A 57,671-nucleotide genomic window follows, 5' to 3' on the forward strand; every position below is an offset into this window, starting at 1 on the left:
CACGCCGAGTTCCGCGACGCCCGGCACCCGGGTCCACAACCGGGCTCGTCTTCCCGGGTGGAGGCCATGGCGCACCCTGATCGACAGATCTTCTACATAACCTTGACGATGATCAGCGTCGATGTAGAGAATGGGTGAATGGTGTCCTTCGACACACACCCGGACCGTTACCGGCACTGGTCGATGCGCGTCGACGGCGAGGTCGCCTGGCTGGTCCTCGACGTCGACGAGCACGGCGGGCTCCAGCCGGGCTACGAACTGAAGCTGAACTCCTACGACCTCGGCGTCGACATCGAGCTGTACGACGCGACCCAGCGCCTGCGGTTCGAGCACCCCGGCGTGCGGACCGTGGTGGTGACCAGCGGCAAGGACAAGGTCTTCTGCGCCGGCGCCAACATCCGCATGCTGGCCGCCGCCACCCACGAGTGGAAGGTGAACTTCTGCAAGTTCACCAACGAGACCCGCAACGGCATGGAGGACGCCACGGCCAACTCCGGTCAGACGTACCTGGCCGCCGTCAACGGGTCCTGTGCGGGCGGCGGGTACGAGCTGGCGCTGGCCTGCGACCACATCGTGCTGGTCGACGACAACTCCTCGACCGTCGCGCTGCCCGAGGTGCCACTGCTCGGCGTGCTGCCCGGCACCGGCGGCCTGACCCGCGTGGTCGACAAGCGCGGCACCCGCAAGGACCTCGCCGACGTGTTCGCCACCCGCGCCGACGGGGTGAAGGGCCGCACCGCCGTCGACTGGAAACTGGTCGACGAGCTGGCGCCGCCGAGACGGTTCACCGAGGTCGTGAACGAACGCGCCCGAGAACTCGCCAGGCGCTCGACCAGACCGGACGCCGAGGGTGTCGCACTCACGCCGCTGGTCCGCGACCGCTACGTGACCGCCGAGCACGGCGACGGGACCGTGACCATCACCGTCCACGCCCCCGACACCGTGGAAGAACGCCGGGACGCCGAGTTCTGGCCGCTCGCCATGACCCGCGAACTGGACGACCTCATCCTCCGGCTGCGCACGAACGAACCCGAACTCGGCGTGTGGCTGCTCCGCACCAGGGGCGACGCCGAGGTCGTGGCGGGCTACGAAGCGCTGCTGACCGGCGACGACTGGTTCGCAGGCGAGATCGTCCACTACTGGAAGCGCACACTGAAGCGCCTCGACGTGACCAGCCGCAGCCTGATCGCGCTGGTCGAACCCGGTTCGTGCTTCGCGGGCATGCTCGCCGAGCTGGCGTTCGCCGCCGACCGGCAGTACCTGCTCGACGACCAGGAGGCGGGTGAGGCGGGCACGGTCGTGCTGACCGAGGCCAACTTCGGCACCTACCCGATGGGCAACGGCCTCACCCGCCTGGAGTCCCGCTTCTGGGGCGACCCTTCCCACGTCGACACCCTGCGCAAGCACGTCGGCAGCGTGTTGTCCCCGGACGAGTGCAAGGACCTGGGCCTCGTCACCGACGCGCTCGACGACATCGACTGGGACGACGAGATCCGCATCGTCGTCGAGGGCCGGACGGCGCTGTCCCCGGACGCGCTCACCGGCATGGAGGCCAACCACCGGTTCGTCGGCCCGGAGACCATCGAGACCAAGATCTTCGGCCGCCTGTCCGCCTGGCAGAACTGGGTGTTCAACCGGCCGAACGCGTCCGGGGAGGACGGGGCGCTGCGCCGCTACGGCACCGGCACGAAGGCGGTCTTCGACAGGAGGCGCGTGTGACCACCTCGATCAACTACGAGGACAAGATCCCCAACAACGTCGACCTGTCGTCGGACCGCAGGTTGCAGCGGGCGTTGGAGGGCTGGCAGCCGAAGTTCATGAACTGGTGGGGCGAGATGGGCCCCACGCTGGCGACGCAGGGGGTCTACCTGCGCACCGCCGTCAGCGTCGGCCGCGACGGCTGGGCGCACTTCGACCACGTGCACGTGCCGGACTACCGCTGGGGCATCTTCCTCGCCGAGCGCGACCCCGGCCGCACCATCGCGTTCGGCGAGCACATGGGCGAACCCGCGTGGCAGCAGGTGCCCGGTGAGTACCGGGCGGACCTGCAGCGGTTGATCGTCATCCAGGGCGACACCGAACCCGCGTCGGTGGAACAGCAGAAGCTCCTCGGCCTCACCGCGCCGTCGCTGTACGACCTGCGGAACCTGTTCCAGGTCAACGTGGAGGAGGGCCGCCACCTGTGGGCGATGGTCTACCTGCTGCACGCCTACTTCGGCAAGGAGGGCCGTGAGGAAGCGGAGGGCCTGTTGCTGCGCAACTCCGGCAGCCCCGACTCGCCGCGCATCCTCGGCGCCTTCAACGAGGAGACCGCCGACTGGCTGGCCTTCTACATGTTCACGTACTTCACCGACCGCGACGGCAAGTACCAGCTCGGCACGCTCAAGGAGTCCGCGTTCGACCCGCTGTCACGCACCTGCGAGTTCATGCTCAAGGAAGAAGCCCACCACATGTTCGTCGGCACGACCGGTGTGGACCGCGTGGTGGAACGCAGTGCCGAGCTGATCCGCGAGCACGACACCCTCGACATCGGCCCGTGCGGCGGCATCCCGCTCGACATCATCCAGAAGTACATCAACTTCCACTACACGGTGTCGCTCGACCTGTTCGGCAGCGAGACCTCCACCAACGCCGCCAACTACTTCACGGCCGGGCTGAAGGGGCGCTGGCAGGAGACCCGTCGCAAGGACGACCACAAGCTCACCGAGGACGGTGTCTTCCTGGACAAGCCGACCGCGGACGGCACGTGGACGTCCGATGAGCTGCCCGCGCTGCTGGCGCTGAACCTGGACCTGCGCGGCGAGTACATCGCCGACTGCGAGACCGGCATCAAGCGCTGGAACCGGATCCTGGAGAACGCGGAGATCGGCTACCGGTTCGCGCTGCCGCACCCGGGGTTCAACCGGTCCGTCGGGGTCAGCGCCGGCCACCACGTCACCCCGGACGGCACCATCGTCGACGAGGCGACCTGGCAGGCCGCCAGGCACAGGTGGCTCCCCACCAGCGAGGACCTCGCGTTCGTCCGGTCGTTGATGCGTCCGGTCTACGAACGAGGCAAAATCGCGAGCTGGGTGGCACCGCCACGCAACGGCATCAACGGCAAGCCGTTCGACTACACCTACGTCTACCTCGCCTGAGGCGGTCCACGATGACAGCTCCTGCCGGCTTCAACGCCACCGACTGGTTACTCCACCGCCACGTGCGGGACGGCGACGGCGACCGGACCGCCGTCGTGTGCGGCGACCGCACCCTGACCTACGCGGAACTGTCCGACGAGACCCGGCGGGTGGCCGCCGGTTTCCGCGCGCTGGGGCTGCGCCCGGAGGAGCGGGTCATGCTGTGCATGGCCGACGGCGTGGAACTGCTCACCGGCATCCTCGGCGCCATGCACATGGGTGCCGTGCCCGTGCCCGTCTCGACCATGGTCACCGGCCCCGAGCTGGCCAGCGTGCTCGCCGACTCCCGTGCCCGGATCCTGTGCGTGTCAGGAGAGTTCGTCGACGCGGCGCGGGTCGCACTGGCCGTCGCCACCGAGGTCACGCAGGTGGTCGTGGACGGCGACGCGGACCTGCCCGGCGTGGCGTGGTCGACGCTGCGTGCCGCGGGGGAGCGCGCCGAGCTGTACCCGACCTGGGAGGACTCGCCCGCGTTCTGGCTCTACACGTCCGGCACCACCGGCAAACCGAAGGGCGCCATGCACCGGCATGGCAGCGTCCGGGACGTCGCCATGCTGTACGGACAGGGCGTGCTCGGTGTGGCTCCTGGCGACCGGACACTGTCGGTGCCGAAGCTGTTCTTCGCCTACGGGCTGGGGAACTCGGCGTTCTTCCCGCTGTCGGCGGGTGCCACGACGGTCCTCGAACGGGCCCGCCCCACCCCGGCGGGCATCGCGGAACGGGTGCGGGCGACCGCGCCGACGTTGTTCTTCGGCGTGCCCACGTTCTACTCGGCGCTGCTGAACTCCGACATCCCCGAGGACACGTTCTCCTCGGTGCGCCAAGGGATCTCGGCCGGGGAGCCGTTGCCTCCCGTGCTGTACCACCGGTTCCGCGAGCGGTTCGGCGTGGAGATCCTCGACGGGCTCGGCTCCACCGAGGCACTGCACATCTTCCTGTCGAACCGGCCGGGCGCCGTGCACCCCGGTTCGTCCGGCACACCGGTCGACGGCTACCGCGTGGAGATCCGCGACGACCAGGGCACGCCCGTCACCGCGACCGGGGAGCCGGGCGACCTGTTCCTGTCCGGTCCGTCGGTGGCGACGGGGTACTGGTGCCGCACGGCGACCACGCGTGCGGTGTTCCAGGGCGAGTGGCTGCGGACCGGGGACACGTACGTGCGCAACGAGGACGGCACCTACACCTGCCTCGGCCGGTCGAACGACATGCTGAAGGCGGGCGGCATCTGGGTGTCCCCGGCGGAGGTCGAGGAGCGGCTGCTCGAACACCCGGACGTGGCCGAGGCCGCGGTCGTCGCGCGCCGCGACGAGGAGGGGCTGGACAAACCGGTCGCCTGCGTGGTCCCGGTGTCCGGGCACACGGTCGACGCCGACGCGCTGGTCACGTGGTGCCGCGAGGGCCTCGCCGCCTACAAGCGGCCGCGTGCCGTGGTCAGCATGGCCGAGCTGCCGAAGACCGCGACCGGCAAGATCCGCAGGAACGTGCTGCGTGAGCTGGTGGCGGCGGAACCGGCGACCCCGACCTCGGTTCTCAGCTGATGCTCGACGGGATGCCGCTGGTCGACGCGCACGTGCACGCGCCGCGTCTCGCCACGCTGAAACCGGCGTGGCGGGAGTGGGCCGCGCGGTTCGCCGGGCGCTACGACTGGCGGTCGGCGTACGACGACGACGGCGTGCCCGTGCCCGCGCGGCTCGACGCGTTGTTCGAGCGTGAGGGCGTGGACCGGGCGCTGCTGTTCTGCGAGTACAGCCCGCGCGCGACCGGTGTGCAGCCCATCGAGGACAACCTGCCGCTGGTCGAGCACAACCCGGAGCGGTTCCGCCTGGTGGCGAACGTGAACCCGCACCTGCACCACCCGCTCGCGTCCGAGGTGGAACGGCAACTGGACCTCGGCGCGGTCGCGTTGAAGGTCCATCCGGTGCACGGCGGCTTCGACCCCGGCGACAAGGAGCTGTACGCGGCCTACCACGTGTGCGCCGACCGCGGCGTGCCGGTGATCGTCCACACGGGATCGTCGAGCTTTCCCGGTTCCCGCGCCCGTTTCGGCGACCCGGCGCTGATGCTGGACCCGGTCGACGACTTCCCCGACGTGAACTTCGTGTTCGCGCACGGCGGTCGCGGGTGGTGGTACGACACGGCGGCGTTCCTCGCGCAGTCCAAGCCGAACGTGTGGCTCGACATCGCGGGCCTGCCGCCCGCGAAGCTGCCGGAGTACTACGCCCGCGTCGACCTGGTCCGCCTCGCGTCCCGGATGGTGTTCGGCACCGACTGGCCGGGCATCCCCGGGGTCGCGCACAACGCCCGCGCGCTCGCCGCGCTCGGGTGGTCGGGGGAGGTGCTTCGCGGCGTGCTGTCGGGGAACGCCGCGAAGCTCTTCCCCGGACTGGACATCTGAGCGCGATTTGTCTCGTTCGCCCACGCGGGTGTCCCGGGCTCTGTTACACATCGACCGTGGATGTCGACAAGCCGGTCTCCGCCCGGACCGCCGTCGCCGTCGGACTGGGGCTTGCCGGGGTCGCGGCGCTGGTCGTGTCGTGGTTCATCGACGACCTCGCCGAACCCGCGCTCCCCGCGTGGCTGACCTGGCTCGGCACGGTCGCCGTGGCCGTGGCGCTCCTGACGGTCGTGCGGAGCCAGCTCGCCGCGCACGCCGTCGTCGCGGCGCTGCTGGGCGTTGCCGTGACCGGGCTGGCCGTGTGGGGGTTCGCCGACCAGTACGGCCGCGGCTACCCCGGCACCTCGACGGTCGTGGCCGCGGTCGGCGGGCTCGCGGTGACGACGACGGCGTTGATGGCGTTGCGTTTCCGCCCGGAACACGGGTGGCGACCGAAGTCCGTCGTGGTCGCCGCGGTCGCGTTCCTGCTGGTACCGGCGGTCGCGGCGCCGGTCGCGCTCGCGGTGCCGGACCTGGCTCTCGAGACGACCACCGCGCCTGCCGTCGCGGCGCCCGCGGTGCCCGGGTCGGTGTCGGAGGTCGCGTGGTCCGCCGAGTTCGACGAGCGGGTGCACGAGGTGGTGGCCGCGGGCGCGGGTGTGGTGCTGCTGCTCGACGACGGTGTGGTGGCGCTCGACGGGGAGACGGGCGAGGTCCGGTGGCGGCGGTCCAGGCCGGGCACGGAGGCGCTGAGGATCGACGCGAGCCCGGACGGGGCGACGGTGGTGACGCAGTTCCAGCCCCACGACCGGCCCACGCTGCGACGGGAGTTCCTCGACGCGTTCACCGGTGAGCTGAGGTTCGCCACGAACCACCTCGACGCGCGTTCCCGGTACGGGCCACGCGGCCTGGACACCCGGCTGACCGACACCTCCTATGTCGGGGTCGCCGAGGACGGGGTCACCGGCTACTCGCTCACCGACGGCGCACGCCTGTTCCGCTATGCCCCGCCCGCGGGCTGCCGGGCGGATGTGCGGCCGGGCGCCCACTTCGTCGTCGGCCCCGGGACGTTGCTGACGCTGGACTGCGGCGACGAGTTCCGGTTCGTGCTGGTGGACGGCACGACCGGTGAGGTGCGGTGGGATCGCGCGATCACGACACCGGCCGGCGCCCGGCTCGCGCCCGATCGCACGTCCGTCGCCGTGCAGGCGACCATCCCCGGTGAACGGGGCAACCACGTCGTGCTCGACGTGGCGACGGGCGACGCCCGCCCGTTCACGGCGGAGGAGGTGGAGGAGCTGCCGGGCGCCGGGGTCGCCGTCGTGCGGTCGGGCGAGGAGTCCCTGCTCGTCGACGTGACCACCGGCGAGACGCTGACCAGCGACGAGACCTTCCTCGAATGCGTGACCGACCACCGGAGCGCGCACCTGGCATCGGGCCCGGTGTGCGTGGATCCGGTGCGCCGGGACGACGACCACGACCCGATTACCCAGACCGCCCGGGCACGACTGGCGTTCGGCACGTACGCGGCGCCTGCGCTGCGGCGCGTGGACGGCACGTTCGACCTGGGCCCCCACCAGTCCGTGCACGACGTCGTCACGGTCGCCGCGCCGGGCGCGGTCGTGGCCGCCGCCCTCCAGGAGCCCGACGTGGGCGGCACGACCTGGGTCGTCGGTCTGCGGTGACGCCTGTCAGCGCGCCAGAACCAGGTACGCGAGGCCCAGTACGCCCCGGTACACGGTCAGGTATTCGCGTTCCCGTGCGTCCTCCCGTTCCTTGACCTCCGCCGCACGCGGGTCGTCCGGGTTGGCCAGTAGCCATTCGCGGACGCCCGCACGGTGCCGGGACTCGAAGTCGTCCCACTCGTGCTGGTCGGCGGTGCTCATGTGGAGCACCTGCCACCCGGTTTCGCCGCAGGCCGCGACCAGGTCGGCGAGCGGCAGGACGTCGTCGCCGAAGATGTCCCGGGCGGCCTGGGTGGGGGTGGTCTCCCAGCAGCCGTCGCCGACCAGCACGCGGCCGCTCGGCACGACCTCCGCGAGCGCGCTGAGCATGGCGCGGCTGCCGCCCAGCGCGTGCGACGAGCCGACGCACAGCGCGCGGTCGGCGGTCCCGCGCCAGGCGGCCGCCTCCCGCTCGACGAACTTCACGTCCAGTTCCCGGACCAGGGCCGCTCGCCGCCCGCGGTCGAGCCCCGCCGGGTCGGTGTCGACGCCGACGGCTTTCGTCACTCCTCGCGCGGCCGCCCGCAGCAGCAGCTCACCCCAGCCGCACCCGAGGTCGACGATGGTGTTCGCCGAGGTGAGGTCGAGGTGGTCCAGCAGGTCGTCCGCGTGGGCCTGGCCGAGCGGGGTGTTCCACACCAGCGCGGAGTACCGCGCGGCGGCGAGCGTGTCCATCACTGCAGATAGACCCTTTCCTGGGTGATCGGGTAACCGGCCTTGGCGAAGGTGGCCGCCATGGGCGTGTTGGTGGTGTCGGTCTCGGCGACGATCTCGTCGACGCCCTCCTCGACCAACAGGTGCGTGGCCTCGACGAGCAGGTCGTGGGCGTAGCCGTGCCCGCGCTGTTCCGGCACGACACCGATGATGCCGATGACCGGGTTCGCGTGGTTGCGGCCGGGCACGCTCAGCCCGACGAGGTCGCCGTCCGGCGTGTACGCGAGCCGCCACCACGAGCGCGGCGACGGCATCCAGTTGAGGAACGCCAGCTCGTCCCGGGCGGCCGCGTCGACGCCGTCCTTGTCGCGGGTGCGCCGCTCGTGCGCGTCGAGCGACCCGACGACGATCCGCCGGAGCACGTCGAGGATCCGCTCGTCGTCCGGTTCCGGCCGGAAGACGAGACGGTTCGGCCGCGCGGGCAGCCCGTCGGCGGGCGTCCACCGGTACCGCAGCCGTTCCACGAACGGCGTCATGCCCGCGCGTTCCGCCACGTCGATCCGCCGTTCGGCGGCGTCGCGGACGTCGGGCAGGTCCCGCCAGCCGGGTGGCAGGAGCAGGCAGTACTCGATGCCGAACCCGGCCTTCCGCAGCAGTGCGACGGCGGCGTCGTCCTCGCCGTCGGCGAAGTCGAGCCAGTCGAGCGCCTTGGGTTCGTCGTCGTCGGGCCCACCCCACCAGGCGGCACGCGCGACGACGGTGCCGTCGCGGAGGGCCACCCAGGTCCACTCGGGACGGTACTGGCCGAGTGCGGCCAGCTCGAGGTAGTCCCGGCCGAAGCTCTGGACGCCGACGAGCGCCTTGCCGGTCATGGAGAGGAAGAGGTGTTCTTCACCCGCGGCGAGCGGGCGGAGTTCCAGCATGTGCGGTTCCTTACGGGAGGACCGTGCTCCCCCGCGCGGACGCCCGGAATACGAGGTGGGAGCACGTGATCGTCGTGGCGGTCATGCCCTCACCTCCTCTCGGCCGTTGGGCGTGGGTACAGGTAACCACACCGGTCAACTCCTTTCCGGCGTCGGGTTTCGCGGGGTCAGGCGCGGGTGCGCATGGGATCCGGCACAGCATCGCTGTGCAGGCCAGGCAGGGCGCGACTCGACAAAGGCCAGTAAGACACGGCGCATCGACGCACGGCCCGCAGGCTCCGTCCGGCAGGGCATTGCCCGGCAGGGCGCTGTCCGGCAGGGCGCTGCCTGGCAAGGCACGGCCCCGCAAGGCAACACTCTCAAAGCGCCGTCCGGTGAGGCGCGGCCGACAACGTGCGGCCGCATGGGCAGCGAGTCGCGGACTGAGGTGCGTTGGGGTCCGAAGCGCTGTCGGGCCACGGCGTGGTGCGGCACTGCCCCGGTGGCCGGGCTCGGAGATCGTCCCCGCCCGGCCACCGCGAGCTAGGCGGCGTCAGGTTCCGGCCCCTCGGAATCCGGGACGTCGGGTGTGGGTTCTTCTGTGGTCCTCTCTCTCGCTGCCAGGTGGGCGAGTTTGGCCGCGTGCCGGGCACGGAGGCCGTGCTGGCGGCGTTCCTCGAACGCGGCGCGTTCGGCTGCTCGAGCCGCGCGCCGTGCGCGCAGTTCGGCCACGCGGACGGCGGCGCTCATCGCGCCGCCTCGCGGTCACGGGATGAACGTGGGCTGGTCCACGGCCCATAACCAGCAGCCGTCGGGCTGGCGGTGGGCGATCTCCACCGTCACCCCACCCGTGGGCAACTCCGTCGCGGTCAGTGCCACATCACCGCTCACCAGCGGCGCGCGTTGCCTGCCAGGCGACAGCACCGGGGACGACGCCAGGAAATCCTCGTAGACCGCACGGATCTCTGCGTGGCCGGATGCGATCGTGCCCTCGGGAAACGCCAGCACCGCGTTCGGTTCGTACAGGGCCACCAAGCCCTCGACGTCACCGGCGTTCGCGCGGTCCACGAAGAACGTGGCCAGGTCGTTGGGCTCGGTGGCCTTCGGCCGGTTCGTGATGGCTGCCATGCACCGCAGACTGCCATCGGGCACCGACAATTCCGGGCGTCCTCACTCGCCCGCCAGTGCCGCCCAGCGTTCCCGCGCCGCGGCGCGCCAGCGGACGTGCAGTTCGTTGAACAACGCCGTGGCCGTGGTGCCCGTCCACTTCGGGGGCAGCAGCGCCGACGGCAACTGCGGGTCGAGGAACGGGAAGCGCCGCCACTCGTGCACCAGCATGGTCTGCGCGCGCAGCACCTCGTCGGGTGTCGTGGGGGACAGGTCGCCGAACTCGTCGATGAACCGCTGGTACCGCGTGCCGACGTCCGCGAGGTCCCACGCCGACGTCACCATCGACCGCTCCGACCCGAGCGCGCCGTAGTTCGCCAGGAACGACATGGCCTGCGACGACAGGTCCAGCTCGTCCAGGATCACCTTCGCGTGCGCCTCCGCCGACGCGTGCGGCGTGATCCACACCCCGGCGGTCGGCGAACCGAAACCCGCCCAGCTCAGCCGTGTCCGCAGCTTGTGCCGCAGGTCGCGCATCGACTCCGGCACCGACACCAGCACGACCAGCCACTGCCCGTCCCACTCGCGTGAGCCGCTGCCGAAGCCGTAGATCCTGGCCGCGCCCTCGGCCAGCAGACGCCGGCCCGGGTCGGTCAGCGACCAGCGCACCCGCCTGCCGACGCGGTCGGACCGCAGCCATCCCTCCGCGGCCGTGCGGGCCAGCGCCTGCCGTGCCGCCTTCTCCTCCACGTCGAACAACGCGAGCACGTCCACGAGCGTCGACGTCCACACCGGTGCGTTCGACGGCAGCACGTACTCGCCGAGCAGCGTCGTCAACAACGACCGCGCGCTGCCGCCGCTGACCTCCCGGCGTCGGCTGACCACCGGCTCAGTCATGGATGCTCCCCCCACGTCAGAACAGTGTCGGTGGAAGATATCCCTCGAGGGTCAGCAATCGCCGCTTCGACTCGACCCCGGTGCCGCCGCTGAACCCGCCGAGGCCGTCGCCCGCGACCACCCGGTGGCACGGCACGACGATCGGGATCGGGTTGCTGCCCATGATCGCCCCGATGCCGCGCGGCGGTATGCCGGAACCGCTGCGTGCCGCCAGCTCCCCGTAGGTGACGACCTTGCCGTAGGGGACGGTCGAGTACAGCGTGCCCAGCACCCGGCGCTGCGCCTCGGACATCAGCCGCCAGTCCACCTCGATGTCGAACTCCCGCAGCTCACCGGCGAAGTACCGGGAGAGCTGCGTGCGGATGCCGTCCGTGCGTGCCGGGGTCGGCGACTCCCGCAGCCCCAGCCGTGCGGCGATCGCGGCCCGGATGTGCGGTGAGTCCGAGAAGGCGGTGGCCACCAGACCGTCGGCGGTGACCGCCGCCAGCACGTCGCCCAGCTCCGTCGGCACACTGCCGAACGCGACCGTGTCAGCGCTGTCCACCATCCGGCCATTATGCGCACGCCGAGTAGGCCAAACGCTAGGCCGACTGTTCCGAGTCCCCGAGCCGGGGGAACGGCGAGGTGGAGAAGACCACCTCGACCGCCACCCCGAAGTACTCGGCGATCCGCAGGGCGAGGAACAGCGACGGGCTGTACTCGCCGCGCTCCAGGTACCCGATCGTCTGGTAGTGGACACCGAGCGCGTCCGCCAGCTGCCGGCGCGACACCCCGCGTTCGACGCGGAGCATCGCGATCCGGTTGTAGATCGTCTCGTTGGTCTTGCCTGTCATGTCACCCGCTGCATGGCCTTTTCGCGACGCTCGGCGACGCTCGAGCCGGACTCGCGGCGTGCCATCCTGCGCAACACCATAGGGGCCACGAGCAGGCCGGCCACCGCCCAGGCGCCGAGCACGCCCAGTGTCTCCAGGTGCCGCCACGACTCGCCGATCTCCACCGCGGCCAGGTTGTCCGGCAGCATCGCCGACCGCATGCCCAGGCCCAGCCAGTAGATGGGGAACACCTGCGCGAGGCCCTGCACCCACTCCGGCATCGAGCTGATCGGGTAGAAGATCCCGGAGATCGCGACCAGCCCCATCACGGGCAGCATGAGCAGCCCGGAGTTGCGCGGGTTGGAGAACATCGACCCGGCGACCGCGCCGAGCGGCAGCGTCGCGACGAGCCCGATGACGACCACCCAGACGAGCGTGAACCAGTCCATCGAGATGCCGTCCAGCATGAACAGGCTCGGGATCAGCACGAACAGCTGGGCGACCACGGTCATCCCGGACACCGTCACGATCTTGCCGATCAGGTACCCGAGCATGCCGTTCGGCACGGCCTTGGCGCGCAGCAGCGTGCCGTCCTCGCGTTCCACGGCCAGCTGCATCATCAGCGTGACGAGCCCGCCGAACGCGATGCCCATGCCGATGATGCTCGGCAGGGTCCGCGAGCCGAGTGAGAACGTCGTGCCCGGCACGGTCGAGTCGCGCATGAAGAACATGACGATCAGGAAGATGACCGTGGGGAACAGGTAGTTCCACAGGTCCTGGCCGTTGGTCAGGGTCTGGCGGACCTCGGCGCGGCCCCGTGCGAGGCCCGCGCGCGCGGCCGCCAGTGTGGGATTGGTCATCGGGTCACCACCTCGAACTCGCGCACCGCGTCCTCCTGCTTGCCCGCCTCGAACTGCCGCACCATCGCCATGTAGGTGTCCTCCAGGCTCGCGCGGCGCACCTCCAGGTCGGCGAGCCGGTCGTCGTGCTCGCGGAAGAGCTGCCGCACGAACTCGGTCGCGTCGGTCGTCGAGTGCACGAACCGCTGCCCGTCGACCGTCCACTTCACCTCGGCCTCGGTCGACATGCGGCGGGCCAGCTCGTCGGCGGACCCGTCGGCGATGATCGCGCCGCCCGCGAGGATCAGGATCCGGTCGGCGAGCTTCTCGGCCTCGTCCAGGTCGTGCGTGGTCAGCAGGATCGTCGTCTCGGCGTCGGCGAGCCGGTGCACGAGGTCGTGGAACTCCCGGCGCGCCTCCGGGTCGAACCCCGCGGTCGGCTCGTCGAGGAACAGCAGCTCCGGCCGTCCGACGATGCCGATCGCGACGTCAAGCCTGCGGCGCTGACCGCCGGAGAGGCGGGAGATCTTCTTGTCGGCGTGTTCGGTGAGGCCGACCGCGGCCACCAGCTCGTCGACGTCCCACGGCCGCGTGATGCGGTCCGTGCTGTAGGGCGCGTAGTAGAGCCCCAGGTGCGCCAGCAGCTCGCGGACCTTCCACTTGCCGTGGTCCCGCCAGGACTGGAGCACGACCCCCAGCCGCGCCCGCCAGTTCTCGTCCCCACGGGCCGGGTCGACACCCAGCACGCTGACGTCCCCCGCCGAGCGCATCCGGAACCCCTCGAGAATTTCGATGGTCGTCGTCTTGCCCGCCCCGTTCGGGCCAAGCAACGCGACCACCTCGCCCGGCTGGGCGGTGAAGTTCACCCCGGTCAGCACGTCCTTCGTGCCGTACCGCATCCGCAAGTCACGGACGTCGAGCACGTTCCCCTCGGTCGCAGGCTGAGTCCCCCTCGCCTGCGCCTCCGCGTGATCAACCACGGCCACGGTCCACCTCCTATCGCTCCTCTGCTGCGAACGATAGCAGGTGTACTACATACTGAGGTAGGAGTTATCCGATCTGTTCAGTCCGGTCGCTCGGTGTCAGCGGCGGCGTTCGGCGCGGAGGGCGATGAACGTGGCCAGGTCCTCGCCGAGGGGTTCGGGGACCGGCAGCAGCCAGTTCTCGTCCGCGCCGCGCAGGCGGAGCGCGTGGCCGGGCGGCACGGTGATGCTGGTGCCGCTGCTGGCCTGCCAGGTGAGCGGCGCGTCGACGTGCTCGAGACGCGCTGCCGCCAGCTCCGCCCACAGGATCTCCTTGCGGACCTTGTTCTTCCCGCCGCCGAGACGGTCCAGCATGAGCCGGTCGCGCCGCACGCGCAGCCGGGCCTGCGAGCCAGGCACCGCGTAGGGGACCTCCAGCTCGGACGGTACGAGGTCGAGTGCGACCGGGCTGCTCAGCCGCCACAGGGCGAGCCTGCCCAGCAGGTAGTTCAGCCACACGAGGCCCGCGCCGAGGGCGAGGTTCGGCAGCATCGAGTCGCTCGACCCGAGCAGCACCCCGGGCACCAGCGCCCACACGGCGACCCACAGGCATGCCTTCGGCCAGAGCGCGAACATCGTCCGGCGGGCCGTGAACACCAGCAGGACGAGAACGGGGACGATCGCCGCGTACGCCATGCCGCCGAGGTCGTCGGTGAACTCCTGCCAGAACGTCGGGACCGGGTCGTCGCCCAACGGGAACCGCTCCGCGAACGACACGCTCGCGAACGCGCTCAACGCGACCTGCCCCACGACCGGCAGCGCGGTGGTGAGGAACAACAGCGGCGCGGCCACGAGCCAGCGGGCGGCCAGGCCCGGGCCCGCGGGCAGTGGCGCGAGGTCCTCGGACGTCTCCAGCTCGCCCGGTGGCGTGGTGCCCCGGCGCGGCGTGTCGCGGCGTTTCTGGTCCCGTCGCCAGATCAGCAGGCCGGACACCCCGATGCCGCCGAAGAACAGCGTGCCGAGGAGGTAACCGAACATCCCGCCGACGCCGCGGCTGTCGACGTTCATGGCGTCGCCGACCGCGGGAACCACGGCCCCGACAGCCATGGCGACGCCGACCAACCCCAGCACACAGCACAGGACCGACGGGATCAGCCATCCCGCTGAACTGGTCCTTTCCTCGCCCCTGACCATCGCCAACCCCCTTCGGCGGGGAGGTTAGCGCTCCTCGCCGCGACGCGTGGTGGCGAGGAGGGAAAGCAGCGTGGACGTGAACCCGCCGAAGACCGTCCGTCACGCCCAGCGCGTCGGCCAACGGGGTATCACCGCGGCGATTCCCGCCAACAGGCCGACCAGCGCGACGAAGGCGCACAGGAGGATGCCGCCGCCGAGTTTCCTCGGGGTTTCCCGGGTCATTCCGACGCCGGGCCGGAGAAGTCCGCCCTGCGCCTGTTCTGGATGGCGTCGACGCCTTCGCGGACGTCCGGGCCCGCGAAGCCCATGAACTCCAGGCCGAGTGACGTGTCGAAGATCGGGCCCGCCTGCCGCAGCCAGTTGTTCAGCGCGTACTTCGTCCACCGGATCGCCGACTGGGAGCCGAGGGCCAGCTTCGCCGCGACCGCACGGGCGCGGTCGTGCAGCTCTTCTTGCGGCACGCACAGGGAGACCAGGCCGATCCGTTCGGCTTCCTCGCCGGACACCGGGTCGCACGTCAGCAGGTGGTACTTGGCCTTCGCCATGCCGCACAGCAGCGGCCACACGATCGCGGCGTGGTCACCGGCCGCGACCCCGAGCCGGGTGTGGCCGTCCATGATCCGCGCGTCCGTGGCCGCGATCGACACGTCCGCCAGCAGGCCCACCACGAGACCGGCGCCGACCGCGGGCCCCTCGATGGCGGACACGATCGGCTTCGCGCAGTTGATCACGTTGTAGACGAGGTCGCGGGCCTCGCGCAGCACCCGGATGCGCACCTCGAAGTCGTTCGCCATGTCGCTGACCAGGTCGAGGTCGCCGCCGGAGGAGAACACGCCGCCCTCGCCGCGGATGACCGCGACCCGCACGTCGGGGTCGCGGTCGATCACCTGCCAGACCTCGGCCAGCTCGCGGTGGCCGTCGTGGCCGACCGCGTTGAGCCTGCCCGGCGCGGACATGGACACCTCGAGCACTCCGTCGCCGAGGTCGGCGAAGCGCAGTGTCGGGAACTGTGTGGAGTACATGTCCCGTGGATCTTTGTGCAAAGTCTGGGCCTTGTCAGCAGTTACCTCAGGGGAACGTGATGCTACTCAGCCACCAACCGCCTGCGGTCCGCCGGTGTCGCTGGGTCGGGACCAACACTTTTGAATGCCGGGGAGGCGGGCCAGTGCACCCCACATACCTACTCGATCGCACCGCCGAGGAGCCAGTACCCCGAGAAGTACACGTCCTTCTTGTCGAGTCCGCGCTCCCGGACCAGGTGCCGCCGCAGCTCCACCACCGCGCTCGACTCGCCGGCCAGCCACGCGTACGGGCGACCGGCCGGGAACTCGGTCCGCGCGATCGCCTCCTTCAGCACCCCGCCGCCCGCGGGTGCGCCGCCGCGGCACAGCCACGTGACGTGCACGCCCGCCGGGCAGTCCAGCGGCCGCATCTCCTGCGCCGAGGCGACCTCGAGGAACACGACCGCCTGGCGGTCGGCGGGCATGACGGACAGGATCTGGGTGATGGCGGGCAGGGCGGTCTCGTCGCCGGCCAGCAACGTCCAGTCGCTGTCCTCGGTCGGCTTGTACTCGTAGCCGAGGATCTCCGGGTGCCGCGCGTCGGGCGCGAGGATCGCGATCCGGTCACCCGGCCGCGCACTGCCCGCCCACCTCGACGCGGGGCCGAGGTCGCCGTGCAGCACGAAGTCCACGTCCAGCTCGCGGGCGTCGGTGCGCAGGCCGCTGATGGTGAACGTGCGGATCGGCGGCCGGACGTTGTCGGGCATCGCGCGGAACTCGCCGAACCAGTCGGGGCCCTCGGGCACGATCGGGTCGGTCTGGCCGGGGAGCGGGAAGAACAGCTTGATGCGCTGGTCGTGGCCCGCGGACGTGCACAGCTTCAGGTCGGGGCCGCCGAAGGTGACCCGCAGCATGGACGGGCTGATCCGCTGCGTGCGGACCACCTCGACGCGGAACAGGGAGTACGGCTGGACGGCTGCCGCAGTGGTCGTCACTGTGGTCGTCACTGTGGTCGTCACCGGGCGCTCACCAGCTGCGCCGGGACCTGCGTGACGATCGAGTCGAGGATCTGCCCGGCCCGCACGGCCGTGGTCGACAGCAGCGACGACGAGATGCCGTGCGTGTGCTCGGTGCTGCCCTGCAGGTAGAGCCCGGCACGCAGCTCGCCGTCGGTGTGGACGCGGTAGTCGCGGGCGACGTCGGGACGGCCCGCGTCGTCGCGGTGGCAGAGCGCGGAGAGGTCGCCGAGCAGTGCCAGCGGATCGGTGGGCCGGTAGCCGGTGGCGTACACGACGACGTCGCAGTCCAGCACCGTCTTCTCCCGCGTGGTCAGCGACTCGACGGTGGTCCGCACACCGTCGATGGTCGCCACGGTCTCGGTCACGCGGGACACGTTGAACAGCCGCAGCCGCCGCGTGCCGAGCACCTTCTCCTGGTACACCCGCCGGTACAGCTCCTCGATCAGGTCCATGTCGACGACCGAGTAGTTCGTGTTCGCGTGGTAGTCCATGATCAGCCGCTTGACGTCCGGCGGTGCCGTGTAGAAGTGGTCGACGGCGTCGGGGTCGAACACGCGGTTGGCGAACGGGCTGTCGTCCGACGGGCTGTAGCCGTAGCGGGAGAACACCCCGCACACCTGCGCGTGCGGGAACGTGTCGTGCAGGTACTTGGTGACCTCGGCGGCGCTCTGCCCGGCGCCGACGACCGCGAACCGGCCCGGCGGCGGGGACGTCGTGGATCGCCGCAGCAGCTCGACCCGGTCGAGCAGGTCGCGGTTGTGCCACACGCGTTCCGACAGCGTCACGCCGTCCGGCAGGTACGGGGTGAGGCCCATGCCGAACACGAGGTTCCGGGCGCGGACGGTCGTCGTGGTGCCGTCGGCGCGGCGGGCGGTGACGTCGAGCAGGTCGACCGCGCCGCCGTTCGTCACCGGGGTGACCGCGACGACCTCGTGGCCGTAGCGCACCTCGTCGACGAAGCGGGCCGCCGCCCACTCGAGGTAGTCGTGGAACTCGACGCGCAGCGGGAACAGCGACTTCTGGTTGATGAAGTCGACGAGCCGGTCCGCGCTGTGCAGGTAGGACAGGAAGCTGAAGTCGCTCGTCGGGTTCCGCAGCGTGACGAGGTCCTTGAGGAACGAGACCTGCATCGTGGCGTCGTCGATGAGCATGCCCCGGTGCCAGCCGAAGCGCGGCTGCCGCTCGAGGAACACGGCGCGCACGGGGTGGACGTCCGGTTGGGCGTTGTACTCCGTGATCGCGATCGCGAGCGCGAGGTTGGCGGGTCCGAAGCCGATGCCGACCACGTCGTAGATGTCGTCGTAGACGTCGGGCTGCTCGGCGAGTTCCTCTGGCATTACCGTCCTCTCCTCGACTTGGAGGTAAGGCTAACCTAACGGGCTAGAGTAAGGATAGCCTCGCTTCACTTGACGGAAATCACCGAGAACAGGGAGTAGTCATGCGCGTGGCGCTGTTCGGGTACCAGACCTGGGGGCATCGCACACTGGAGGCGTTGCTCGGGTCCGAACACGAGGTGGTGCTCGCGGTCACGCACCCGGCGAGCGACCACGCGTACGAGTCGATCTGGAGCGACTCGGTAGCGGATCTGGCCGCCGCCAACGGGGTCCCGGTGGTGGTGCGCAACCGGCCGGACGAGGAGGTCGAGCGCGCGCTGAAGGAAGCGCAGCCGGACATCATCGTCGCGAACAACTGGCGCACCTGGATTCCGCCGCACATCTTCGACTTCCCCCCGAAGGGCACGCTCAACGTCCACGACTCGCTGCTCCCCGCGTACGCGGGATTCGCGCCCGTGATCTGGGCCCTCATCAACGGCGAGTCCGAGGTCGGCGTGACCGCGCACATGATGAACGACGACCTCGACGCCGGCGACATCGTGCTGCAGCGCGCGGTTCCGGTGGGCCCGGCCGACACGGCGACCGACCTGTTCCACCGTACGGTGGACCTGATCGGCCCGATCGTGGTGGACGCGCTCGCCCGCCTTGCCCGAGGGGACACGGACTTCGCGAAGCAGGACCCGTCGAAGGCGTCGTTCTTCCACAAGCGGTCCATCGAGGACAGTCGCATCGACTGGACGTGGTCGGCAGACGAGCTGGAACGCTTCGTGCGCGCGCAGTCCGACCCGTACCCCAACGCGTTCACCTACCACGGCGCCACGCGGCTGCGTGTCCTGTCGGCGGCGGTGTCCACCGGCCGGTACGGCGGTACGCCGGGCCGGATCTTCATCAAGGAAGGCGACGGCGTGGCGATCGTCGCGGGCGCCGACGCGCGGTACGGCCGCAACCACGGCCTCCTGCTGCGCCGCCTGCGCCTCGACGACGGCACCGAACTCGCCGCCACGGAGTACTTCCGTGCGATGGGCGGCTACCTGCGGGGCCACCCCGCGGAGTGACGCCGGTTCAGCCCTGCTGGTCCGGGTGCTGGGGTTGTGCCTGCTGCTGCCACTGCGGCGCGTACTGCGGCTGCTGCCACTGCTGCCGCTGGTCGGCCGCGGTGGCGGCGGCGGGCGCGGGCTGCCTGGGGGCGAACGCCGCGGCGCCGACCATCCACGCCACGCCCGCGATCGCGAAGATCTGCGCGAACGTCGACGTGGGGCCGAACTCGTCGATGTTCGGGGTCGCGTCCACGGCCTGTGTCATCCGGAGGCCGGCGACCGTCGGGGTGGAGGTGGACGCCGAACCGCCGTCCGCGAGGTCGAGAATGCCGAGGCCGACCCAGATGGCCGAGATGGCGAGGCACAACGCGCCGAGGACGAAACACGTGATCCGCATGGCGACACCTTCGCACAGCGAACGTGCCCGCGACCCGGAATCCGCACAACTCGGGCCGGCCTCCACTCAGGACGTCAGTGGTCAGCTCGCAGGGACTTCGGGCGCAGGTCGGTCCAGTGCTCCTCCACGTACGCGACACAGGCCGGGCGGGTGTCCTCGCCGAACACGATCCGCCAGCCCGCCGGGACCTCCGCGAACGCGGGCCACAGCGAGTGCTGGTCCTCCTCGTTGACCAGCACGAGGTAGGTGCCGTCCTCGTCCTCGAACGGGTTCGTCATCGGGTGCGCTCCTTCAGGGTGGTGAGCAGGTCGGACGCCATGGCCTCGACGGCGTCGCGGGTGTGCGTCGCCGTGCGGTAGTGCAGGTAGCAGTGGACGGGGTGGCCTGCCGGTGGTTCGTAGAACGCGAGCGTCAGGTCCGATGTGGACATACCGGTCGGCACCGCCTCGATGTCGGTGGTCGCGAGGCTCGCCTGTTCGTGGTGGATCAGCATCACGCGCGGGGCGCGGTCCGCCAGCTCCGAGTACGGCAGCTCCTGGTTGTCCAGCGCGTCCAGGTTGTTCTCGCGGATCTCGGCGAGGGTCTCCTCGAACGACTCGTGTGCCCGGGTGCGCAGCACGATCGTGTTGAAGAAGCAGCCGACGAGATCCGTCAGCTGTTCGTCGTCACGGCCCGCCACCAGGGTGCCGATCGGGACCTCGCCGCCCAGCACCGTCGCCAGCGCGGCCTGCAGGACCATGAACATGCTCGTGCCGGTGCGGGTCGCGAGCGCGTCGATCGCCGCGTGCAGGTCCGGTGGCAGCGTCAGCGGGACGAAGTCCGCCGCCGGGTCGGTCGACGTCGTCGTCCAGTCCACATCGGACAACCGGGCCCGCCAGAACGCCAGCTGCCCGTCCCGCACGGCGTCGAGCCGTTCGGCCGACCACGCCGCGTAGTCCGAATAGGACACCGGCAGCGGTGTCCAGTCGGGTGCCGACCCGGCGACCCTGGCCGCGTAGGCCGTGTGCAGGTCGCGGAACAGCGGGACCACGGACCACTCGTCGACGGCCTCGTAGTCCATGCGCAGCGTCAGGTGCTCGGTCCACTCCGCCCGGAAACCCGGGCCCCGCAACGTTTCGTGACGCGCGACCACGTCCGCGACCGCCGCTGCCAGTGCCGCCCGGTCCGGCCAGCGGATCGTGAACACGTGGTCGTCGCCTGGGCGGTCGCGCCACTGCGCCTGCACCGGCGCGACCACGCCGGTCAGGCCGCGTGCGACCAGTGCCGGACGTGCGGCGGACGCGGCCGCCAGGGCCGACGCCAGCGCCACCACCGTGGGGGCCTCGAAGACGTCGCGGATCGTGACGTCCACACCGAACACCGCGCGCACCCGGCCGACCAGGCGCATCGCCGCCATCGAGTGGCCGCCCAGCGCGAAGAAGTTGTCGTGCACGCCGACCGTCGGCAGGTCCAGCACGTCCGCGAACACCGTCGCGAGCCGTTGTTCCGCCGCGGTCGTCGGGCGGTCGTCGCCGACCATCGCGGCCCAGTCCACCGACGGCAACGCCGCACGGTCCAGCTTTCCGTTGGGGGTCAACGGAAGCGGGCCGTCCAGCGCCACGACCGCCGACGGGACCATGTGTTCGGGCAGGAACAGCGCCGCGTGCGCCCGCAGGTCGGGGAGTTCGCCGCGCGGGACCACGTAGCCGACCAGCCTGCCGCCGTCGACCACCACCGCGGCCTGCCGGACCGCGTCGTGCCCGGCCAGCACGGCCTCGATCTCGCCCAGCTCGACGCGGAAGCCGCGGATCTTCACCTGGTCGTCGACCCGGCCGAAGAAGTCCAGGTTGCCGTCCCGCCGCCACCGCGCGCGGTCGCCCGTGCGGTACATGCGGGTGCCGGGCGGGCCGAACGGGCACGCCACGAACCGCGTCGACGTCAGCGCAGCCTTGTTCAGGTACCCCCTGGCGAGGCCACGGCCGGTCACGTACAACTCGCCCACCACACCCGGTGGCACCGGCCGCAACGTCTCGTCCAGCACGTACCCGCGCGTGTTCGGGTCCGGCACACCGATCGGCACCGCGCCCGGCCAGTCCGGGACCGCGGGCCACAGCGTCGAGTTCACCGTCGCCTCGGTCAGCCCGTAGGCGGCCAGCACGTTCAGCCTGCCCGCGAACCGCGCGATCAGGTCCGGCGGCACGGTCTCCGTGCCCACCAGGATCGTCGCGCCCTCGGGGAGCTCGCAGCCCTCCGGCAGCGCCGACACGAGCGACGGCGGCAGGATCAGGTGCGTGATCCGTTGCGCGGCCAGGAAGTCCGTCAGCTCGCGGCCCGCCGTGCGGACCTCGTCCGGCGCGATCACCAGCGTGCCGCCGACGCACACCGCCATCGTCAGCTCGAACACCGCCACGTCGAAGCCCACCGACGCGTACTGCAGCACCCGGCTGTCGGTCTTCAGGCCCATCCGGTCGATCGCGGTCGCGGCGAGCGACGCGATGCCGTCGTGCGGCACCAGCACACCCTTGGGGCGGCCCGTCGAGCCGGACGTGTAGATGACGTACGCCGTGGCGTCCAACCCGGGCGGTGCGGTGTCGAGCGGGCTGCCGTCGGCCGGCACGACGCCCGGCGCGTCCAGCAGGATCACCTCGGACTCGGGGACCTTGCCGCTCACCGGTTCGGTGGCCAGCACGAGCCGCGCGGACGCGTCGTCCAGCATGTAGGCGAGACGGTCCGTGGGGTGGGACAGGTCCAGCGGTAGGTACGCGGCGCCCAGCTTCACGACCGCGAGCACGGCGGCGACCATCTCGGCCGACCTCGGCACGGCCAGCGCCACCACGTCTTCGGGGCCGATCCCGTGCGCCCGCAGCAGCCGTGCGATCTGGTTGGACCGCGTGTCCAGTTGCGCGTAGGTCCACGTCACGGACTCGTCGACGACCGCGTCCGCGTCCGGCTTCTCCGCGACGTTGCGGGCGAACAGCTCCGGCATGGTCAGCTCGGGCACGGCGCGGTCGGTCGCGTTGAAGCCCTCGACGACCTGCCGCCGTTCGGTGCCGGTGAGCAGGTCGGCGCGGTCGAGCCGGGCGGCCGGGTCGGCGGTGACCGCGGCGAGGAGCATCGTGAGCCGTTCGCCCAGCCGGGCCACGGTTTCCGCGTCGAAGAGGTCGGTCGCGTACTCCAGGCGGCAGTCGAGCCTGCCGCTGCTCGCGTGCTCCGCGAAGCTGAAGACGAGGTCGAACTTCGCCGTCGTCATGCGGAACGGCACCGGTTCGACGACCAGGTCCGGCAGGCCCAGCCAGTCGGTGCCGGTGTGGTAGCCGACCATGACCTGGAACAACGGGTTCCGTGCGACGGAACGGGCCGGGTTGAGCCGCTCCACGACCGACTCGAACGGCACGTCCGCGTGCGAGAACGCCGCCAGGTCGGTCTCCCGCACCTGCTCGACCAGTTCCTCGAACGTCGTGGCACCGGTCAGCCGCGTCCGCAGCACCAGCGTGTTCACGAAGAACCCGACGAGGTCGTCGAGCGCGTCGTCCACGCGGCCCGCGATCGGCGCGCCCAACGGGATGTCGGTGCCCGCGCCCATGCGGTGCAGCAGTGCGGCGACGGCCGCGTGCAGCAGCATGAACATGCTCGCGCCGGTGCGTGCCGACAGTGCCCGCAACGCGTCCGCGGTCTCGGCCGGGACGGTGAGAACCTCCTCCGCGCCGCGGAACGTCGGCCGGGCCGGGCGGGGGCGGTCGGTCGGCAGCTCCAGCTCCTGCGGTGCCCCGTCGAGGGTGCGCTGCCAGTAGTCGAGCTGTTCCTCCGCGATGCCGTCGAGCAGTTCTCGTTGCCAGAGCGTGTAGTCCGCGTACTGCACCGGCAGTGGTGTCCACTCCGGAGCGTTGCCGCCCATTCGTGCCTCGTACGCCGTGGTCAGGTCGCGCAGGAACGGGCGGTCGGACCACTCGTCGGTCGTGATGTGGTGCAGCAGCACCACGATGACGTGCTCCACATCGGACACCCGGGCGATCGTCACCCGCAGCGGCAGCTCGGTCGCGAGGTCGAACGGGCGGTCGACGGCGTCCTGCACGGTGTCGTCGGTGTACTCGACGACCTCGACCGGTGGGGTGACGTCGTGCAGCACGCGCTGGTACGGGCGCCCGTCCCGCTCGCCGAACACGGTCCGCAGCGCCTCGTGCCTGGTCACCACGTCGGAGAGCGCTCTCCGCCATGCGTCCAGGTCGAGCGGGCCCCGCAGCCGGAACACGAGCGGGAAGTTGTACGCCGCCGACGTGCCCTCCAGCTGCTGGATCACCCACAGCCGCTGCTGGGCGTGGGAGAGCGGTAGCTCGTCGGGCCGGTCGACCGGGCGCAGCGGTGGCCGGGTCGCGCCGGACGCACCGGCGACCCGCGCGGCCAGCTCGGCCACGGTCGGCGCCTCGAACAGGTCACGGATCGACAAGTCGACGTCCAGTGCGGAGCGGGCGCGGCTCACGAGCCGGGTCGCGAGCAGGGAGTGCCCGCCCAGGTCGAAGAAGTTGTCGCCCACACCGACCGCCGGGACGCCGAGGATGTCGGCGAACAACTCGGAGAGCGCTCTCTCGGCCGGTGTGCTCGGTGCGCGGTGCTCGGCGGAGACCAGGTCGGGCTCGGGGAGCGCTTTCACGTCGAGCTTGCCGTTGACCGTCAGCGGCAGGTGGTCGACCGCCGTGATCGCGGCCGGGACCATGTAGTCGGGCAGGCGCTGCTTCAGGTACTCGCGCAGGTCCGGGTCGCCGACCACGTAGGCGAGGAGCCGTTTCGTGGCACCGTGGTCGACCGCGATCACGGCGGCCTGCGTGACGTCCGGGTGGTCGTTCAGCGCCGCCTCGATCTCGCCCAGTTCGACCCGGTAGCCGCGGATCTTCACCTGGTCGTCGGTGCGGCCCAGGAAGTCCAGGTTGCCGTCGGGGCGTCTCCGCACCAGGTCGCCGGTTCGGTACATGCGGTCGCCCGGCGCGCCGAACGGGTCGGCCACGAACCGTTCCGCCGTCAGCCCGGACCGCGCGTGGTAGCCGCGTGCCAGGCCGATGCCCGCGATGTACAGCTCACCGGGCGTGCCCGGTGGCACCGGCCGCAGCCGTGCGTCCAGCACGTAGCCGCGGGTGTTCCAGATCGGCTTGCCCACCACCGGTGTCGGCGAGTCCGCTGTGGACGCGCCGAGCGTGTTGATCGTGTACTCGGTGGGGCCGTACAGGTTGTAGCCGTAGGTGCCGTCGGTGTCCCGCAGTCGCGTCCACACCGCGTCCGAGACCGCCTCGCCGCCGAGGAGGACCAGCGGCGGCACATGCCCATCGAGGAGGCCTTCCTCGAACAGCAGTTGCGCGTACGTCGGCGTCACGTTGACGACGTCGATGCGGTGCCGTTCGCAGTACCCGACCAGGGCCTCCGCGTCGCGGCGCAGTTCCTCGTCGCACACGTGCACCTCGTGGCCCTCGACGAGCCACAGCAGTTCCTCCCACGACATGTCGAACGCGAACGACACGGTGTGCGCGATCCGCAGCCGCCGCCCCGCACTCGACACCGTCGGGTCGAAGATCTCCGCGCGGTGGTTGAGCTGCATGTTCGTCAGGCCGCGGTACGGGGTGACCACGCCCTTCGGCTTGCCGGTCGAACCGGACGTGTAGATCACGTACGCGGGGTGCTCCAGCCTGCCGGGCAGTCCGTGCGCGAACAGCGGCCGTTCGGCGTCGCCGATCTCGTGGTCGGGTGTGGTGTCCAGCTCGGCGCGGATCTCCGGGTCGTCGAGCAGCACCGCATCAGCCGAGAGCGTGGAATCCACTGTGGACATCGACAGCAGGCACACCGGCGCGGTGTCGTCGACCATGAGCTTCAGCCGGTCGACCGGGTGGTCCAGGTCCAGCGGCAGGTACGCGGCACCGGTTCGCAGCACCGCGAAGAGGGCGACGACCATCTCGATGGAGCGCGGGAGCGCCAGCGCCACCACGGTTTCCGGCATCGCGCCGCGCGCCAGCAGGTGGCGGGCGAGCTGGTTGACCCGGCCGTCCAGCTCCGCGTACGTGAGCGTCTGCTCGCCGAACACGAGCGCCGACTCGTCGGGGACGAGCGCCGCCCGCTGCGCGAGCAGGTCGGCGATCGTGTCGTCCGGCACCGGGTGCTCGTTCGCCGCCCACTCGGCGGTGAGCGTGTCCTGTTCGCTCGGCAGCAGGAGGTCCAGGCGCCCGACCGTCGCGTGTGGATCGTCCGTGAGCCGGTCCAGCAGCGTGGTGAACCGGTCGAGGAACACGCGCGCGGTGTCGTCGTCGAACACGTCCGGCCGGTACTCGAGCTTGACGCGCAACCGCTCTCCCGGTGTGAGGACCAGGGTGAGCGGGTAGTGCGTGGCGTCGACGCTCCCGGCCGGGGTCACCCCGAACCGGCTTTCGAGGGCCGCGAACGCGTCGGCGTCCACGAAGTTCTGCAGCACGTACAGCGTGTCGAACAGCCGCGCGTGCCCGGACTCCTGTTGCAGCTCACCGAGGCCGAGGTACTCGTGCGGCATCAACGCCGTCCGCTCGTCCTGGATGCGGCGCAACAGTTGCGCGACCGTCTCCCTCGGATCCAGCGCGACACGTACCGGCACCGTGTTGAGGAACAGCCCGAGAGCGCTCTCCACGTTCGGGACCTCGGTGGGCCGCCCCGCGACCGTCGTGCCGAACACGACGTCGTCGCGGCCGGTCGCGCCCGCCAGCACGAGCGCCCACGCCGCGTTGAGCAGCGCGTTCAGCGTCACCCCCGCCTCGCGGGCGGTGGCCTGCAGCCGTGCCTGGTCCACCTCCGTGAGGTGGCGGCGCGGGATGGCCGGTCGCATCGCCGTGTCGGCACGGCCGACGAGCGTCGGCTCGGCAAGGCCGGAGAGCGCTCTCCGCCAGGCTTCCTTGGCGGCGCCCTTGTCCTGTGCGGCCAGCCAGTCCAGGTAGTCGCGGTAGGAGCCTGGCGTGGGCAGTCCGCGGTCGTCGCCACCGCGCTCGTACAGCGACAGCAGTTGCTCGGTGAACCGCCCCTCGGACCAGCCGTCCCACAGGATCAGGTGGTGCGTGGTGACCAGCCGGTCGGTGCCGTCCGGGAAGTGGAACACCTGCATGCGCACGAGCGGCGGCCGCGTGAGGTCGAACCGCACCGCGCGGTCGGCGGCCATCAGCTCGGCGGCCTCGTCGCGGGTGGCGACCTCGTGCACGGTGATCGGCAGCTCGGGCGCGGCGGCGATGACCTGCGCGTCGCCGGTGAACCCGGCCCGCAGGCTGGGGTTGCGCGCCAGCAGGGTCCGGCACGCGGCCCGCAGCCGGTCGAGGTCGATCCGCCGGTCGACGTCCAGCGCGCCCTGCGCGGTGTAGACGTCGATGTCCGCCGTGTCGTAGGTGGCGTGGAAGTACAGGCCCTCCTGCAACGGCGACAGCGGCCACACGTCGTCGGTCTGCTCGGAGAGCGCTTCCTCCCAGTACCGGGCGAGTGCGTGGACGTCGTCCTCGGTCAGGTCGTGCGTCCACGACCACGTTGCACGCAGGCGCGGGCCGTCCGGGGTCTCCGCGCAGATCGTGTCGAGCTGCAGGACGTGTGACATGCCCATGTCCGGGTCCGGGAGCAGCGTCGGCGCGTCCGGGGCGGGGAGCCAGTCCTCGGTGCGGGCGTCGGGGAAGCGGCCGAAGTAGTTGAACAGCACCTGCGCGGGCGGCAGCTGGGCCAGGAGCGGCGCGGACTGCGGGTTGAGGTAGCGCAGGATGCCGAACCCGAGGCCGTTGTCCGGCGCCTCGGAGAGCGCTTTCCGAACCACGCGCACCTGCTCGGCCAGGGTGTCCGCGGCCGCGAGGCGGACGGGCTGGACGCTTGTGAGCCAGCCGACCGTGCGGGACAGGTCGAGGTCGCCCTCGCGGCCGTGCCGTTCGACGTCCACGAGGAGAGCGCTCTCCCCGCGCCAGCGGGTGACCGCCATCCGCAGCGCGGCCAGCAGCAGGTCGTGGCCGACGCCGTCCGGGGCGGGCAGGTCGAGCCGGTGGGTTCGGAGAGCGCTCACCGTGCCGGGCCGGGCGCCGGGCTTCAGCTCCGCACCCGGGGCGAGGGTGGCCGTCCAGTGCGGCAGCTCGGCGAGCCGGTGCGGCTCGTGCGCCTGCTCGGCGACGTGCCGGGCGAAGCGACGCAGCGACGTGGGCACGGCGTCGAGCGGCCTGCCCTCCCACGCGGCGGCGAGGTCGGAGAACAGGATCCGCCACGAGACACCGTCGACCACCAGGTGGTGCGCGACGATCAGGAGCCGGTGAGCGCTCTCCTGCCACACGAACCGCAGCATTCGGCCGGACTCGGGGTCCAGGTCGGTGTCGTCGAAGCTGTCGTCGAGGTCCCGGGTGATCTCCACCGGCGCCGACGGCACCGTCTCCAGCGACCACAGGCCCGGCGCGTGCTTCGTGAGCTTCTGGCGGAGGCCGTCGTGGCGGTCGACCACGGTCTGGAGCGTGCGCGTGAGCTGCTCCTCGGTCGCGCCCTCCGGGGTCCGTACGTACATGGAGAGCGTGAACCGGTCGATCGGGCCGCCGCGTTCCCGCAGGTGGTGCACGACCGGGAGGAGCGGCACGGTCCCGACTCCGTCGGTGTCCTGCGTGGTCCGCGAAGGGGCCGCCGCGGCCGCGAGCGCCGCCGGGGTGCGGAGTTCGAACACGTCCTTGGGGCTCAGGTCGAGCCCCGCCTTGCGGGCGTGCGACGACACCGTGATCGACAGGATGCTGTCGCCGCCGAGGGTGAAGAAGTCCTCGTCCGGGCCGACCCGGTCGAGCTTGAGGACCGTGGCGAAGATGTCGGAGAGCGTTTGCTCAGCGGTGGATCCCGCCTCGCGGGTGATCCGCGCGGGCTTCGGCAGCTTGTCGCGGTCGAGCTTTCCGTTGGCGGTGCGGGGGAGCACGTCGAGCGCGACGACCTCGTCGGGCACCATCGCCGCCGGCAGGTCGCGCTTGAGTGCCGCGTGGACGGCCGCCGGGTCGTCGGTGACGACGTACGCGAGCAGCCGGGTGCCGGGCCCGTCGGTGTCCACGACGACGGCCGCGTCGCCGTGCCTGCGCAGGTGCGCCTCGATCTCGCCCAGTTCGACGCGGTTGCCGCGGATCTTGACCTGGTGGTCGGCGCGGCCGAGGTAGACGAGCCGGTCGCCGTCGCGGCGGACCAGGTCACCGGTGCGGTACATGCGTTCGCCCGGCGCGTACGGGTTCGCGACGAACCGCTCCGCGGTCGTGCCGGGCCGGTGCAGGTAGCCGAGCGCGAGCTGCGGGCCGGCCACGTACAGCTCGCCGGTGGTGGCGGGCCGCAGGTACCGGTCGAGGACGTACGCCGTGGTGTTCGCGACCGGCTGCCCGATCGGGACCGGGCCGGTGGCCTCGGTCGCGGGCCACGCCGTGACCTGGACAGCGCTCTCCGTCGGCCCGTAGACGTTGTACAGCTCCGTCCCGGTGGTCTCGCGCCAGCGCGTGGCCAGCTCGCCGGTCATGGCCTCGCCGCCGCCGAACACGCGCCGCAGCGACCGCAGACCGTCCACATCGGACGCGAGGAGTGCGTTCAGCATGGGGGACACCGACATCAGCGTGGTGATCCGGTGCTCGCGGATCGTGGCGACGAGTGCCTCGGCGTCGCGGTGGTCGTCGGCGACCACGACGGTCGCGCCGCTGGTGAGCGGCCACAGCACCTCGATGAGCGACGGGTCGAAGCTGGGGGAGATCTGGTGCAGCACCCGGTCGCGGTCGTCGAGCGGGAAAACGCTCTCCAGCCAGGTGAGCTGGTTGACCAGGGCGGTGTGCGTGACCAGCACGCCCTTCGGGGTGCCGGTCGAGCCGGACGTGTAGATCAGGTACGCCGGTCCGGGCCGTGCGTGTGTGGCGCCGGGTTCCCGGGCCGCGTGGATCTCGGGTGCGGTGAGTACCGTCCGCGCGCCGGAGTCCGCCAGCAGGAACCGGCGGCGCTCCGCGGGGTACTCGGGGTCGACGGGCAGGTAGACCGCGCCCGCCTTCAGCACCCCGAGCAGGCCGACGATCTGCTCCACCGACCGGGGGATCTCGACGGCGACGACGGTCCCGGGTGCCAGCCCGCTCGCGACCCGCTGCGACCAGTCGTCCAGCTCCGCGTAGGTCAACCGGGTTTCCCCGGCGATCACCGCGGTCGCCAGCGGGGTCGCGGCGGCCTGGCGGGTGAACAGCCCGGCGATCGTCACGTCCTCGACCGGCAGTTCCGGCCCGGTCAGCGGCTCGTCGTCCACCAGGGACAGCGCCGCGACCGGCTGGTCGGGATCGGCGGAGAGCGCTCTCCGGAGCTGGTCGCCGATCTCGGCGGCGTTCGTCACGCGGTTCGCGTCGTACTCGACCTGGACCCGCAGCTCGTCGCCGGGGATGACGATCACGGCGAGCGGGTAGTGGCCCTCGCCGAAGTGGTCCCACGACGCCACGTCCGGCAGCGCGTCGAGCGGGTAGTTCTCGAACACCAGGAGCGTGTCGAACAACGCGCCGGTGCCCTTCTGCAGGTCGGACAGGCCGACCTGGTGGTGTGCCGACAGTTCGGACTGCTCGGCCTGCGTCCGCTGGGCCACCGAGGCGAGCGAGTCGCCCGGTCGCCACCGCACCCGCACCGGCAGGGTGTTCGCGAACAGGCCGATCATCGACTCGACGCCGGCCACCTCCGACGACCGCCCCGACACCGTGGTGCCGAACACGACGTCGTCGCGGTTCGTCAGCCTGCCCAGCACCACCGCCCACGCGGTCTGCACCCACGTGCTGAGCGTGACGCCCAGTTCCCGCGCCCGAGCGGTCGGCGCGGGCACGGTCAACTCCAGTCGCCGCGGTCGCGGTGTCCCGCCCGCCGCCGCGAGCACGGTCGGTTCGGCGCCGGAGAGCGCTCTCCGCCACTCGGCGAGCGACGTCCCGGTGTCCTGGTCGGCCAGCCACTCGTGGTAGCCGCGGAACGCGGTCACCGGCCGCAGCGCCTCGCCCCGGTACCCGGCCAGCAGCTCCTGCACGAGGATGGGCGCCGACCAGCCGTCGGTCGCGATGTGGTGCAGCGTCAGCACCAGCCACCTCCGGCGCACCAGTGCGACCCGCAGCATCGGCGCGCTCGCCAGGTCGAAGCGGACCGCGCGTTCCTCGGCCGCCACGTCCTGGGGAGCGCTCTCCGACTCCCGCCACGGCACGGGCACGCCGTCCCGGATCACCTGCAGCAACCGGCCGTCGGTGAGCTGGTGGAACGACGCCCGCAGCGGCGCGTGCCGGTCGAGCACCTCCTGTGCGGCGCGCCGCATGGCCGCCGGGTCCACGGGCTCGTGCAGCTCGACGGTCTGCTGCACCACGTACACGTCGTGCTCGGTCGCCTCGAACCGCTCGTGGAAGTAGAACCCCGCCTGCAGCGGCGAGACCGGCAGCACGTCCGCCACGTCGCCCAGCCCGTCCACTTCGGACTGGGCGAGCGACACCAGCGGGAAGTCCGACGGCGTGTGCCCGCCGTCCGCATCGGACAGCGCGGACAACCGGGTCAGCGCCTCGGTCCACAGCTCGGCGAGCGCCGACACCTCGTCCTCGGACAGCACCCCGCCCGGGAACGAGAGCGTCGCGGTGAACGTGTCGCCGACCGTGAGCGCGTTGATCTCCAGGGCGTGCCCCACGGGCATGGCCGGATCCACCCCGGCCCGCAGCGCGTCGGCCGAGTCGAAGCGGCCCAGGTAGTTGAACAGGATCTGCGGTCGCCCGGCGGGCAGCCCAAGGAGGCCGTGGCCGATGCCGTTGTCCCGCACCGCACGCAGCTGCTCCTTCACCCGCTTGACCGCGGCCGCCAGGTCACCGGTGCCCGGGTCGAGCCGCACCGGGAACGTGGTGGTGAACCAGCCGACCGTGCGGGACAGGTCGACCCCTCCGACGACCTGTTCCTCACGCCCGTGGCCTTCCAACTCGACCAGCACCGCACTGCCCGCGTCCCGCCACAGGCCGACCGCGACCGCGAGCCCGGTCAGCAGCACGTCGTTGACCGACCCGTGGAACGCGGCGGGCACCCGCGACAGCAGCGGCGCCGTGACCTCCCGCGGCAGCGAAACGGTGTGCGTCCGGACGGTCGCCGCGGTGTCCCGTGCGTCCAGCGGCCTGGTGCCGAGACGCGGGTCCGGGCCGTCGAGTTGCTTCTCCCAGAAGGGAAGCTCCGCCGAACGGTCCACCGACGACAGTGCGGTGGCCCAGCGGCGGAACGACGTCGCCACCGGCTCCGGGTCCGCACCGGCCGCGAGCCGGGCCACGTCCTCGGCGATGATCAGCCACGACACCCCGTCGACGACCAGGTGATGGATCACGAGCAGCAACCGGTCCGGGAACCGGACCGCGCACACCATGCGACCGGCACGCGGCGCGAGCCGCCCGGCGGCGCGCCGTTCCGCCACGGCCTCGTCGGCGTCGGCGGTCGCGACGGTCACCTCGACCGTGCCCGGCGGCGGCACGTCGAGCGTCCACTCGTCGGTCAACCGGGCGCGCAGCAGGTCGTGGTGGTCCACCAGCCGCCGCACCACCTGTGCGGCGTCCACATCGGATGCGAGCGGCAGCACGGCCGCCTGGTAGTACGCGTCCGTTGGCCCGTCGACCTCGCTCAGCCACCGGACGATCGGCGTCGCGGGCACGACGCCGGTGCCGGTGTCCGTGTCGCTGTCCGTCACCCGCGCCGTCGTCGGGGTCGCGACCGCGGCGAGCGCCTCGACCGTGCGGTGCCGGAACACGTCCCTCGGCGTCAACGCCAACCCGGCCGCACGGGCCCGGCTCACCAGCTGGATCGCGACGATGCTGTCGCCGCCCAGCGCGAAGAAGCTGTCGCGGACTCCCACCTCGGGCAGCCGCAGCACGTCCGCGAACACCGCGGCGAGCGTGCGCTCGGTCTCCGTGGCCGGTGCGGCGGTGCCGGTGAGTCCCGCCCAGTCCGGCTCCGGCAACGCCTTCGCGTCGAGCTTTCCGTTGGGGGTCAACGGCAACGTGCCCTCGACCACGAGGAACACCGACGGCACCAGGTACTCCGGCAGCTCGTCGACGACCGCCGCGCGCACGGCCGCCGACTCGACGTCCACACCGGACAGATAAGCGACGAGGCGAGGCGCCCCGCGGTGGTCGTGCCGCAGCGACACGGCCGCCTGCGCCACACCCGGCTGCCGCAGCAACACGCTCTCGATCTCGCCCGGCTCGATCCGGTGCCCGCGGATCTTCACCTGGCTGTCCGCGCGCCCGAGGAACTCCAGGTTGCCCGCGGCGGTCCACCGCACGCGGTCACCCGTCCGGTACATCCGGTCCCCGGGCTCGCCGAACGGATCCGACACGAACCGCGTCGCGGTCATCCCCGGCTTCCCCAGGTACCCGCGCGCGAGCCCGCGCCCGCCGACGTACAGCTCACCCGTCACCCCGACACCGACCGGTCGCAGGGTCGGGTCCAGCACGTACAGCCGCGTGTTCGGGTCCGGGCCGCCGATCGGCACCGGCCCGTCCCAGCCCGGTTCCGCGAGCCACAGCGTCGAGTTCACGGTCGCCTCGGTGAGCCCGTACGCGACCACGACCCGCAGCGTCGGCGACCACCGCGCCACCAGCTCGGCGGGCACCGCCTCGGTGCCGACCACGAGCACCGCGCCGTCCGGCAGCGTGCACTCCGGCGGCAGCGCGGCCACCAGCGACGGCGGAAGGATCATGTGCGTGACGCCGTTGTCACACAGGTAATCGGTCAGCTCCGGCCCCGCGACCCGGCGGTGCTCGGGCACCACGACGACCCGTGCGCCGGTCCCGAGCGACATGCACAGGTCCCACACGGCCACGTCGAACCCGACGGACGCGAACTGCGCGACCCGGCTTTCTGCGGTCACCCCGATGCGGTCGACCGCGGTCGCGATCAGCGATCCGATCCCGTCGTGCGACACCACGACGCCCTTGGGACGCCCGGTCGACCCGGACGTGTAGATGACGTACGCCGCGCCGTCCAGGGGAATCTCGACGTCCACATCGGCGGAGTCGCGAGTGGACAGGTCGACGTCGTCGATCAGGAGCCGCTCGCACGGCGGCAGATCGGTCGCGGACGTCGTCACGACCAGCCGCGCGGACGAGTCGGTGAGCATGTACGCCAACCGGTCGGCCGGGTGGTCCAGGTCGAGCGGCAGGTACGCCGCTCCCGTCTTCATCACCGCGAGCAGCGCCACCACCAGGTCCGCCGAGCGGGGGAGCGCTATCCCGACGACGTCTTCCCGGCCGGCACCGCGCTCGATGAGCAGGCGTGCCAGGCGGTTCGCGGCGGCGTTCAGCTCCGCGTACGTCAGCGTGACGTCCTCGCACACCACCGCCACGGCGTCCGGACAGAGCGCTACCCGACGCTCGAACGCCCCCGGCCACGTCACCTCGTCGGCGTCGCGCGGGTCCGTGCCGAACTCCAGTGGCAGCGGCGCCAGTTCGACCGCACGCAGCGGCCGGTCCGGCGTGGACACGAGCGCGTCGAGCACGGCGAGCAGGCCGCGTTCGTGCGCCGCCAGTTCCGCCTCGCCGCACACGGCCGCGTCGCCCTCGACGGTGAACAGGAACGACTCGCCGTCCGCCTGTTCGAGCGCGGTGATCGCGAGGTCGTGCACCGGACCCGGCCACACGGCGTGGAACTCCGCGGTCAGGTCACCGAAGTCGACGTCGCTCATGAAGCCGAGCACGTTGACCGTCGGCCCCACCAGTGCGTCGACGCCTTCCTCGAGACCGAGGGCCCGCGCCAGTTCCTCGGCGCGGAACCGCCCGTGCCGCACGGTCCCGGCCACCTCGTCGGCGACCGCGTCGAGCAGCGCCGACACCGGCGCGTGCGGGTCGACCGGCACCCGGACGGGCAGGATGTTCGAGGTCATGCCCGGCACGTCCCACAGCGCGCGCCCGGCGACCGGCATCCCGAGCACGAGATCGCGCTCTCCCGTGATCCGGTGCGTGTACCCGAACGCCGCCGCGACCAGCAGCCGCGACGCCTTCGTGTGCTCGCGCTCGGCGGCCGCCCGCAGCGGCGCCGCGTCGAGCACGACCTCCCTGCGCACCAGCCGGGTGGCGGGCGCGGTCGGCCGGTCCAGCAGCCGCGCGGGCTCCGGCGCGTCCGCGAGGCGTTCCAGCCAGTACGACCGGTCTGCCTCGTGGAGAGCGCTCTCCAGGTAGCTGGTCTCGTCGTCGACGAGGCGGGAAAGCGACCAGTCGATGTCGGAGAGCGCGCTCCCGGTGTAGCGGGCGGCGACGCGCCGGATCAGCAGCGACGTGCCGAAGCCGTCGATGACGGTGTGGTGGTAGCGCTGGTACCACCACATCCGGTCGTCTGCGAACCGCACGATCGCGTGATGGAACAGGGGCCCGGTCGTGAGGTCCATGGGGCGGGCCCGGTCGGCGGCCAGCCACTCCCTGGCCGCGTCCTCCGACGGGAAGTCCAGCACCGGCACGGAAACCGCTCTCCGGGCCACGGTCTGCCGAGGCTTGCCGTCGACCTCGGCGATCCGGACGTGCAGCGTCTCCGCCTCGGAGAGCGTGTGCTCGACGGCGGCGACCAGGCGGGGCACGTCGGGCGTGCCCCGCAGGTCGACGACGAACGCGACGTGGAAGTCGGTGCCGGCCGGTTCCGCCTGTTGGGCGTACCAGACCCCGGCCTGCGCACCTGTGAGAGGCAGACCTGTCCCCATGTTGTCTTCTCCGACCGTGTCAGGACTTCTCGAGCAGCGGGACGAACTCGTCGATCGCGTACGGGATGCTGATCACGGTGTTGAACGACAGCGCCGCACCGATCGCGGGCTCCGAGTACGGCACGTACAGCACGCGCCCGTCCTTGACCGCTTTCAGGCCCTGCCACACCGGGTTCGCGTCGAGGCTCTTCCTGGCCGCGGCCGGGTCGAACGTCAGGACCACGATCAGGTCGGTGTCCACCAGGTCGAGCCGTTCGCTGGAGAGCTCGACCGCGTTGTTGTCCTTGCTGTCCCGCGCCGCCTCGTTGATCTCCTCCGGCACGGTGAACCCGAGCTGCTCCAGGAACGCGGCCTTCGGGTCGGTCTCCTGGAAGGCGACCATCTTGCCCGGCTGGTACGGGTCCACGACCGCGACGGTCTTGCCCTGCCACTCCGGGTGTTCCTCGCGGATCCGCGCGAACCGGTCGTCGATCTCCTTGATCTTCGCGTCCGCCTCGGCCTCGAGACCCATCGCCTTGCCCGCCATACGGGTCATGTCCTGCCACGGGGCGCCGTAGTCGTCGAAGCCCTTCGGCTGCCCGACCGTCTTCGCGATCTTCGACAGCTCGTCGTACTGCTGCTTCGACATGCCGGAGTACAGCGCGATGACCAGGTCCGGCTTGAGGTTCAGGATCTTCTCGAGGTTGTAGTCGTCGCGCTCGCCGACGATCTCCGGCGGGGTGTCGCCCCACAGGTCCTTCGTCCACGGCCACAGGCCGTACGGACGCTCCTTGAACCAGTCGATCGCGCCGACCGGCTTGCCGCCGAGCGCGAGCACGGCGTCCTGGTCGGACAGGCCGAGTGTGACGATCTTCTGCGGCTTCTTCTCGATGACGGTCGTGCCGTACTTGTGCTCGACCTCGATCGGGAAGGTGGCCGCGGCCTCGTTCGGGAGAGCGCTCTCCCGCGTCGGCTCCTGCGCTGCGGGCGGATCGCCGACTCCGCATCCTGCGAGGGCCAGAACCACGAACAACAGGGCGATCTTGGCTGACCTCATGAGTTCTCTTCGCTCCCAGGGCAGGCGGCAACCACCGGACGTGGTTAGGTAAGGGGAACCTAACACGAGGAGCTGAGGTATACCTACCCTAACTTCTGCCGAGTAGGGTAGGCCACATGATCCAGACCCACGCCGCGCCCGTCGGCGCCCCCGCGCGTGGGACTTCCCGTCGCCGCACGACGTTCCTCGCGGGTTCGATCGTGGTCCTGCTCGTGCTGTGCGTGCTTTCGCTCGCGATCGGAACCAGGACCATTCCGCCTGGTGAGGTCGTCGCGACGCTGTTCGGCAACGGATCGGAGAGCGCGATCATCTGGGGGACCCGCTTCCCCCGCACACTGCTCGGCATCCTCGTCGGCGCCTCGCTCGGGCTCGCCGGCGCGGTCATGCAGGCGCTCACCCGCAACCCCCTCGGCGACCCCGGTCTGCTCGGCATCAGCGCGGGCGCCGCGTTCGGCATCGTCGTCGCGGTCGCCACCACCGGTATCGCGTCCCTGTACGGCTACATCTGGTTCGCGTTCGCGGGCGCCCTGGTCGCGAGTGCGGTCGTCTACCTGCTCGGCAGCGTGGGCCGCGGCGGCGCCACCCCGGTCAAGCTCGCGCTCGCCGGCGTCGCCATCACCGCGCTGCTGACCTCGCTCACCAACGGCATCTCGCTCGTCGCCCCCCAGGCGCTCAACCGGTACCGCTTCTGGGCGTCGGGATCCCTTGCCGGACAGGACAACGCCGTGCTGCTGCGGGTGCTGCCGTTCGTGCTGGCCGGCACGGTCCTCGCGCTCGCGTCGGCGAGCGCGTTCAACAGCATGGCCCTGGGCGACGACGTGGCGAAGGCGCTCGGCAGGCGGGTCGCGCTCACCCGTGTGCAGGGCGCGGTCGCGATCACGCTGCTCACCGGCGCGGCCGTCGCCGTCGTCGGCCCGATCGTGTTCGTGGGGCTCGTCGTGCCGCACGTCGCCCGTGCCGTCACCGGGCCCGACCACCGCTGGCTCCTGCCGTACAGCATGGTGTTCGCGCCGATCCTCGTGCTCGCCGCGGACATCGTCGGCCGGGTTCTCGCGCGGCCGGGCGAGGTCGACGTGGGGATCGTGGTCGCGTTCGTCGGCGCGCCGTTCTTCATCGCACTCGTCCGCCGACGCAGGCTGGCCGAGCTGTGACCGCGTCCCTCCGCGTCACCGCCATCCGCGTCGGCGGCGCCTCGGCCCGCGTGCGGCCGAGGGTGCTGGGCGCCGCGCTGATCCTCGCCGCCGCCGCGTTCCTGCTGTTCTGCGTCGGCATGACGATCGGGGACTACCCGTTGTCGGTCGGCAAGGTCGTCGCCGCGCTGTTCTCCCAGGGCGACTACTACGACCGGGTCGTCGTCTACGACTGGCGCATGCCGCGCGCCCTGTGCGGCTTGTTCGTGGGGCTCGCGTTCGGCATGTCCGGCGCGATCTTCCAGACCATCACGCGCAACCCCCTCGCCAGCCCGGACGTCATCGGCGTCTCCGCCGGCGCGACCACGGCGGTCGTCTGCGGCATCGTGCTCGGCGTCGGCGCGGGCCTGGGCACGCAGACGCTCGGGCTCGCGGGTGCGCTCGGGTCGGCGCTGCTGATCTACCTGCTCGCCTGGCAGCGCGGCACCACCGGCTATCGGATCGTGCTCGTCGGCATCGGCGTCTCGTGGGCGTGCACCAGCGCCACCAGTTACCTGCTCGCGCACGCCAAGCTGTACGAGGCGCAGCAGATCGTCGGCTGGATGGTCGGCAACCTCAACGACAGCACGTGGGCGCAGGCCACGCCGCTGCTGATCGCGATGGCCGTGCTGGTCCCGATCACCATCGCGATGAGCGGCTGGCTCACCGCGCTGCACCTCGGCGACGACGTCGCCGTCGGGCTCGGCACCCCGGTCCAGCTCGCCCGGCTGACGTCGCTGATCGTCGGCGTCGGGCTCGTCGCGTTCGGCACCGCCGCCGCGGGACCGGTCGCGTTCGTCGCCCTGGCCGCACCGCAGATCGCCAAGCGCGTCGCGGGCACTCCGGTGCCGCCGCTCGTCACGTCCGGCATCACCGGCGCGGTCGTGCTGCTCGGCAGCGACCTGCTCGCCCGCGAACTGGTGCCGGACACGCAGCTCCCCGTCGGGGTCGTGACCGGCGCACTGGGCGCCCCGTTCCTACTCTGGCTGCTGGCCAGGGCCAACCGTGCCGGATCCGGAGGCTGACGTGAGTGAGTTACGCGCCGAGCACCTGCGCCTGGCCTACGACAACCGGGTCGTGGTGGACGACCTCGACCTGCTCGTGCCGCCCGGCCGGATCAGCGTGATCGTCGGCGCGAACGCGTGCGGCAAGTCGACGCTGTTGCGGGCGCTCGCGCGGTTGCTGACCCCGCGCGCGGGCGCGGTGCACCTCGACGGGAAGTCCGTGCACGCCATGCCGACCAGGCAGGTCGCCCGTGTGCTCGGCATCCTGCCGCAGTCACCGGTCGCGCCGGACGGGCTGACCGTCGTCGACCTGGTGACGCGGGGCCGTTCGCCGCACCAGAGTTGGTGGCGGCAGTGGTCGGCCGCCGACGAGGCCGCGGTGGCGGCCGCGCTCGCCGCGACCGAGATGACCGAGCTCGCCGACCGGCCCGTGGACGAGCTGTCCGGCGGGCAGCGGCAGCGCGCGTGGATCGCGATGGCCGTCGCGCAGGAGACGCCCGTGCTCCTGCTGGACGAGCCGACCACGTTCCTCGACCTCGCGCACCAGATCGACGTGCTCGACCTGGTCGTGGACCTGAACCGGCGTGCGGGCAGGACGATCGTGATGGTGCTGCACGACCTGAACCAGGCGTGCCGCTACGCCGACCACGTGATCGCGATGAAGGCCGGGTCGGTCGTCGCCGAGGGCGCGCCCGCCGACGTGGTGACGCCGTCGTTGGTGGAGGACGTGTTCGACGTGCGCTGCCAGGTGATGACCGACCCCGTGAGCGGAACGCCACTGGTCATCCCCACAGGGCGACACCATTCGCTTACCGAACGTGAAACTGAGCACTCTCGGTAACACTTTCGCGAGCGGTAGCGAAAACCCAAGCGACAAGGTGCGTCTGTTTGGGGGATGACATGGCCGTCCGATGGGTGATCGGTCTCCTCGCCGCCGCAGCGTTCGTCGCGGGGCTCGTGCTCCAGCTCCTCGCGCTGACGATCGGCGGGCTCGCCGGCCTGCTCGTCGCCGTCGTCGTGCGCTCCGGCCGCAACCCGCTCGCCGAGAGCTACCGCGACATCCGCGATCCGCGTGGCATGCCCTGAGAGACGCCAGAAGGCATCTCCCAGGGCCCGTGCGTCAGCCTGCCATCGCGGTGATCAGCTCACCGTTCGCGGTGTCCCCGGACAGTTCCCAGAAGAACGCGCCACCCAGGCCCTGCTGGGTCGCGTAGTCCATCTTGCCGCCGATCGTGGCCGGCGTGTCGTAGCTCCACCACTGGCCGTCGCAGAACGCGTACGCGGTGCCCGCGACGGTTCCCGTTGCGGGACAACGGTCCTTGAGCACCTTGTAGTCCTCGATGCCCCGCTCGTACGTGCCCGGCGCCGGTCCGGTCGCCGCGCCGCCCGGCTCGGCCTGCGTGACGCCGGTCCAGCCGCGACCGTAGAACCCGATGCCCAGCAACAGCTTCGAGGACGGGATGCCCTTGCCCTTCAGCTTCTGGATCGCCGCGTCGGAGTTGAAACCCGCGGCGGGGATACCGTCGTAGCTCGTCAGTGGCGAGTGCGGGGCCGTGGGGCCGTCCGCGTCGAAGGCGCCGAAGTAGTCGTAGGTCATCACGTTGTACCAGTCGACGTACTGCGCCGCGCCGGCGTAGTCTGCCGCGTCGATCTTGCCGCCGTCCGAGCCGTCGGCCGTGATCGCGGCGGTGACCAGGTTGTCCGAGCCGAACTTGGCCCGCATCGCGCCCATCACGTTCTCGAACGACTCGAACCCGCTCGTGTCGCACTGCAGGCCACACGCGTTCGGGTACTCCCAGTCGATGTCGATGCCGTCGAACACGTCGGCCCAGCGCGGGTCCTCGACCAGGTTGTAGCAGGACTCGGCGAACGCGGCGGGGTTCTGCGCGGCCTGGCCGAAGCCCCCTGACCAGGACCAGCCGCCGAACGACCACAGCACCTTCAGGTTCGGGTGCATGGCCTTCAGCTTGCGCAGCTGGTTGAAGTTGCCGCGCAGCGCACCGGCGTCCCAGGTGTCCGACGTGCCGTCCACACTGGATGCCGCGTCGTAGAACCTGTCGTAGTCCGCGTAGGCGTCACCGATGGCGCACTGGCCGTTGGTGACGTTGCCGAACGCGTAGTTGATGTGTGTCAGCTTGTCGGCGGAGCCGGACGTCTCGATGTTCTTGACGTGGTAGTTGCGCTGGTAGACGCCCCACTGGACGAAGTACCCGAGGTTGATCCCTCCCGCCGCCTCCGACACGGCGGGTGTGGACTCTGATCCCTGGGCTGGGGCGGCCACCAGGCCGATGGTCGTGGCCACCATGGCCACGAGTGCGGACAGGCGCCATCGTTTACGGGACATCGTTCTCCTCGTGGATGCAGGGGTCCAGCGCTTGAACGGAGATCCACTGCTCACTATGTGGTCTAGACCATGTCTCGTCAAGTGGTACAGACCAACTGGCAATTGTGAGCGCGGTGGTTACGCTGGTCGCGGGTACGCGACGGGGCGTCCGCCCGGGAGGTCCGATGGCGACCAGAGGCAAGCTCGAGAAGTTCCTCATCCCTGAAACGATCTTCGGCGTGGGCAGCCTCGCCGAGGTCGGTGACGCGGCCAGGCGGGCGGGTGGTTCGCGGGCGCTGCTCGTCACCGACCCCGGCGTGCTCGCCGCCGGATGGGTCGAGAGAGCGCTCTCCCACCTGCGGGCCGCGGGCCTGGCGTGCGAGGTGTGGTCGGGCGTCACCCCGAACCCCAAGGACCACGAGGTCGGTGCCGGCTTCGACGTCTACACCGAGCGCGGCTGCGACGTGGTGGTCGCCGTCGGCGGCGGCAGCCCGATCGACGCGGCCAAGGCCATCTCCGTGCTCTCCGGCAACGGCGGCCACATCCTCGACTACGAGGGCATCGACACCGTGGGCAAACCCATCCCGCCCATGGTCATGGTGCCCAGCACCGGCGGGTCCGGCGCGGACGTGTCCCAGTTCTGCGTCATCACCGACACCGCGCGGCGGGTCAAGTGCACGATCGCGGGGCGGGCGCTGGTACCGGACATCTCCGTCACCGACCCCAGCCTCCTGACCACGATGCCGCCGGAGCTGACCGCGCACACCGCGCTCGACGCGCTCAGCCACGGCATCGAGGCGTACGTGTCCCGGGCGGCGAGCTTCCTGTCCGACGGGCACGCGCTCTCCGCGATCCGCGGCGTGCTGGACCACCTGCTCCCGAGCCTCGACGACCCGTCCGACCTGCGGGCCAGGGTCGGTATCGCCCGCGCCAGCCTGCAGGCCGGGATCGCGTTCACCAACGCGCTGCTCGGCGCGACGCACGCGATCGCGCACCAGGTCGGCGGCTACCTGGAGGTCCCGCACGGGCTGCTCAACGCGATCCTGCTGCCGCACGTGATGCGGTTCAACGCGGTGACGCACCCGGAGCGCTTCACCGGCGTCGCGGCCGCGATGGGGGTCGAGACGGAACGGCTAACGCCACCCGAGGCCGCGGAGGCCGCGATCGCGATCGTGCAGCGGCTGCGGGAGAAGGTCGGCATCCCGTCCGGGCTCGCCCGCGTCGGCGTCCGGCGCGAGCACCTGCCCAGGTTCGCGGAGAGCGCTCTCCAGGACGCGTACATCACGACCAACCCGAGGGCGGTGAGCAGGGAGGATGTCGAGCAGATCTGCCTCGCCGCGCTCTGAGGAGTGGCTGGAGCGGCTCACCGGCGCACGGTCGTCGAAGCCCACCTTCTACGCCGAGTGGCGGCGCACGAGCCACGGGCTCGACCGGGCCGTCGAGGCGCTGAGAGCGCTCTCCGCCGCCCTGTGCACGACCACGAACGGCCCCGACGTGCTGTGCGCGGCCGTGGGCGACGCCCTGAACACGCACTTCGGTGACGGCGTCGTGTCGCTCGCGCTGGGGGCGCACGAGGACGGTGTGCCGGTGGTGGTCGACGGGGTGCCGGTCGGTGCGCTGCGGGTGGCGCGGCCCGCCGAGGTCGAGGAGAGCGATCTCTCGATTCTGCAGATCGTCGCCAACCAGCTGGCGGTGGCGCTGCAGAACGCCGTGCTGTACCAGGAGACGCGTGCGCGCGCCGGGGAGCTGGCCGAGCGCAACCGTCAGCTGGAGGCCGCGCACCGCAGGCTCGGCGAGGCCGGGCAGCGGCAGCTGATCAGCGAGGAGCGGCACCGCATCGCCCGCGAGCTGCACGACAGCGTGGCGCAGCACCTGATCAGCATCGGGATGAACCTGGAGTGGTGCGCGCGGAGCGAGCCGTCGCCGTCGGTGGGCAGGCGGGTCGCGGTGACCAAGGAGCTGGCCCGTGCCGCGCTCACGCAGCTCCGTGCCGCGATCTTCGAGCTGTCGGAGCTGGACAGCCGAGGCGGCGGGATGCGTGGTGTGCTGGTCGACCTGGCGCGGGAGTTCCGCGCGATCACCCCGCTGCGGGTGCGGGTCAGGGTGCGCGGTGAGCCGGTCGTGCTGCCGCTCGCGACGCAGCACGCGCTGTTCCACATCGCGCAGGAGGCGATGTTCAACGCGGTGCGGCACGCGTCGGCGGGCGGCATCTGGGTGGACCTCGCGTACGGGTCCGGCACGGTGGCGCTGACGGTGGCCGACGACGGCACGGGCGACGCGGCCGTGATCGCGCGGTCGTTGGAGAGCGCTCTCGCACCCGGCGGGCTCGGCAACATCCGGGAACGGACCCGTGAGCTGCACGGCTCGGTGCGGGTCCTCGCGCGCCGCGGCGGCGGCGTGCGGATCAGGGTGACGGCGCCGACCGATGGCTGAGCGCATCCATGTCGTGATCGTGGACGACCACACGATCGTCCGCGAGGGCCTGCGGTCGATCCTCGAACTGGAGCCGGACATCGCGGTCGTCGGGCACGCGGCGAGCCCGGCGGAAGCGCTCGCGACGGTCGCGGCGACCAACCCGGACGTCGTGCTGCTGGACCTGAAGCTCGACGCGGACGGCCCGGTCACGGGTCTCACGCTGTGCGGTGACCTGGTGGCCCAGCACCCGTCCACGGGCGTCGTGGTGCTGACGACGTTCCACGACCAGTCGCTCGTCATGGCGGCGCTGCGCCGAGGTGCCAAGGGATACGTGCTCAAGGACGTGGACGTCGTCGACCTGCTGAAGATCATCCGCGGTGTGCGGGCCGGTTCGCTGATGGTCCACGTGGAATCCGATCAGGACGGTCCACGGCTGACCCGTCGCGAACTCGAGATCACCCGGCTGCTCGCCCGCGGCATGACCAACCGCGAGATCGGCAAGGCCGTGTTGATCAGCGACAGCACGGTCAAGTTCCACGTGCGCGGCATCATGCGCAAGCTCGCCGTCCACCACCGCGCGGAGGTCGTCTACGCCGCGACGAAGCTCGGCATCCTGTAGGAACCTGTCCATTCGGGTAGGTGCCGCCCCGCCCGCCCGGTCAGTTACGCGTGCCCGGTCCGGATCGTACTTTCCTTGTACGGACACCGAAAGGGTGAGCGGAATGCCAGACAACCGGGTAGTCGTGTACCAGGGGCCGGGGAAGGTCAGCGTCGAGGGCGTCGAGTACCCCAGACTCGAGTTGCCCGACGACGTGGTGAACGGGCTGGGCGTCGAACGCCGCGCGCCGCACGCGGTCATCCTGAAGGTGGCCACGTCCAACATCTGCGGCAGCGACCAGCACATGGTCCGCGGCCGTACCACCGCGCCGGTCGGTCAGACACTGGGCCACGAGATCACCGGCGAGATCGTCGAAGCCGGCGACGACGTGTTGTTCCACAAGGTGGGCGACCTGTGCTCGGTGCCGTTCAACATCGCCTGCGGCCGCTGCCGGATGTGCAACGAGGGCAAGACCGGCGTCTGCCTCAACGTCAACCCCGCCCGGCCGGGTGCCGCGTACGGGTACGTCGACATGGGAGGCTGGCTCGGCGGCCAGGCCGAGTACGTGATGGTCCCGTTCGCCGACTTCAACCTGCTGCGCTTCCCCGACCGGGACCAGGCCATGGAGAAGATCCTGGACCTGACGATGCTGTCGGACATCTTCCCGACCGGCTACCACGGCGCGTACACGGCGGGCGTCACCACGGGCTCGACCGTCTACGTGGCGGGGGCCGGCCCGGTCGGCCTGGCCGCGGCGCACGCCGCGCAGCTGCTCGGCGCGTCGGTGGTGATCGTCGGCGACATGATCAAGGAGCGGCTGGAGCAGGCCCGCAGCTTCGGTTGCGAGACCGTGGATCTGGCCGCGGACGGCACCCTGACCGACAAGATCGAGTCCATCCTGGGCGAGCCCGAGGTGGACGCGGCCGTGGACGCGGTCGGCTTCGAGGCACGCGGCCACGGCGGCGGCGCGACGGAACAGCCCGCGACGGTGCTGAACGACATCATGACGGTCGCCAGGGCGGGTGCGTCGCTGGGCATCCCGGGGCTGTACGTGACCGGGGACCCGGGTGGCGTCGACGAGCACGCGAAGGTCGGGCAGCTCGGGGTGCGGATCGGGCTCGGGTGGGCCAAGTCGCACCGCTTCACGACGGGGCAGTGCCCTGTCAAGCAGTACAACCGGCTGCTGATGAACCTGATCCTGTCGGGCCGGGCGCAGATCGCGAAGGCCGTGAACGCCACGAAGATCACGCTCGACCAGGCGCCGGAGGGCTATCAGGAGTTCGACGGCGGGGCGGCGCGCAAGTACGTCATCGATCCACACGGAATGGTGCCGGCCTAGTCCCGGCCCCCTGCGGGCGCTCTTCCCGGACGAGGGGGAGCGCCCGCAGGCGCGTCTGCACCGTGCTATCCGGACCTGGCGGCTCCCAACGCAGGCCCTCCGGCCCCCGATTTCCAGCCTAGCGGCGCGGGGTGACAGTCCCGGGCCGCTAGCGGCCAGCCTGTGGGCAACCGAGTGCCCTGTGGACAACTCGCCTCCGCCGAAACGGAACTGTCGGTGCGGCGGTCTACGCTGGATTTCGGGGGGCCGACGGCCGCCCGGAGTGCGTGTTCTTCCGCACGCCACCCACTCGGAAGTGAACCGAGATTTGCTAAGTTCGGTTTGCTAACGAGGAGGTGGCCATGGCCGAGGACCGGCACGCGTGGGTCGAGCCAGGGGCGTTCGAGGTGGCCCCCGGTGTGCACCGCATCCCGTTGCCGCTGCCCACGGACGGTCTGCGGGCGGTGAACATCTACGCGATCGAGTCCGGCGACGGGCTCGTCCTCGTCGACTCCGGGTGGGCGCTCGAGGTCGCCGAGCGGCAGCTGGAGGAAGCCCTCGGCACGCTCGGCTACGACTTCTCCGACATCCAGCGCTTCCTCGTCACACACGTGCACCGCGACCACTACACCCTGGGTGTCGCGCTGCGGCGGATCTACGGGAGCAAGATCGCGCTCGGCATCGGGGAGCAGCCGTCCCTCGAACGGATCATGGCTCGCCGGCTCGACGGGCAGGTCGGCGAGATGGTCCGCTGGGGCGCCACCTCGCTGATGGAGGAGTGGCGGGAGCAGTTCGTCGAGCGGGACGAGCGGGAGACGCCCGCCCGCTACGAGGAACCCGACGAGTGGTTCGACGGCACCACCAAGATCGACCTCGGCGACCGCACGCTCGTGGCCCTGCCGACCCCCGGGCACACGCAGGGACACGTCGTCTTCGTCGACGAGCAGGCGGGGGTGCTGTTCGCGGGTGACCACGTGCTACCGCACATCACCCCGTCGATCGGCTTCCAGCCGGCGCCGGCGAAGCTACCGCTCGGCGACTACCTCGACAGCCTGCGCCTCGTCCGGTCCTACCCGGACCTGCGGCTGCTGCCCGCGCACGGCCCGGTCACGCCGAGCGTGCACGCGCGCGTCGACGAGTTGCTGGCACATCACGAGGAACGGCTCGCCGAAACGCTGGCGGCGGTGCGCGACGGGGCCGGCACCGCGTTCGACGCGGCGCGGCGGCTGGGTTGGACCCGTCGGCACCGCCGGTTCGACGACCTCGACCTGTTCAACAAGACGCTCGCGGCGGGGGAAACCGCGGCACACCTTGACGTGCTGGTCGCCCGGGGCGATCTTCAGTCATCCACTGTGGACGGTGTGGTGGCGTACGCCGTCACTCCGCCGGGGTGCTGATGGCCCCGTTCTCGTCCATCGTGTCGAGGCCCAGCATCGCGAGGAGGTTCGCGCAGTCCTGTGCGTCCGACGAGTGGCAGGCGACGGTGAGTGCCGCCTTGCGGTTCTGAATGGCGTAGTGAACTCTCTCGTTCGCCCGCGCTTCGGCGAAACGGCCTTGCTCAAGGGTCGGGCTGGCGTGTCGTGCCCAGGTCATGCGGAGCCTTTCTGCCTGCTGCCGCGGTGGCGTCGGGGGCCATCTGCGGCAGCGCCATCGCTGATCGTGTCGCTCGGTAATCGGGGGGTCGAGCACCACGATCGTCCGGGGAAGCCTCCCGGCGATCGGCATCCTGACACTCCCGCGGTGGTTCACACCACCCCCGCGCAGGTCTGACCGGCGGTAACACACAGTCGGAAAAGACGGCTTATCGCCAGGTGAACGGGGCTTTAGCGTTTTACACCTCCAGATTATTCCCAGCTTTCACGGATATTAGGGTGAAGTACGTTCCGGATTCGGTCGATCACCGCGGGTGGGCGCGTTCACGTCTCCGTGATGCGCGTGAACACGGCCGCAACGTCACGTTGTGTGTTCGGCGAGCAGTTTGCGCGCGCGCTCGGCCGCGCGTTCCGCGATCGCGGCGAGTTCGTCGGGATCAATGCCCGGTGCGGGCGGTACGACGAGTTTTCGCGGCGGCCCGGAAACCGGTGGCAGTGCTGGAAGCGGTTCCGCCGTGGTGGTCGGCGCGGGGGCGGGCCGGGACCGCGCGGCGGCCCTCCTGCGCAGTTCGTCGGTCAGGTCCTCCTGGCCGAGACCGCGCAACAGCAGCAGCACGAACGGGTCCGCGTCGAGCAGCCACGCCGCCTGGAAACACAGCGCGGCCGCGTGCGTGCACGGCAGTTCCCAGCCCTCGCAGTCGCATTCAGGTTGCAGATCGCCAATTCCCGGCAGCAATGGGACATCCGCATCCGCGGCTGCCTCGACGAGGTCGTGCGGCATGTCCCGGTCGAGCAGCGCGGCGAGGTGACCTGCCTTCGCGGCGACCTCGTCGAGGAACCGCTGCCACTGCCCGTCCGACAGCCGGTCCACGAACACGACCGTGTGGTGCACTCCGCCGTCGTCGCTCGTCACCTGCGCGGCGAGCCGGCCCGCGCTGACGGTGATCGGGCCGACGAGCCCCGCGTAGGCGAACTTGCGGCCCCGTTTGAGTTGTCCGAGATCCAGCGACGTGTCCTCCATCGCCTGCAGCCACGCGTTTCCCCACCAGGTTCGTGCGAACCGCCCCGGCTTCCGCGTGGTGGCCGGGAAAGCGGGAAATCCGATGCCGACCGGCTCGCTGCGTTCCTCCGCTGGCACGCCGTCCTCTCCTCTCGCGCTCACAGGGACTCCCTCAGTTCGACGAGTTCCGCCAGTTCGGTGTCGGACAGTTCGGTGAGTTCCGCGCCGTCTTGTTTGCCCAGCACGGCATCCGCGAGTTCTTTCTTCGCCGCCAGCATGGTCGCGATGCGATCCTCGAGGGTCCCTTCCGCGATGAGCCGGTGCACCTGCACCGGCCGGTCCTGCCCGATCCGGTACGCCCGGTCGGTGGCCTGCGCCTCCACCGCCGGGTTCCACCACCGGTCGTAGTGCACGACGTGATCGGCGCGGGTGAGGTTCAGTCCGGTGCCCGCCGCCTTGAGCGACAACAGGAACACCGGTGGGGGAGCGCTCTCCTGGAACGCGCGCACCAGCTCGTCGCGCCGCCGCACCGGCGTGCCGCCGTGCAGGAGCTGCGCCGGCACACCGCGCTCGCCGAGGTGCCGCTCCAGCAGCCGCGCCATCGCGACGTACTGCGTGAACACCAGCAGCCCGCCGTTCTCCGCGCGGATCGTGTCGACCAGCTCGTCCAGCAACTCCAGCTTCCCGGACCGGCCGGAGAGCGCTCCATCGGCCTCGCCGAGGTACTGGGCCGGGTGGTTGCACACCTGTTTGAGCGCGGTGAGCAGCTTGAGCACGAGACCTTTCCGTTGCATACCGGTGCTTTCCCGGATCCGGGCCATCGTCTCGCGCACGACCGCCTCGTACAGCCCGGCCTGCTCGCGGGTCAGGCCGACGGGCCGGTCGGTCTCGGTCTTCGGCGGCAGCTCCGGCGCGATGCCGGGGTCGGACTTGCGGCGCCGCAACAGGAACGGCGTGATCAGCCGCGCCAGCTGTTCGGCCGCGAGCGGGTCGCCCGCCTCGACCGGCTGCGCCCATCGTGCCCGGAACTCGCCCAGCGAGCCGAGCAGACCGGGTGTGGTCCAGTCGAGGATCGCCCACAGTTCCGACAGGTTGTTCTCCACCGGCGTGCCGGAGAGCGCTATCCGAGCACGCGCGGGGATGCGCCGCAGCGACCGCGCCGTGTCCGAGCGCGGGTTCTTGACGTGCTGTGCCTCGTCGGCCACCACGAGGTCCCAGTCCACGGCGGACAGCACATCGGAGTCGAGCCGCATCGTGCCGTACGTGGTGAGCACGAACCCCTCAGTCCGCACGATCGCGCGCCCACCGCCGTGGTAGCGGTGTACGTCCACCCCTGGTGCGAACCGGCGGATCTCACGCTCCCAGTTGCCGAGCAGTGAGGCCGGGCACACCACGAGCGTCGGACCGGTGCCGCGGTGGAGGTGGAGCGCGATCAGCGTGATCGTCTTGCCCAGCCCCATGTCGTCGGCGAGGCAGCCGCCGAGGCCGAGCTCGGTCATCCGCGCGAGCCACCGCAGCCCCCGCAGCTGGTAGTCGCGCAGCGTCGCGGCGAGCTCGGCGGGCTGGTCGACGGTCTCCGTGGTGGAGAGCTTGTCCCGCAACAGTTCCAACGGCCTGCTCGGTGCGACGGGCACCCACTCACCGTCGACGTGTGCCCGCCCGGTCAGCGCGGCGCCGAGCGCCTCCACCGCGGAGAGCGGTTTCAGCACCCGCTCCCGCGCCTTGCGAACGAGGTCGGGCGCGACGAGCGTCCAGCGGTCTCGCAACCGCACGAACGGCCGGTGCGCCTCCGCCAGTACGTCCATCTCGGCGTCGGAGAGCGGTTTCCCGTCCACCGAGAGCTGCCACGAGAAGTCCAGGACGCCGTCGAAGAACGACGGCAGCTCGGTGCCGCCGACCAGCGCCGACGCCGTCACGCCCCGAGTCAGGTCACGCGGCCAGTGCACGGCCACGCCGATGTCGGAGAGCGCTCTCTCGCCGTCGCCCGCCAGGTCGTGGACCTCCTCGTCGGACAGTTCGAGTTGGTCCGGCACAGCCAGCTCCAGCAGCCGGGAGAGCGGTTGCCAAGCCTGCGCGGCGCGCCGGAGCTCGAGCACGGCGTCGAGCCGCTCTTCGTGCCCGAACGCCTCACCCGCCCACACCGCGGCGGCGTCAGCGACCAGCCCCGGCTCGGTCATGCTGTGCACCTGCACCACCGCAGAGAGCGCTCTCCCGGTCATCTCGATCCGCAGCGACACCCGCGCGGCCCGGTCGTGCTCGGCGGCGATCGCCGCCGCCCAGTCCCGCAGTTCGGGCACGTGGTGCGGGACCGGGTCGGCGAACGGCGTCGTCGACCCGGCCTCGCGTGCCAGCCGGTCGGCGACCGGGTCGAGCTGCGCGCGCGTGATCCCCAGCCGCCGCATGCGCTCGACGTCGGACGGGTCGAGCGGTCCGACCCGCCACGCGGCGTATCCGTCCTCGGTCACGGTGGGCAGCAGACGCCCGCGCGCCACCAGGTGCAGCGCGAGCAGCTCGGCCTCGGTCATCTGTCTCCTATCGACTCAGACGCTGGAAGCGGCGGACGGACAGGGGCACGAAGATCGCGAGCAGGGCCACGGGCCACAGGATCGCCATCAACAGTGCCTGCTCGGCGACCCACGACTCCGCACCCCACGACGGGTTGCCGAACAGGTCCCTGGTCGCCGCGACCGTGGAGGACAACGGGTTCCACTCCGCGATGGTTCCCAACCAGTCGGGCATCGTCCCCGGCGCGACGAACGTGTTCGACAGGAACGTCACCGGCCAGACCAGGATCTGCACCGTGACCACGCTCTCCGGCCCCTTGATCGTCAGTCCGAGGTAGATCCCCACCCACAGCAACGCGAACCGCAGCAGGAGCAACAGCCCGACCGCGGCGAGCACCTCGAGCGGGCCCGTGTGCGCCTGCCAGCCGAACAGCAGGCCGGCACCCATGATCACGGCCAGGCCGAGCACCGAGTTCAGCATGTCCGCGCCCGCCCGGCCGGAAACCACCGCGGACGGCGCGATCGGCATCGAGCGGAACCGGTCGGTGACGCCCTTCTGCGCGTCCGTGCTGACCGCGATCATCGTCGCTTCGAGCCCGAACGCCATGGTCATGGCGAACATGCCGGGCAGGATGAACTCGCGGTACCCGTCGCCGCCGCCCGGGGCCGACATCGCGCCGCCGAACAGGTAGCCGAACATCACGACCATCAGCACCGGGAACAGCAGCCCGACGATCACCGGACCGGGTTCGCGGGCCCAGTGCATGATGTCGCGGCGGGTGATCGTCCAGCCGTCGGCCATCGCGTACCTCATGCGTGCACCTCCTTCTTGACACCTGTCAGGTGCAGGAACACCTCGTCCAGCGTCGGCCTGCGCAACGCGACGTCCTCGACCGCGAGGCCCGCCTCCCGCAGGGCCCGCACCGCGTCGCCGAGCGCGGCCAGCGGATCGGTCACGGGTGCGCTTACCTGACGGTTGTCAGGATCGGTCTCCGCCGGTGCCCCGGCGATCCGCGACACGACCTCGGCGGCGTCCGGCAGCGCGGACAGGTCGTGGAGGACGACCTCGATCCGGTCGCCGCCCAGTCGGGACTTCAGCGTGGCCGGGCTGCCGGACGCGATCACCCGGCCGTGGTCGACGACCGAGATCGCGCCGGCGAGCTGGTCGGCCTCGTCCAGGTACTGGGTGGTGAGCAGCACCGTCGTGCCCTCGCGGACGAGCGCGCGCACCGCCTCCCACACCTCGTTGCGGCCACGCGGGTCCAGCCCGGTGGTCGGTTCGTCGAGGAACAGGACGCGGGGCCGCAGGATGAGGCTCGCGGCGAGGTCCAGCCGCCGCCGCATGCCGCCGGAGAACTGCTTCACCGCCTTGTTGCCCGTGTCCGCGAGGTCGAACTTCTCGAGCAGTTCGGTCGCGCGGGCGCGGGCGTCCTTCGCGTTCAGGTGGTATAGGCGGCCGAACAGTTCGAGGTTCTGCCGTGCGGACAGGACCTCGTCGACCGCGGCGTTCTGGCCGACCAGCCCGATGTGCGCACGCACCTGGTCGGCCCGGGTCATGACGTCGAAACCGGCCACCTCGGCGTGGCCGTCGTCGAGTTTCAGCAGCGTGGTGAGGATGCGGACGGCGGTGGTCTTGCCGGCGCCGTTCGGACCGAGCACCCCGTGCACGGCCCCGGCCTCGACGGTCAGGTCCAACCCGTCGAGCGCTGTCTTGTCACCGAACCGCTTGCGCAGTCCCTCGGCGACGATGGTCGGGCTCACCAGTCATCTCCTTGTCGTACGTTGTACGGAGTTTGGATGGACGCTACCGTACATCGTACGGAGATTCTAGGATGTTACGGCGATGGCGAAGAAAAATGACGAGACCAGGCACTACGGCGGCCGCGGCGACCCGGTGCGCAGCATGGAGCTGCTGTGGGGGCTCGGTCAGGCCCCCCGTTCACGCGGCCCGAAGCAGGGCCTGACGGTGGAGCGGATCGTGCAGGCGGGCATCGAGATCGCCGACGCCGAGGGCCTGGCCGCGGTGTCCATGCGCCGCGTCGCCGACCGGCTGGCCGTCGGCACCATGTCCCTCTATACCTACGTGCCGTCGAAGGCCGAGCTGGTCGACGTGATGTTCGACCGCGCGATCGGGTCGGCCGCACGCCCGGAGGTCGAGGGCGGTTGGCGGGAGAAGCTGACGGCAATCGCGCGGTCGGCCTGGGACCTCTACCTGCGCCACCCCTGGTTGCTGCAGGTCATGGCCATGTCGCGACCACCGCTGGGCCCGAACAGCATCGCCGACTACGACCACCAGCTACGCGCCGTCGACGGCATCGGCCTGACCGAGCTGGAGATGGACTCGGTGGTCGGCATGGTCGGCGTGTACGTACAGGGCGCGGCTCGCGCGGCGGTGGAGGCCGCGTCGTCCGTGCAGGCCACCGGCCAGACCGACGACGAGTGGTGGTCGGTCTACGCCCCACTGCTGGAAAAGGTCTTCGACGCGGAGAAGTACCCGGTGGCAGCCCGAGTCGGCGCGATAGCCGGCGAGACCTACCAGTCCGCCTACGACGCAAGACACGGCTTCGAGTTCGGCCTGGCCCGCATCCTGGACGGCGTGGAATCCCTGATCACCTCCCGCAAACCACACCCCCAGCCATAACAAGCCACACCCGAAAACACCGCGAGTCACGCGCCAGAACACGGCGAGTCGCGCGCCAGAACACGGCGAGTCGCGCGCGAGAACACGGCGAGTCGCGCGCGCAAACACGGCGAGTCGCGCGCGCAAACACGGCGAGTCGCGCGCGAGAACACGGCGAGTCGCGCGCGCAAACACGGCGAGTCGCGCGCGCAAACACGGCGAGTCGCGCGCTCGGACACACTGAGTTGTGCGTTTCGTGCAGACGCCCCGAGCAGGACCTGCACGAAAACGGAACTCGTGGTGTCCGAGCGCGTGACTCGCCATGTCTGGGAGCGTGACTCGCTGTGTTCGGGGGCGCGACTCGCGGGGTTCCGCCTTTTGGTTGATTGTCACTTTGTCCGTTTGGTGTGACTCTCCGGCAATGAACTCGTCGACGGCGACGACGGTCTTCCTGCCGGTCGCGCTCGGGATCGTGATGTTGGGGCTGGGCCTGTCGCTCACCGTCGCCGACTTCACCCGGGTCGTGCGGTATCCGAAGGCCACGATCGTGGCACTCACGTGCCAGATACTCGTGCTGCCCGCGATCTGCCTCGGGCTCGTGCTGCTCTTCGAGCTCGAACCCGTGCTCGCCGTCGGCATGATGCTGCTCGCCGCCTCGCCGGGTGGGACCACCGCGAACCTGTTCAGCCACCTCGCCCGCGGCGACGTGGCGCTGAACATCACGCTGACCGCGATCAACTCGGTACTCGCCGTGGTGACGCTCCCGATCGTGGTGAACCTCGCGCTCGCCGGGTTCCTCGACGGCGACGACGCGATCGGTCTACAGCCCGCCAAGGTGCTCCAGGTCTTCGCGATCGTGCTCGTGCCGGTCGCGATCGGGATGCTGATCCACCGCAAGGCGCCGGCGTTCACCGAACGCATGCGTGTGCCGGTCAAGATCGCCTCGATCGTGGTGCTCGTCGCGGTGATCCTGGTCGCGGTCTGGCAGGAGCGGGAGAACGTGCTGGGCTACCTCCAGGACGTGGGCCTCGTCGCACTGCTGCTGTGCGTGTTGAGCCTCACGATCGGCTACCTCGTGCCCCGCGCCGCCAAGATCGAGAAGCGGCAGTCGATCGCGTCCGCGTTCGAGATCGGCGTGCACAACTCGACCCTCGCGATCACGATCGCGCTGTCCCCGTCGTTGCTGAACAGCGCGGAGATGGCGGTCCCGGCCGCGGTTTACGGCCTCCTGGTGTTCCTGCCCGCGGGTGTGCTCGCCGCCCTGTTCGCGCGTGATCGGGAACCGGCACCGATCCAGTAGGCGGCAAACGTCACAACCCCGTTGCGCGACTCGCGACGCAATCGGAAATACTGGCGAGTAACAAGTAAGACTGACAACCTTGCAAGCCAGTCTTGGTCGTCACTGTCGCCGGAGGCGGGATAGCTCGTGGTCGTTCGACTCATTCTCGGACTGCTGATCACCGTCGTGGTGCTCGGGCTGGCCGCACGTCGTGCCAAGTTCCTCTACGAACTGATCAAGTCCGGTCAGCCCGTCGACCGCTTCGACCACCTCGGCGCCCGCCTGTGGGCCCAGGTCAAGGAGGTCTTCGGCCAGCGCAAACTGCTCAAGTGGTCGATCCCCGGCCTCGCCCACGCGTTCACCTTCTGGGGCTTCGTCCTGCTCCTGTCGGTCTACCTCGAGGCCTACGGCGCGCTGTTCGACCACGACTTCCACATCCCGCTGATCGGCCGCTGGTCCGTGCTCGGCTTCGCGCAGGACCTCATCGCCGTGCTGGTCGCGGTGTCGCTGGGCGCGTTCGCGATCATCCGCCTGCGCAACGACCCGGAACGCAAGCAGCGCAAGTCCCGCTTCTACGGCTCGCACACCGGCGGGGCGTGGCTGATCCTGTTCATGATCTTCAACGTCGTCTGGACGTTGTTCGTGTTCCGGGGCGCGGCCGCCGCGCTGGGCAACTTCCCGTACGACTCGGGTGCCTGGGTCTCGCTCGGTGTCGGTGAGCTGCTCGAACCGCTCGGCCACACGGCCAACGAGTGGATCGAGTCGATCGCCCTGCTGGCCCACATCGGCGTCGCGCTGTCGTTCCTGCTCATCGTGCTCCACTCGAAGCACCTGCACATCTTCGTGGCGCCGATCAACGTGTCCACCAAGCGCCTCCCGGACGGTCTCGGCCCGCTGCTGCCGATGGAGTCGAACGGCGAGCCGATCGACTTCGAGGACCCGGGCGAGGACGACGTCTTCGGTCGCGGCAAGATCGAGGACTTCACGTGGAAGGGCATGCTCGACTTCGCCACCTGCACCGAGTGCGGGCGTTGCCAGAGCCAGTGCCCCGCGTGGAACACCGGGAAACCGCTCTCCCCGAAGCTCGTGATCATGGACCTGCGCGACCACCTGTTCGCGAAGGCGCCGTACCTGATCGGCGGGCAGGAGGTGCCCGACCACAGCGACGTCGACGTGCTCGCCCTGGCCGAGGGCAACGGTCACCACGCGGTGCCGGAGTCCGGCTTCGCGCGCGTCCCCGACTCCGGTCCGGCCCAGGCGGTGCGGCCGCTCGTCGGCACGGCCGAGGTCGGCGGCGTCATCGACCCGGACGTGCTGTGGTCCTGCACCACGTGCGGTGCGTGCGTCGAGCAGTGCCCGGTGGACATCGAGCACGTCGACCACATCGTCGACATGCGCCGCTACCAGGTCATGATCGAGTCGGAGTTCCCGTCCGAGCTGGGCACACTGTTCCGCAACCTGGAGAACAAGGGCAACCCGTGGGGCCAGAACAACTCCGCGCGCATGGACTGGGCGAAGGACCTGCCGTTCGAGGTGCCGGTGTACGACGGCGTGCTCGAGCCGGACGTCGAGTACCTGTACTGGATCGGTTGTGCGGGCTCGTTCGACGACCAGGCCAAGAAGACCGTGCGGGCCACCGCCGAGCTGCTGCACATCGCGGGTGTCAAGTACGTGGTGCTGGGCAACGAGGAGTCCTGCACCGGTGACCCGGCGCGGCGCGCGGGCAACGAGTTCCTGTTCCAGATGATGGCGCAGCAGACGGCGGAGATGCTCAACACCGTGTTCGAGGGCCGCGAGCCGGAGAAGCGGAAGATCATCACCACGTGCCCGCACTGCATGAACACGCTCGCCCGCGAGTACCCGCAGCTGGAGGGCATGATCCCGTCGTTCGAGGGCACGAACGGGCACTGGGAGGTGCTGCACCACACACAGGTGCTGAACCGCCTCGTCCGCGACAAGAAGCTGACGCCCGTCAAGCCTCCGGAGGGCAGCACCCCCGTCACCTACCACGACCCCTGCTACCTGGGCCGCCACAACAAGGTCTACGAGGCGCCGCGCGACCTGGTCACCGCGACTGGCATGGAGCTGACGGAGATGCCAAGGCACGCCGACCGGTCGCTGTGCTGCGGTGCGGGTGGCGCGCGGATGTGGATGGAGGAGCACCTCGGCAAGCGCATCAACCTGGAGCGCGTTGACGAGGCCCTGAACACGAACGCCAAGGAGGTCGCGACCGGCTGCCCGTTCTGCCGCGTCATGATCACCGACGGCCTCGTGCAGCGCCAGAGCGAGGACAAGGGCACCGACGTCCAGGTCCGCGACGTCAGCCAGATGCTCCTGGAGTCGGTCAAACGCGGCCAACCCACCGCATAACACCGCGAGTCGCGCGCTCAAACACCGCGAGTCGCGCGCTCAAACACCGCGAGTCGCGCGCTCAAACACCGCGAGTCGCGCGCTCAAACACCGCGAGTCGCGCTCTCGGACACCGCGAGTCGCGCTCTCGGACACACCGAGTTGTACGTTTCGTGCAGACCTGTGCCCGCGGGAATCTGCACAGGGACGGAACTCGGTATGCCCGGGAACGCGACTCGCTATGTTTGTGCGCGCGACTTGCGGTGTTCGGGGGCGTGACTCGCGAGGGCTCTAGTCGGATTCGTCCCGGGCTCCGCCACCTGTGCGCACACTGGGTTGGTGATCACCGGAGGAGAACCCACGCGACGGGTGCAGCTTGACCGGGTGGTGATCAGGTTCGCCGGGGACTCGGGTGACGGTATGCAGCTCACCGGTGACCGGTTCACCTCTGAAGCGGCCGCGTTCGGCAACGACCTTGCCACGCTGCCCAACTTCCCCGCCGAGATCCGCGCACCAGCAGGCACATTGCCCGGCGTGTCGTCGTTCCAGCTGCACTTCGCGGACTACGACATCCTGACCCCGGGTGACCGGCCGGATGTGCTCGTCGCCATGAACCCGGCGGCGCTCAAGGCCAACATCGGCGACGTGCCGCCCGGCGGGACCCTGCTCGTCAACACGGACGAGTTCGTCAAGCGCAACCTGAGCAAGGTCGGCTACGACGCGAACCCGCTCGAGGACGGCTCGCTCGCCGCCTACCACGTGCTGCCCGTCGCGATGGCGACGCTCACCCAGGGTGCGCTCGAGGGCACGGGCCTGTCGAAGAAGGACGCCGAGCGGAGCAAGAACATGTTCGCGCTCGGTCTGTTGTCGTGGATGTACGGCAGGCCGACCGACCGCACCGAGCGGTTCCTGCGCGAGAAGTTTGCCCGCAAGCCCGACATCGCCGAGGCCAACATCCGCGCGTTCCGGGCGGGCTGGAACTACGGCGAGACCACCGAGGCGTTCGCGACCACGTACGAGGTCGCGCCTGCCGAGTTCCCGCCGGGGGAGTACCGGCAGATCACCGGCAACCTCGCCCTGTCGTACGGGATCGTCGCGGCCGGACAGTGCGCGAAACTCCCGGTGTTCCTGGGCAGCTACCCGATCACGCCCGCGTCGGACATCCTGCACGAGCTGTCGCAGCACAAGCACTTCAACGTGATCACCATGCAGGCGGAGGACGAGATCGCCGGGGTCGGTGCGGCGCTCGGCGCGTCCTACGGCGGCGCGCTCGGGGTCACGACCACGTCCGGGCCGGGCATCGCGCTGAAGTCCGAGACCATCGGCCTCGCGGTCATGCAGGAGCTGCCGCTGCTGGTGATCGACGTGCAGCGGGGCGGG

The 57,671-nt window shown here is 70.8% G+C and carries 42 protein-coding genes (2 of these 42 only partly in view); 19 read left to right on the forward strand and 23 right to left on the reverse strand.

Annotated elements, in window-relative coordinates; all coding sequences use genetic code 11:
• On the reverse strand, positions 1–68 hold the 5' portion of the coding sequence (locus ACIBVP_RS17605; protein ID WP_396107177.1) for a hypothetical protein. Its footprint begins 178 nt before the window's first position; only the first 68 of its 246 coding nucleotides appear in the window; it begins with the start codon at positions 66–68; its stop codon lies beyond the left edge, outside the window.
• A gap of 70 nt (positions 69–138) precedes the next feature.
• On the opposite strand from ACIBVP_RS17605, the gene boxC reads away from it, so the two are divergent.
• Genes boxC through ACIBVP_RS17630 form a run of 5 tightly spaced genes read left to right on the forward strand, consistent with a single transcriptional unit; the run spans position 139 to position 7,235 of the window.
• Complete coding sequence (gene boxC, locus ACIBVP_RS17610) at positions 139–1,719, forward strand: 2,3-epoxybenzoyl-CoA dihydrolase (RefSeq protein ID WP_396107178.1); 1,581 nt, start codon at positions 139–141, stop codon at positions 1,717–1,719.
• Positions 1,716–3,137 (forward strand): benzoyl-CoA 2,3-epoxidase subunit BoxB, encoded by a 1,422-nt coding sequence (boxB, locus tag ACIBVP_RS17615; protein ID WP_396107179.1) that lies wholly within the window; start codon positions 1,716–1,718, stop codon positions 3,135–3,137. Before boxC ends, boxB begins: the two co-directional genes overlap by 4 nt.
• Before the next feature lie 11 nt (positions 3,138–3,148).
• Complete coding sequence (locus ACIBVP_RS17620) at positions 3,149–4,714, forward strand: benzoate-CoA ligase family protein (protein ID WP_396107180.1); 1,566 nt, start codon at positions 3,149–3,151, stop codon at positions 4,712–4,714.
• On the forward strand, positions 4,714–5,571 hold the full coding sequence (locus tag ACIBVP_RS17625; protein ID WP_396107181.1) for an amidohydrolase family protein: 858 nt from the start codon (positions 4,714–4,716) through the stop codon (positions 5,569–5,571). The genes ACIBVP_RS17620 and ACIBVP_RS17625 overlap by 1 nt, the downstream gene beginning before the upstream one ends.
• A gap of 56 nt (positions 5,572–5,627) precedes the next feature.
• Positions 5,628–7,235: a PQQ-binding-like beta-propeller repeat protein gene (locus tag ACIBVP_RS17630; RefSeq protein ID WP_396107182.1), complete on the forward strand. Its 1,608-nt coding sequence runs from the start codon at positions 5,628–5,630 to the stop codon at positions 7,233–7,235.
• A gap of 6 nt (positions 7,236–7,241) precedes the next feature.
• Here ACIBVP_RS17630 and ACIBVP_RS17635 read toward each other — a convergent pair whose 3' ends face one another.
• The 12 genes from ACIBVP_RS17635 to ACIBVP_RS17690 all read right to left on the reverse strand — a co-directional run bounded on the left by ACIBVP_RS17635 (position 7,242) and on the right by ACIBVP_RS17690 (position 17,998).
• Positions 7,242–7,949, reverse strand: coding sequence for an SAM-dependent methyltransferase (locus tag ACIBVP_RS17635; protein WP_396107183.1), 708 nt, complete (start codon positions 7,947–7,949; stop codon positions 7,242–7,244).
• On the reverse strand, positions 7,949–8,851 hold the full coding sequence (locus ACIBVP_RS17640) for a GNAT family N-acetyltransferase (protein WP_396107184.1): 903 nt from the start codon (positions 8,849–8,851) through the stop codon (positions 7,949–7,951). The genes ACIBVP_RS17635 and ACIBVP_RS17640 overlap by 1 nt, the downstream gene beginning before the upstream one ends.
• Before the next feature lie 744 nt (positions 8,852–9,595).
• Complete coding sequence (locus ACIBVP_RS17645; protein WP_396107185.1) at positions 9,596–9,958, reverse strand: YybH family protein; 363 nt, start codon at positions 9,956–9,958, stop codon at positions 9,596–9,598.
• Between the two features lie 42 nt (positions 9,959–10,000).
• Complete coding sequence (locus ACIBVP_RS17650) at positions 10,001–10,834, reverse strand: PaaX family transcriptional regulator C-terminal domain-containing protein (protein ID WP_396107186.1); 834 nt, start codon at positions 10,832–10,834, stop codon at positions 10,001–10,003.
• A gap of 16 nt (positions 10,835–10,850) precedes the next feature.
• Positions 10,851–11,381 (reverse strand): methylated-DNA--[protein]-cysteine S-methyltransferase, encoded by a 531-nt coding sequence (locus ACIBVP_RS17655; RefSeq protein ID WP_396107187.1) that lies wholly within the window; start codon positions 11,379–11,381, stop codon positions 10,851–10,853.
• 34 nt (positions 11,382–11,415) lie between these two features.
• Complete coding sequence (locus ACIBVP_RS17660; protein WP_396107188.1) at positions 11,416–11,667, reverse strand: helix-turn-helix transcriptional regulator; 252 nt, start codon at positions 11,665–11,667, stop codon at positions 11,416–11,418.
• Entirely contained in the window at positions 11,664–12,506 is an 843-nt protein-coding gene (locus ACIBVP_RS17665) for an ABC transporter permease (RefSeq protein ID WP_396107189.1), read from the reverse strand. Before ACIBVP_RS17665 ends, ACIBVP_RS17660 begins: the two co-directional genes overlap by 4 nt.
• The gene (locus tag ACIBVP_RS17670; RefSeq protein ID WP_396107375.1) at positions 12,503–13,384 is read right to left on the reverse strand and encodes an ABC transporter ATP-binding protein; all 882 of its coding nucleotides are present in this window, start codon (positions 13,382–13,384) and stop codon (positions 12,503–12,505) included. Before ACIBVP_RS17670 ends, ACIBVP_RS17665 begins: the two co-directional genes overlap by 4 nt.
• A gap of 183 nt (positions 13,385–13,567) precedes the next feature.
• Entirely contained in the window at positions 13,568–14,554 is a 987-nt protein-coding gene (locus tag ACIBVP_RS17675; RefSeq protein WP_396107190.1) for a hypothetical protein, read from the reverse strand.
• A gap of 305 nt (positions 14,555–14,859) precedes the next feature.
• Positions 14,860–15,663: an enoyl-CoA hydratase/isomerase family protein gene (locus tag ACIBVP_RS17680; RefSeq protein WP_396107191.1), complete on the reverse strand. Its 804-nt coding sequence runs from the start codon at positions 15,661–15,663 to the stop codon at positions 14,860–14,862.
• Positions 15,664–15,821: 158 nt separating this feature from the next.
• Positions 15,822–16,661, reverse strand: a complete 840-nt coding sequence (locus ACIBVP_RS17685; RefSeq protein WP_396107192.1) for a siderophore-interacting protein — start codon at positions 16,659–16,661, stop codon at positions 15,822–15,824.
• Positions 16,658–17,998 (reverse strand): lysine N(6)-hydroxylase/L-ornithine N(5)-oxygenase family protein, encoded by a 1,341-nt coding sequence (locus ACIBVP_RS17690; RefSeq protein WP_396107193.1) that lies wholly within the window; start codon positions 17,996–17,998, stop codon positions 16,658–16,660. The genes ACIBVP_RS17685 and ACIBVP_RS17690 overlap by 4 nt, the downstream gene beginning before the upstream one ends.
• 101 nt (positions 17,999–18,099) lie before the next feature.
• Here ACIBVP_RS17690 and ACIBVP_RS17695 point away from each other — a divergent pair, with 101 nt between their 5' ends.
• Complete coding sequence (locus ACIBVP_RS17695) at positions 18,100–19,050, forward strand: methionyl-tRNA formyltransferase (RefSeq protein WP_396107194.1); 951 nt, start codon at positions 18,100–18,102, stop codon at positions 19,048–19,050.
• Positions 19,051–19,057: 7 nt separating this feature from the next.
• Here the strand turns inward: ACIBVP_RS17695 and ACIBVP_RS17700 are convergent, their stop codons facing one another.
• From ACIBVP_RS17700 to ACIBVP_RS17715, 4 genes are all read right to left on the reverse strand, one after another.
• Positions 19,058–19,429, reverse strand: coding sequence for a hypothetical protein (locus ACIBVP_RS17700; RefSeq protein ID WP_396107195.1), 372 nt, complete (start codon positions 19,427–19,429; stop codon positions 19,058–19,060).
• 74 nt (positions 19,430–19,503) lie between these two features.
• Positions 19,504–19,707: an MbtH family protein gene (locus tag ACIBVP_RS17705; protein WP_396107196.1), complete on the reverse strand. Its 204-nt coding sequence runs from the start codon at positions 19,705–19,707 to the stop codon at positions 19,504–19,506.
• Positions 19,704–35,084, reverse strand: a complete 15,381-nt coding sequence (locus ACIBVP_RS17710) for an amino acid adenylation domain-containing protein (protein ID WP_396107197.1) — start codon at positions 35,082–35,084, stop codon at positions 19,704–19,706. Before ACIBVP_RS17710 ends, ACIBVP_RS17705 begins: the two co-directional genes overlap by 4 nt.
• Before the next feature lie 19 nt (positions 35,085–35,103).
• Positions 35,104–36,120 carry an iron-siderophore ABC transporter substrate-binding protein gene (locus ACIBVP_RS17715; RefSeq protein ID WP_396107198.1) on the reverse strand — a complete coding sequence of 339 codons (1,017 nt, stop codon included), beginning with the start codon at positions 36,118–36,120 and terminating at the stop codon, positions 35,104–35,106.
• Positions 36,121–36,236: 116 nt separating this feature from the next.
• Between ACIBVP_RS17715 and ACIBVP_RS17720 the strand changes: the two genes are divergently transcribed.
• Genes ACIBVP_RS17720 through ACIBVP_RS17735 form a run of 4 tightly spaced genes read left to right on the forward strand, consistent with a single transcriptional unit; the run spans position 36,237 to position 39,379 of the window.
• Positions 36,237–37,271: a FecCD family ABC transporter permease gene (locus ACIBVP_RS17720; RefSeq protein ID WP_396107199.1), complete on the forward strand. Its 1,035-nt coding sequence runs from the start codon at positions 36,237–36,239 to the stop codon at positions 37,269–37,271.
• The gene (locus tag ACIBVP_RS17725) at positions 37,268–38,314 is read left to right on the forward strand and encodes a FecCD family ABC transporter permease (RefSeq protein WP_396107200.1); all 1,047 of its coding nucleotides are present in this window, start codon (positions 37,268–37,270) and stop codon (positions 38,312–38,314) included. Before ACIBVP_RS17720 ends, ACIBVP_RS17725 begins: the two co-directional genes overlap by 4 nt.
• 1 nt (position 38,315) lies before the next feature.
• On the forward strand, positions 38,316–39,134 hold the full coding sequence (locus ACIBVP_RS17730) for an ABC transporter ATP-binding protein (RefSeq protein ID WP_396107201.1): 819 nt from the start codon (positions 38,316–38,318) through the stop codon (positions 39,132–39,134).
• Positions 39,135–39,193: 59 nt separating this feature from the next.
• Entirely contained in the window at positions 39,194–39,379 is a 186-nt protein-coding gene (locus tag ACIBVP_RS17735) for a hypothetical protein (RefSeq protein WP_396107202.1), read from the forward strand.
• Positions 39,380–39,413: 34 nt separating this feature from the next.
• Here the strand turns inward: ACIBVP_RS17735 and ACIBVP_RS17740 are convergent, their stop codons facing one another.
• Complete coding sequence (locus tag ACIBVP_RS17740; RefSeq protein ID WP_396107203.1) at positions 39,414–40,637, reverse strand: glycoside hydrolase family 18 protein; 1,224 nt, start codon at positions 40,635–40,637, stop codon at positions 39,414–39,416.
• A gap of 164 nt (positions 40,638–40,801) precedes the next feature.
• Between ACIBVP_RS17740 and ACIBVP_RS17745 the strand changes: the two genes are divergently transcribed.
• From ACIBVP_RS17745 to ACIBVP_RS17765, 5 genes are all read left to right on the forward strand, one after another.
• On the forward strand, positions 40,802–41,962 hold the full coding sequence (locus ACIBVP_RS17745; protein WP_396107204.1) for an iron-containing alcohol dehydrogenase: 1,161 nt from the start codon (positions 40,802–40,804) through the stop codon (positions 41,960–41,962).
• Positions 41,931–43,049, forward strand: a complete 1,119-nt coding sequence (locus ACIBVP_RS17750) for a sensor histidine kinase (RefSeq protein ID WP_396107205.1) — start codon at positions 41,931–41,933, stop codon at positions 43,047–43,049. The genes ACIBVP_RS17745 and ACIBVP_RS17750 overlap by 32 nt, the downstream gene beginning before the upstream one ends.
• Positions 43,042–43,650 (forward strand): response regulator, encoded by a 609-nt coding sequence (locus tag ACIBVP_RS17755; RefSeq protein WP_396107206.1) that lies wholly within the window; start codon positions 43,042–43,044, stop codon positions 43,648–43,650. Before ACIBVP_RS17750 ends, ACIBVP_RS17755 begins: the two co-directional genes overlap by 8 nt.
• A gap of 103 nt (positions 43,651–43,753) precedes the next feature.
• On the forward strand, positions 43,754–44,968 hold the full coding sequence (gene fdhA, locus ACIBVP_RS17760) for a formaldehyde dehydrogenase, glutathione-independent (protein WP_396107207.1): 1,215 nt from the start codon (positions 43,754–43,756) through the stop codon (positions 44,966–44,968).
• A 341-nt stretch (positions 44,969–45,309) separates the two neighbouring features.
• On the forward strand, positions 45,310–46,344 hold the full coding sequence (locus ACIBVP_RS17765; protein WP_396107208.1) for an MBL fold metallo-hydrolase: 1,035 nt from the start codon (positions 45,310–45,312) through the stop codon (positions 46,342–46,344).
• Here ACIBVP_RS17765 and ACIBVP_RS17770 read toward each other — a convergent pair.
• The 5 genes from ACIBVP_RS17770 to ACIBVP_RS17790 all read right to left on the reverse strand — a co-directional run bounded on the left by ACIBVP_RS17770 (position 46,325) and on the right by ACIBVP_RS17790 (position 51,804).
• A complete protein-coding gene (locus ACIBVP_RS17770) occupies positions 46,325–46,540 on the reverse strand; it encodes a hypothetical protein (protein ID WP_396107209.1) in 216 nt (71 codons plus the stop codon). The genes ACIBVP_RS17765 and ACIBVP_RS17770 overlap by 20 nt on opposite strands.
• A gap of 360 nt (positions 46,541–46,900) precedes the next feature.
• Positions 46,901–47,701, reverse strand: coding sequence for a hypothetical protein (locus ACIBVP_RS17775; RefSeq protein ID WP_396107210.1), 801 nt, complete (start codon positions 47,699–47,701; stop codon positions 46,901–46,903).
• Positions 47,698–50,064, reverse strand: a complete 2,367-nt coding sequence (locus ACIBVP_RS17780) for a DEAD/DEAH box helicase (RefSeq protein ID WP_396107211.1) — start codon at positions 50,062–50,064, stop codon at positions 47,698–47,700. Before ACIBVP_RS17780 ends, ACIBVP_RS17775 begins: the two co-directional genes overlap by 4 nt.
• A gap of 7 nt (positions 50,065–50,071) precedes the next feature.
• Positions 50,072–50,857 carry an ABC transporter permease gene (locus ACIBVP_RS17785; protein WP_396107212.1) on the reverse strand — a complete coding sequence of 262 codons (786 nt, stop codon included), beginning with the start codon at positions 50,855–50,857 and terminating at the stop codon, positions 50,072–50,074.
• Positions 50,854–51,804, reverse strand: coding sequence for an ATP-binding cassette domain-containing protein (locus ACIBVP_RS17790; protein ID WP_396107213.1), 951 nt, complete (start codon positions 51,802–51,804; stop codon positions 50,854–50,856). The genes ACIBVP_RS17785 and ACIBVP_RS17790 overlap by 4 nt, the downstream gene beginning before the upstream one ends.
• Before the next feature lie 82 nt (positions 51,805–51,886).
• On the opposite strand from ACIBVP_RS17790, the gene ACIBVP_RS17795 reads away from it, so the two are divergent.
• From ACIBVP_RS17795 to ACIBVP_RS17810, 4 genes are all read left to right on the forward strand, one after another.
• Positions 51,887–52,684: a TetR/AcrR family transcriptional regulator gene (locus ACIBVP_RS17795; RefSeq protein ID WP_396107214.1), complete on the forward strand. Its 798-nt coding sequence runs from the start codon at positions 51,887–51,889 to the stop codon at positions 52,682–52,684.
• A 301-nt stretch (positions 52,685–52,985) separates the two neighbouring features.
• Positions 52,986–53,963 (forward strand): bile acid:sodium symporter family protein, encoded by a 978-nt coding sequence (locus ACIBVP_RS17800; RefSeq protein ID WP_396107215.1) that lies wholly within the window; start codon positions 52,986–52,988, stop codon positions 53,961–53,963.
• A 126-nt stretch (positions 53,964–54,089) separates the two neighbouring features.
• The gene (locus tag ACIBVP_RS17805) at positions 54,090–56,312 is read left to right on the forward strand and encodes a heterodisulfide reductase-related iron-sulfur binding cluster (RefSeq protein WP_396107216.1); all 2,223 of its coding nucleotides are present in this window, start codon (positions 54,090–54,092) and stop codon (positions 56,310–56,312) included.
• Positions 56,313–56,630: 318 nt separating this feature from the next.
• Positions 56,631–57,671, forward strand: partial view of a 2-oxoacid:acceptor oxidoreductase subunit alpha gene (locus tag ACIBVP_RS17810; RefSeq protein WP_396107217.1) — the 5' portion only. 840 nt of this gene lie beyond the right edge of the window; the window shows 1,041 of its 1,881 coding nt (coding positions 1–1,041); it begins with the start codon at positions 56,631–56,633; its stop codon lies beyond the right edge, outside the window.

Source organism: Actinophytocola sp. NPDC049390 (genome assembly GCF_044466355.1).
Lineage (GTDB): Bacteria > Actinomycetota > Actinomycetes > Mycobacteriales > Pseudonocardiaceae > Actinophytocola.

What these genes read in the sequence shown, in the direction of transcription:
- boxC (WP_396107178.1), top strand. Translation starts at nt 139, where the DNA reads ATGGTGTCCTTCGACACACACCCGGACCGTTACCGGCACTGGTCGATG.
- ACIBVP_RS17620 (WP_396107180.1), top strand. Translation starts at nt 3,149, where the DNA reads ATGACAGCTCCTGCCGGCTTCAACGCCACCGACTGGTTACTCCACCGC.
- ACIBVP_RS17625 (WP_396107181.1), top strand. Translation starts at nt 4,714, where the DNA reads ATGCTCGACGGGATGCCGCTGGTCGACGCGCACGTGCACGCGCCGCGT.
- ACIBVP_RS17635 (WP_396107183.1), bottom strand. Translation starts at nt 7,949, where the DNA reads ATGGACACGCTCGCCGCCGCGCGGTACTCCGCGCTGGTGTGGAACACC.
- ACIBVP_RS17640 (WP_396107184.1), bottom strand. Translation starts at nt 8,851, where the DNA reads ATGCTGGAACTCCGCCCGCTCGCCGCGGGTGAAGAACACCTCTTCCTC.
- ACIBVP_RS17645 (WP_396107185.1), bottom strand. Translation starts at nt 9,958, where the DNA reads ATGGCAGCCATCACGAACCGGCCGAAGGCCACCGAGCCCAACGACCTG.
- ACIBVP_RS17650 (WP_396107186.1), bottom strand. Translation starts at nt 10,834, where the DNA reads ATGACTGAGCCGGTGGTCAGCCGACGCCGGGAGGTCAGCGGCGGCAGC.
- ACIBVP_RS17655 (WP_396107187.1), bottom strand. Translation starts at nt 11,381, where the DNA reads ATGGTGGACAGCGCTGACACGGTCGCGTTCGGCAGTGTGCCGACGGAG.
- ACIBVP_RS17660 (WP_396107188.1), bottom strand. Translation starts at nt 11,667, where the DNA reads ATGACAGGCAAGACCAACGAGACGATCTACAACCGGATCGCGATGCTC.
- ACIBVP_RS17665 (WP_396107189.1), bottom strand. Translation starts at nt 12,506, where the DNA reads ATGACCAATCCCACACTGGCGGCCGCGCGCGCGGGCCTCGCACGGGGC.
- ACIBVP_RS17670 (WP_396107375.1), bottom strand. Translation starts at nt 13,384, where the DNA reads ATGCGGTACGGCACGAAGGACGTGCTGACCGGGGTGAACTTCACCGCC.
- ACIBVP_RS17675 (WP_396107190.1), bottom strand. Translation starts at nt 14,554, where the DNA reads ATGGCTGTCGGGGCCGTGGTTCCCGCGGTCGGCGACGCCATGAACGTC.
- ACIBVP_RS17680 (WP_396107191.1), bottom strand. Translation starts at nt 15,663, where the DNA reads ATGTACTCCACACAGTTCCCGACACTGCGCTTCGCCGACCTCGGCGAC.
- ACIBVP_RS17690 (WP_396107193.1), bottom strand. Translation starts at nt 17,998, where the DNA reads ATGCCAGAGGAACTCGCCGAGCAGCCCGACGTCTACGACGACATCTAC.
- ACIBVP_RS17695 (WP_396107194.1), top strand. Translation starts at nt 18,100, where the DNA reads ATGCGCGTGGCGCTGTTCGGGTACCAGACCTGGGGGCATCGCACACTG.
- ACIBVP_RS17700 (WP_396107195.1), bottom strand. Translation starts at nt 19,429, where the DNA reads ATGCGGATCACGTGTTTCGTCCTCGGCGCGTTGTGCCTCGCCATCTCG.
- ACIBVP_RS17705 (WP_396107196.1), bottom strand. Translation starts at nt 19,707, where the DNA reads ATGACGAACCCGTTCGAGGACGAGGACGGCACCTACCTCGTGCTGGTC.
- ACIBVP_RS17710 (WP_396107197.1), bottom strand. Translation starts at nt 35,084, where the DNA reads ATGGGGACAGGTCTGCCTCTCACAGGTGCGCAGGCCGGGGTCTGGTAC.
- ACIBVP_RS17715 (WP_396107198.1), bottom strand. Translation starts at nt 36,120, where the DNA reads ATGAGGTCAGCCAAGATCGCCCTGTTGTTCGTGGTTCTGGCCCTCGCA.
- ACIBVP_RS17720 (WP_396107199.1), top strand. Translation starts at nt 36,237, where the DNA reads ATGATCCAGACCCACGCCGCGCCCGTCGGCGCCCCCGCGCGTGGGACT.
- ACIBVP_RS17735 (WP_396107202.1), top strand. Translation starts at nt 39,194, where the DNA reads ATGGCCGTCCGATGGGTGATCGGTCTCCTCGCCGCCGCAGCGTTCGTC.
- ACIBVP_RS17740 (WP_396107203.1), bottom strand. Translation starts at nt 40,637, where the DNA reads ATGTCCCGTAAACGATGGCGCCTGTCCGCACTCGTGGCCATGGTGGCC.
- ACIBVP_RS17745 (WP_396107204.1), top strand. Translation starts at nt 40,802, where the DNA reads ATGGCGACCAGAGGCAAGCTCGAGAAGTTCCTCATCCCTGAAACGATC.
- ACIBVP_RS17750 (WP_396107205.1), top strand. Translation starts at nt 41,931, where the DNA reads ATGTCGAGCAGATCTGCCTCGCCGCGCTCTGAGGAGTGGCTGGAGCGG.
- ACIBVP_RS17755 (WP_396107206.1), top strand. Translation starts at nt 43,042, where the DNA reads ATGGCTGAGCGCATCCATGTCGTGATCGTGGACGACCACACGATCGTC.
- fdhA (WP_396107207.1), top strand. Translation starts at nt 43,754, where the DNA reads ATGCCAGACAACCGGGTAGTCGTGTACCAGGGGCCGGGGAAGGTCAGC.
- ACIBVP_RS17765 (WP_396107208.1), top strand. Translation starts at nt 45,310, where the DNA reads ATGGCCGAGGACCGGCACGCGTGGGTCGAGCCAGGGGCGTTCGAGGTG.
- ACIBVP_RS17770 (WP_396107209.1), bottom strand. Translation starts at nt 46,540, where the DNA reads ATGACCTGGGCACGACACGCCAGCCCGACCCTTGAGCAAGGCCGTTTC.
- ACIBVP_RS17780 (WP_396107211.1), bottom strand. Translation starts at nt 50,064, where the DNA reads ATGACCGAGGCCGAGCTGCTCGCGCTGCACCTGGTGGCGCGCGGGCGT.
- ACIBVP_RS17785 (WP_396107212.1), bottom strand. Translation starts at nt 50,857, where the DNA reads ATGAGGTACGCGATGGCCGACGGCTGGACGATCACCCGCCGCGACATC.
- ACIBVP_RS17795 (WP_396107214.1), top strand. Translation starts at nt 51,887, where the DNA reads ATGGCGAAGAAAAATGACGAGACCAGGCACTACGGCGGCCGCGGCGAC.
- ACIBVP_RS17800 (WP_396107215.1), top strand. Translation starts at nt 52,986, where the DNA reads ATGTCTGGGAGCGTGACTCGCTGTGTTCGGGGGCGCGACTCGCGGGGT.